This is a genomic window from Xanthobacter autotrophicus, assembly GCF_029991245.1.
In the GTDB taxonomy this organism is placed as follows: Bacteria; Pseudomonadota; Alphaproteobacteria; order Rhizobiales; family Xanthobacteraceae; genus Xanthobacter; species Xanthobacter autotrophicus_C.
Genome location: NZ_JAIVFO010000002.1, coordinates 54,684 through 112,354 on the forward strand (window position 1 = coordinate 54,684; position 57,671 = coordinate 112,354).

The window sequence follows — 57,671 nt, forward strand, 5'->3', positions numbered from 1 at the left end:
CTGCATACGACGGCGGCCACCTTTTTCTTGATAGCCGCGAGGCCCAAGCACTTAGAGGCAGCTTCCAAGAAATTAGCGGCAATATCCGATCTGTCTTGGGCACGTCGGAGTTCATTGACGGCATTTTGCGGTTTTGCCTTTGGTTTAACGACGACGAACTCGACTTCGCGGCCTCGCATCCTGCCGTGGCTCCTCGCATTGCATCTGTGCGCTCCTATCGCGAGACTGGTGGTGATGTTGCCAGGACATTAATTTCTCGTCCTCACCAATTCAGGTATCGGCACGAAGCAAAGCACTGCCAAATACTTGTACCGCAGGTATCATCGGAGCGTAGAGAGTACTTGCCAGTTGGGTATCTGAGCAGTGACACTATAATAACACATCTCGGTCACGCAATTTACGATCCAACGCTAGTCGATCTGTCGGTGCTGAGTTCAAAGCTCCATTTGACGTGGGTCTCGACGATATGTGGGAAGCTGGAAACGCGACTGCGCTACGCTAGCAATCTGGGCTGGAATACGTTTCCGGTACCGATATTGACTGATAAGAACAAAGTTGATCTCACTCGCTGCGCCGAAAATATCCTCCTTGCCCGAGAGGCACATTTCCCAGCGACGATCGCCGAGCTTTATGATCCAGCGACCATGCCCGACGACCTCCGTGCAGCTCACGACCGTAACGACGAGGTGCTCGAGCGCATCTATATCGGCCGTCGATTCAAGAACGACACCGAACGACTCGAAAAGTTGTTCGACCTTTACATCAAAATGACGACAGGATCGAGCAACGCAACCAGAACACGTATGGCGGCGACAGCATGAGCGACTATGCGTTGTTCCAGATGTGGGGTCCATTTCGGCAGTCTCTGATTGCCGGCCACCTCTTCTATGTCGAACAGGCGAGAAGGCGCTTGCTCTCGCAGTTTGAAGACATCGAGGCCGAAGCCGACAAGGCTGCCGAAGAATGGCTTCAGCGAAGCAGCGGACGTTTTGATCCTGATCGGCATGACGCGGGCGACTTCTACGAAGCTGCCAACGACGCCGGCATCGAGTTCTATACCCTTCTAAGTGACATGCGGGACCAGACCCGCTTGAGCGTCGTCGCGGGCATGTTCCATGAATGGGACAAGCAACTGCGCGATTGGCTAGTTCGAGAAATTCAGCATTGGCACCAAGGTGACGCCGCTGCGCAGAAAGTGTGGTCGGCTGATTTCGTGCAGATTGCCGAATTGTTGGCCAGCATTGGTTGGGAGATACGTAGCACGGACTACTTCAAAATTCTTGATGCCTGCCGTCTTGTTGTTAACGTCTATAAGCACGGTAAGGGAAAATCACTTGAGGATCTCAAGCAAAAGTATCCTGAATATCTCGATGACCCGTTTCGCGGCGCTGCATTCTCGAGCGTGGAGTATCGCGACCACACGCATCTAAGGGTGAGTGACGAGCAGTTTCAGGCATTTTCAGATGCGATCATCGCGTTCTGGCAAGCGGTGCCAGAGAACATATTCGAGTCAAAGGTCAATGACGTGCCCGACTGGTTTGGCAAGGCCATCCTGAAAGACCGCACCGGCCACAAACAGGCGAGCAAGCAATGATCGACAATACGCCAAAATCAGTCCCCTCCGTTTCGGTTAAGTATGCCAGCAACGGCAGCTCAACCAAGGCCAACGAGTTCGGCATGCGACCGATGCAGGAGCGCGCCTTCGAGAAGCGCGGCGAGCAATATCTGCTAATCAAGTCGCCGCCAGCCTCGGGCAAGAGCCGCGCGTTGATGTTTATCGCGCTCGACAAGCTGATCAATCAGAGCGTCAAGCAGGCCATCATCGTCGTGCCGGAAAGATCCATCGGCTCTAGCTTTCATGACGAGCCGCTGAGCAAGCACGGCTTCTGGGCGGACTGGCACGTCGAGCCGATGTGGAATCTCTGCGACGCGCCCGGAAACGACAATGGCGGCAAGGTCAATTCGCTCGGCGCGTTCCTTGAAAGCGACGACAAGGTGCTGGTCTGCACTCATGCGACCTTCCGGTTCGCCGTCGACAAATTCGGGGTTGGAGCTTTCGATGACCGTCTGATCGCGGTGGACGAATTCCACCACGTTTCGGCTAATCCCGACAACAAGCTCGGCATCCATCTGGGCGATTTTATCACCCGTGACCGCGTGCATATCGTCGCGATGACCGGATCCTACTTCCGGGGCGACGCCGAGGCGGTGCTGGCGCCGCAGGACGAAGGCAAGTTCGAGAGCGTCACCTACACCTATTATGAGCAGCTCAACGGCTATCAATATCTGAAGCAGCTCGACATTGGCTATTTCTTCTATTCGGATTCCTACGCCGACGACATTCTGAAGGTTCTGAACCCAGCCGAGAAGACGATCATCCACATCCCGAACGTCAATTCGCGCGAGAGCACGAAGGACAAGATCAAGGAGGTGGAGCACATCATCGAGGAGCTGGGCACCTGGCAAGGGACCGATCCGGCCACCGGATTCCAACTGGTCAAGACGCCGGAAGGCCAGATCCTGCGTATTGCCGATCTGGTCGATGACGATCCAGCCAAGCGGGATCGCGTGTCTGCCGCGCTGAAAGACCCTACGCAGAAGAACAACCGCGATCACGTCGACATCATCATCGCGCTGGGCATGGCGAAGGAAGGCTTCGACTGGATCTGGTGCGAACATGCGCTGACGGTTGGCTACCGCTCCAGCCTGACCGAGATCGTGCAGATCATCGGTCGTGCCACCCGTGATGCACCGGGCAAGACCCGCGCCCGCTTCTCAAACCTGATTGCCGAGCCTGCCGCCGCCGACGACATCGTGACCGAAGCGGTGAACGACACGCTGAAAGCGATCGCGGCGAGCCTGCTGATGGAGCAGGTGTTGGCCCCTCGCTTCGAGTTCAAGCCGAAGAATCCGCAAAACGAGCCGACGCCGGGCTTTGACTATGGCGAGGGCGGCTACCATCCGAATAAGTGCAACGTCGGCTTCAACGAGGAATCCGGCAAGTTCCAGATCGAGATCAAAGGCCTTGCCACGCCCAAGAGCGAAGAAGCGACGCGGATCTGCCAAGAAGACCTGAACGAGGTGATCGCGGCCTTCGTGCAGGATAAGACGACGATCGAGCGCGGCCTCTTCGACGAGGAACTCGTCCCCGAGGAACTGACCCAGGTGCGCATGGGTAAGATCATCAAGGACAAGTTCCCGCATCTCGACGCGGAGGATCAGGAGGCCGTGCGTCAGCATGCTGTGGCGGCGTTGAATCTGACCCAGAAGGCGAAGGAAGTCGCGGCGGGCAGCTCGCTCGGCGAGGAGAGCGCGAATACCGCCTTTGTCGATGGCGTGCGCAAGTTCGCGATGGACGTGCGCGAGTTGGACATCGACCTGATCGACCGGATCAATCCGTTCGGGGAGGCCTATGCGATCCTCGCCAAGACGATGAGCGAGGAAAGCTTGAAGCAGGTCGCCGCGGCGATCGCCGCCAAGCGCACCAGCCTGACGCCCGAGGAGGCGAAGGTGATCGCCAAGCGCGCCGTCGAGTTCAAGCGGGAGCGCGGGCGTCTGCCGTCGATCAGCTCGGCCGACGCTTGGGAAAAGCACCTGGCTGGAGGCGCCGCAGCGTTCGTCCGCTTCAAGGATGAGGGCCGCTATGAGTGATCTCGACCTTGATGAACTGCGTGCGGAGCTCGACGATTTCGCGCAACCGGAAAAGAAGGGCGGCCGTTCGCCCCTGGAGGAGCGCATCATCGCGGGCTTTGAGGAGATTCAGCGCTTTGTCGAGAAAAACGGCCACGTTCCGCGCCACGGCGAGGATGGCGATATATTCGAACAGCTCTACGCCGTGCGGCTCGACCGACTGCGCGCGCTGGAAGAATGCCGGTCTCTTCTCACACAGTTTGATCACCAGGGACTGCTTACCGATGCGCCCATGGCGTCTGGCCCGCCCGCTGACTTGATGGATGAGGACGAGCTGCTCGCCGAACTGGAGGGCGCGGCCGGTTCATCCGACATCACCAAGCTGCGCCATGTGCGCACCAGTGCGGAGAAGCGCGAGGCCGAAGAAATCGCGAGCCGCGAGAAGTGCGTGGATTTCGATAGATTCAAGCCCCTATTCCTGCAGGTGCAGGCCGATCTTGAGAGCGGGCGCCGGATCACAAGACCCTTCGTCAAGGATGCAGGTTTCCTGAAAGCCGACATTCAGGCCGGGCAATTCTTCATCCTTGGCGGCCAGACCGCTTATGTGGCGGAGGTTGGAGAGCCGATAAGGGCGCCGAATGGCGAAACCGACGCGCGGCTCCGGGTGATCTATTCCAATGGCACCGAGAGCGACCTGCTGCTGCGATCGCTGCAGCGCGCCCTCTACAAAGATGAGGCTGGTCGGCGTATTACCGAGCCCAGCGCCGGCCCGTTATTCGACGACCAGACTGGCGATGGTGATCAGGCCAGCGGCACGATCTACGTGTTGCGGAGCAAGTCCGACCATCCGCTGGTCGCCGCGAACCGTGAAATCCTGCATAAGATTGGCGTGACGGGCGGCAGCGTCGAGCGGCGTATCGCCAACGCTCGCCTCGATCCCACTTACCTCATGGCCGATGTCGAGATCGTCGCTACTTACGAGCTTTACAACGTCAACCGCGCGAAGCTTGAAACCTTGATCCACAAAGTCTTTGGCGCGGCTCGGCTAGATGTCGAGATCAAAGATCGCTTCGGCCAGCCGATCGTGCCCAAGGAGTGGTTCTTGGTTCCTCTGTTCGCCGTGGATGAGGCCGTCGTCCGCATAAAGGACGGTACGATCACGGGATGCGTCTACGATCCGCAGACTGCGCGTCTGGTGCTTCGGGAACGCTGACCTAGAGTTATCACTTAGGAACATGTTGAAAGGTATTTGGCGCAAAAAAAGCCAATGGTAGTGCGGCAACGTTAGGCGTATCGCAGATCGACTCAAAGGCGCGTGGGGCGGCCAACAAAGCCTCTCCATAATCTAGCAGGCGGCTCGGCCCATTTTGGCAGGGCGAGGCACAATAATTGCTCCGCGTATCCCGCGGATTTTGAGCAGCCCCTTTCGAAGCTCGGAGTGATCCTCTGTTCGGGCGATATCGTCCCAGATGACCACGACAATATGTCTATATGGACTGAGTTCCTGGAGATAGGTGCTTGCATCTGCAGCGACTTCTTCAATCACCTTAGAAAAAGCGGTTTTGCCGGCGCGAAGGAACTTCGCCTCTATAATAAGATCCAAGGAGGGGACTGCGAAGTCAGCCCGGGGCTTATGATGCCCAAGGGATTTCAGCCACTCCTCGTCATCAATATCAGTGAAGACGGGAGCTAGCACGGCCCAAAGTAGGTTTTGAACGTGATATTCATTTTCTATTTGCCAGCGCGCGATGGCGGAGTTCGGCGTGCGAGGTTTGTCTTCCCACGTCCAGTGCCGCAGGCCCGCTGATAGACCCTCAAGCAAGTTTACGACCTGCTCTACCATAATCGCACCTGGTCGGATTGAGGTCGAATTTTTGAGAAGAAAGTGGAGCGCGATCTGCTGCGTGGCGGCACGTGTCATACCGTCGTTTCTACCGCGCCTTTCGGCGATCAACGTCCATGCGGCTTCCTTGTCTTCCTCTGATGCCGGCGTGCCCAAACGTTCGGCCAGCGCAGTTCGTAAGTCGGCCGTCATCGTGCTCATGGATTGTCCGACGAGTTCAGATGCTGAGGCAATGAGCGCATCATTCCAGTCACCGGGACTTCCCGGCGCCGGCTGCTTTGCAAGTAAGTTGCGTAGCCAACTGGCAGATTCTTTTGCCTTGGCCGCGGGCAATTTCGAAATCCCGAGCGCCACTCCGAGCAGGGCTATGCCGTCTACTTCAAACGCGAGTGGCCGACCTGGGACGAAGAAAGACCGCTGCTGGAGCCAATTCAGCGCGTCGACAAACGCGGCCTGAAACCCTGGATCAAGATGGCAAGCATAGCCAAGGACAGCGGCGTGCTTGGACTCACGCACAGCTCCATTTGGCGCCATTGCGGCGTCTCCAAGACCTGCGAGGATTGTGATGTTGCCGTGATGCCTGAACCCCATCCATTGAGAGAACGCGCGAGCGTGTTCCGGCTGGTCCACATCATCGCTGGCCGCGATCGCAAGTGCTTCACTTAGCTGGTCTATCAGATGGGTCACAGGAACCACCGCGTCCGGCCGATGGAACCAAGCATGGTGTCGGGGTCCCAATTGGGTACGTCGCGCAGTCCGGCCAGAAGGCGCGCGATGAGTTCGGAATAGAGGATCGTGATGGGAAGTGGAGCTGGCGTGAACATACGCCATGAGTGACAGGAGAAATCGAAGGCCTGTCGAGCAAGATAGGTCATGTCTCGGAATGTGGACTTCCGATGAAGCTTCAGAAGTGAAGGCTGCGGGAGACCGTGATGCGGCAGCTTCACCTCGCGACTGCCGGTGAAGCAGAGAAGCGTCTCTGAGTCGCTCAGCACGACCGACAATCCTCGCTCTGGAGCAAGCGCTCCCTTGGTGGCGCCTGACCATCGAACGCCTTGATTGGTCTCGTCGAATAGACTGAACGGATGGTCATCGACGACATGCAGGAACGCGTACTTCACTTGTGATAGGCCAAGGTTATCGACGAGCTTAGCAACAGCTTCTGCTTCGGCGTCCTTGATCTGCTTGAACACGTGAAAAATCAGACGGACGTCGTCGGTGCTTCGCCAATTGTCTGTCTTGCGCACCTGCTCGATTGAATGTGCCAGCGACTTGAATAGCTCGTGAGGATAGTCGTCGTACGACACCGCCGCCGTCCGATTTTCGAGAAGATATCTCCCGTCGCTGCTGAAGACGGTCGTGATACCCACAACGCGTTCTTGGCCCCCAAGGCGAGAGGAGCTGATATTTTGCGATCCGATGCCAATGACGAGTTCATGGGCGACGCTCGGGTGCGATTTTAGGAGCCAAGGGACGCCGCCGGCCTTGGCGTAGGTCGCCACACTCATATTGTTTAGCGCGTAGACGAGCCGTCCGTCCGGCATGTTCATCGTATCGAGAGTGATCTCTTGAACGGGCACGCGTTGTTTGAGGAAGGCGGCCTTCACCGAGAAATATGGATTTCTCACCGGAGGTAAGTCACGGAACGCTTTGTCGATCTGCACGATGGCCAGATTCCACTCGAAGCCGTCGTTGGTCGCCGCTTCGATCGCTTCGCGGCACGCAGCGGCGTATTCCGCCACGCTGCTGCCTCGCGATGTGAAGATCTGGACCTTCGGTTTTTGGAGTGCGTAGCGCCGGATGAAGCCCTTCTCGTACGGAATGCGATCACCCGATTTGACGTTTGGGAGACCGTCGAGGAACTTCGCCAAGAACCGATCTACCTGCCCCTCGAACGCCGATTGGCAGACCACCGCGATTCTAAGCTCCTTAGGCGTGAACGAGCGCTGGTCGTATGGTCCGTTCTTGTCGAGACCCCCTTCGTTCCAAGTACCTGTCCGGGTGCCGCTCGGGTCAAAGACCAGGATCGGCTTTTTGATCACCTCGCTTGCGAAATTCCAGCTTCCTTTGACGCTGCCGGTCAGTGGGCCAACGCGAAGTGGGACACCGGGAGCCAACTCGATGTCCTGCCGACGAAGGTAGTCGAACATCCTTCGCGTGTGTTCGAGGCGACCCGGGCCGCTGAGGTGCTTGGATGCAGTGTGATCGGCCGCATTGAGAACCTGCGCGGCCTTCGAACCAAGCAGCCGCTCGGCGCACCAGACCAGGTTTTCCTTTCTGTTCTCGAGGAAGGCATCAGCGAGTTCGATAGAGGAGGGCCCATCGCCGTGGTCTTCAAGTGTGATACGGGATCCTTGAAGTGAGGTGACGCGCCCGGCGAGCTGATACGCGCCGCGCAAGCGCTCGTCGTCGCGAGCATGGAAGGAAGTGACATACCGGCCTTCTATTGGAATACCGGCGGTCATTAGGGCTTCGCAGTTGGCTTCGATCCGGTTGGTGGTGCGTACACCGCACATGAGCAACAACTCCGAGCGCTTGTCGCCAGTGCGGATCGAACGCGTGTCGAAAGAGAAGATCACCCGGCGCTGCAGCCAGTCGGGGAGGCCGCTATCTGCGGGGAGCAGATTTGTAGGCTGCTGCGAGAGAATGCGCAGGGGATGCCATCCTATGACCTCGCGCCCCAACCTTGTGAAAAGCCGTAGCAAGGCGTCGAGGGTGAGAGGCCCTAGAAGCCAAGGCGCTTCGCTTGCGAGGTGATCTTCGGCCGAATTTCCGAGCCGCGTGAGGCCATCGACCAGCGCCACCGAATGGATCGATGAACCGTCCTCTCCCCCGCGCCGGAACAGGTATTCCTGTCTATGTTTGGTGCGGAGTTGCTCGAGGACGTCTCTGTTAAACGGCTGAACGCCCACCGTTAAGCTGGCTTCCGGATCGCTTTCTATACGCACTGCATTGAGTAGGAGCTTTGCCATACAGGATTATCTCTGAGGTCCAGATATTGGAAATGAATGCGAGGCCGGCGTTGCCATCCTGTAAGGGCGGCTCGTTTGATTGTAGAAATAAAAGGCAATGTATCGACCAATGCTCGCCTCTATTCTACGTTGCCTACTGACGCTGGCGGAAAAACTGTCCAGCCAGGTGGGGGGGCGAACTTGGGGGACGCAGCGACGAGCGCGTTCGCGGCGACCTTTGATGTTGCCGACGATCTTCTCTGGCAGGCGAGCGCCGGCCGGCTGGCGGGTCGCGGTGCAATTACTATCGGACGGTCGGGACAGATTGGCCCACTGGTCGAACTGGCGCTCGCGACACGCGCGACGCCGACGGTTTACGGCTCTGTCAAGGTCACCCCGCCTTTCTTTAAGCAGGTGCTGCAGGGCTTGGCCGCCGGCCAGATCAGTGGAGGCGGCGCTCGCGATATTGCGGGCGTGTTTCCGTTGGTTCGAAACGAACCCGACGGCGACGACAGCCGCTGGCACCAATGGGCGAGCCACGCGGAAAACGCAGCGGTAGCGTCCGGCCTTGCGCGCGGCCTTGTCAGCGGCCTGATGGGCGCGCTGGGTGAGCTGCAGGAAAACGTCTATCAGCACAGTGGCCGACCAGAAACGGGCCTGGTGGCATACGCGACGGTTAACGGAGCATTCGAGTTGGTTGTTGCGGACTCTGGAGTCGGCGCCCTGGCGAGCTTGCGGCAAAATCCCGAATATTCCGAGCTCGGCAATTCCGGTGAAGCGTTGAAGGTCGCCGTATCGGACGGCGCCTCGCGCCACAGCCGCGTGAGTGGACGAGGCTACGGTATCGGACAACTGTTCCGGGCGCTGGCTCATGATGCGGCGGACCTACGCTTTCGCAGCGGCGATCACGCGCTGCGGCTTTGGGGTGATGCCCCCAGCCTCAGCGGGCATTTCGAGGTCGCTCAAAAAGCTTGGCTGGATGGGATGATCATTACGATCAGGTGCGCACCCCCGCGTGATGGTGGAGCGCAGGCGCGGCGCGGGCTCCACACACAGCTCATGGGCTGAGCGCACGGTCCTGACGTTGTGAGCGACGAGGTCGTCGATTGGAGCGCCTTTTGGTGTCGGCGATGACGCCCACTTAAGCTGACCGGATTCCGTGAGCACCGCGCGCTTGCGGCGGATCGCGCGCGCGAACGCCTCGGTGTCCAGCAGAGTGACTTGGGCGAAGTGGCGGCGAAGCTGCGTCGCCTTCCGGCCGCCGCCGCGGATGATCAACGTGAGCGGGCGGGCAACGCGGTCTGCGAGCGTGCAGAGCTGATCGACATGCCAGTCAATGCGCTCACCGCGACCACCCCCGGTAGCGAATTCGAAGGCGAGAACCTCGATTTCGGATCGTTTCGCGATAAGACCGCCCCACCGGCGATAATCGTGGTCGGTGCGGGCGTTGACGTGAAGTGCGGCAGGAAGGCCGGCCGCGGCCATCTCCGTCCATGCGAGCAGAATGCGCTTCATAGCGTGGAGGTTGTCCGTCCGCGGGACGTCTAGGAGCACGCTGTAATTGGGCGCGGTGATCGCCGCGACCCCCAGGCGAGCTAGACCCCCGAGGATCTCAGGGCGGTTCGGAAGCTCCCACCAACGTTCGATGGGGCCGTCCTTATCGACGCCACTCAGGACGATCATGGCGTCATCTGGAATCAGGAAGCGTGCCGCAATTTCCTCCCGGGATGCGACATGCAGCTGACCGGTCGCCATGTTGACGACCTCGTAAAGCGATAGGGCAACGACAGGTTCGTTCAGCGTGCCAGCGCGACCATAGCGATGGTCAATGAACGGAATGAGTCGCGGCAGCGCGGGGACGCCGCGCGGAGGCACGCGCGGCGCGGTGTCAAACGAGAGCCCGCCGACCTCTCGCATTCGGGCGAGAAATAGGCGCTGGTTGAAACGACATACCATGTCGCACCGGCTCTTATCGCGGCAAGAGCACAAGTCGCGGCAATCGAGCACGCCGGCGTCGGTGTGAACGCCTCCGCAACCACTGAATTCGAGACAGGTCGGGCAGCCCAGGGATGGGGCGTGACGGATGTCATCATCCCAGAGGCGCTGCGGCTGCGGGAAGTTGCGAGACGGCTCGTTCGGGGGGCGCTCGTTCATCGGATGCTGACCTCCGCCGTATCGCCGAATAGGCCAATGCGCTGCGCCGTTCCCTCGGCGTAGCCGCCGGCCGTGGCGAGGGCGGACGCGAGATCAGCGGAGGGATTGGAAATACGGCCGATCGGGCGAAGGCCGTTGCTGACGGTGACGCCGGTCGGGCCGCTTTCGACAATCAGGGTGTCGCCCGCCCGCAGCGACGCGCCGGGCTGAAGCTCGACGGTCACGGTGCGAGCAGCCTCCGACATCGTAAGGTCGAGCAATGTCGGTTGCTTCAGCCGATTGAGACCGCCGTCCCAACGCTTCTTCCAAGGCCTGCCCGTCTGGGCGCGGATGTAGTCGATACCCATCAGGCAGTCTCCAGAACAGGGCTAAACGATTTGGTTTTCCCCGCCTTCCGCTCAACGACCAGCCCCTTTGCGGCAAGACTGGAGAGGCGGTTGTTCCAAGCGGTCGGACCTATACGTTCGTCGGGGAATCGCGCCGCAAGTTCGGGCGCGGTGACTGAACCAAGCTCACGGATTGTCTCGAACGTTGAACGCTGCGCTGGGTCGAGATCGCCGACTAGCCGAGCACCGCTCGCTTGCCCGTGAGCGTCAACGTCGCAGACCCAGAAGACGTCGTTGCGGGCTTGAAGGAAGAACTCGAGCTCTTCGAGAACAACTGGATCTAGGTTGGCGGCGACGGGGTAGACGTTGGCCAAGGATCGACGCGCATAGTCGCGGAACCCTATGATGGCCTCGCGTAGGAAGGAACTGGTTGCGACTTTCACTCCCTGGAAGTCGAGGAAGGAGGCTGTCGGCTCCTTGAGGGGCGGTGTTGCATCGATCAAAGCAGTGAGCAGCTTCCGTCCGGCCAATCCGCCGGAAAAAACCTCACGCCCGTCCATCAGCTTTAGCAGTTCGTATCGCAACTCATTATCCTCACGTGTTGATAGTGAAGATAGTGAGCGACGCTTTGGCCGTCAAGGGTGCGCCATAGCCCTCCACAGTCTCCGATTTCCGCAAACGGCACCGAGTTGCAGTTTGTCAGAAAACGATCTCTAGTTCTGACAAAGAGGTAGGTCATGCAGCAATTGACGGAACGTATTTTGGCGCACGCGACGCAGCTTCCGGAGGGCGCTCCGGTGTCGGCTAAGGGCTTGTTGCATCTTGGCAATCGGGCGGCGGTCGACCAGACGCTGCACCGGCTGGCTGCGCGTGGCCAGCTTCAACGTGCCGGACGAGGTGTGTACGTCCTGCCGGTCGAGGGGCGCTTCGGAACACGGCCGCCCACCGTCGAGCAAGTCGTCAGCGCTGTAGCGGCGCAACGCGGCGAAGTAATCGCCCCGAGTGGCGCGGCGGCGGCCAACGCTCTTGGATTGACTACGCAAGTCCCCGTGCGCGCGGTGTATCTCACCTCGGGACGTAGCCGCACCTTCAAGTTGGGCAAGCAGTCGGTCGAATTGCGCCACGCGCCGCGTTGGCAACTGACATTGGCCAATAGGCCGGCAGGCGAAGCGCTGCGGGCGCTGGCCTGGCTAGGCCCGGAGAGGGCGGAGGAAGCCCTCGAGACGCTGAAGCGGAAAATGCCGTCGGGCGCCTTCGGTGAGTTGGTCGCTGTTGCGCCGCAGCTCCCGACCTGGCTCGCTCGAAGTGTCGGGAAAGCCGCATATGGCTGATGCCTTCCTTCGTCTCTCGGCCAAGGATCGCCGCGACGCCCTGAGTGTGGCGGCCGACCGTGCTGGGCGACCTGCGCATCTCTTGGAAAAGGACGTGTGGGTGGTCTGGGCGCTGGCGACCCTCTACGGCTCGGCGCTCGGCGAACATCTGGTGTTCAAGGCACGTCGTTCTCCAAAGCCTATCAGGTCATCCGGCGGTTTTCCGAGGACGTCGACCTGACCTACGACATCGGAACAAGATCGGCCTGTCCGTGGCGATTCAAGGCCTTCAGGAAGCGCTGCGCCAGCGCAAGACAGCCCCCGGACGCGATTGCCAGACAGGCCGAGCGTGGAGCGGTCGCTACGGTGATCTTTCCCTACCTTGTGGCCCTGACCGCCAACTGCTGACGGGAAGTCGAGAATTATCACGCATTTCAGATGCGTGATAATCCTTGACCGGTCGACCCAAGATGTGCGATTAACGCGCATCTGAAATGCGGGATAATCCTGTGACTATCCACCTGGTGGGAGAGACGATCGATGCCAAGCGGGCGCATCAGCGCGCGCAGGCTGGAGAGCTGATCCAACTCGTTCGGGGCGTTTATGTCGATCATGATGGCGATGCTGAAGCGACCATCCTGGGCCATGCCGTCCGTATCGCCCACTACCTCTATCCCAACGCCTATCTCTCGTCTGCAAGCGCGGTTCTGCTCGCGCCAACGCCAGACGGGCGCCTGTTCATCAGTGGTCGCCGCAACCAGCGCACGCGGCTGCGCGCACTCGAGATCGTTCAGAACCAAGCCCCGGCGCACCCTTCGACGGCGATCGCGGTGATTGGCGACGATCTGGGAGAGCTGCGCGTCGCCGCGTCGTCGCCACGCCAACGCTTCCTCGAAGCCTTCCGCCTGCGAAGCGAACATGCCAGCGCCGTCACCGTCGAAATGCGCGCCCAAATGGCGGCCCGGTTGGTGGAGGAGCATGGAACGCCACGAGCGGCGGCTGACGCCGTCTGGGCGCTGGCGCGCGAGAATGAATGGTATCGTGAGGGGGAGGGCGCCGAACGCTTCCTGTTGGCCCAGCCCGGCGGGGCCAAGGTCCCCGTCAACAAGGCGGCGCTCGATCTTCTGGTCGCCTGGCATGGCGAACCTTTAGGCCGCCTGCTCCATGATGGTTTCGAATGGCGCTGGAAGGCTCAGAGACGGGTGGGTCCGGTGTTGGTGCGCGAAACGACGCCGGGCAAGCTGCCGGCATTCATCGAGTCGCTGCTGCCGGAGGGCTGGCTTGCCCAGGTCCTCCATGAACGCGACGAGCGCGAGGCGCTACGGCGGGGTCGACGCTACATGTCCAATATCGTCATCGTCGAGGACCGCGAGGAACTGGCGGCATTGCCCGCCGATGTGCTCAGCACCACGCTCGCCAGCTTCCTCGACGCGGGGCGCTTCACCGGCACGTACGCCGGACCGGCGCGCGGTGAGATCGAGGAGACCTTCGAGCAGAACCTGGCGCGTATCTTCGCGCGTGCCGAAACACCACGCCTGTCAGGCGTCCAGATCAAGGCGCCGATGAGTCTGACCCCGGACGGCGCTCTCGTCCCGGCCATCGACCAGCCCTTCACCCACATTCTCAAGCCTGCGGGAACGGCGGGATTCGAGACGCTGCCGATTGTGGAATGGCTATGCTTGGAGCTTGGGCGCGCCGCCGGGTTTGAGGTGCCCGACGCGGCCCTGATCGAGATGCCCGACGGCATGTCGCCGGCCCTGGTGGTTGAGCGGTTCGACGTCCGGCGTGGCCCTCAGGACAATCGTCGTCTGGCGATGGAGGACTTCTGCTCCATCTTGGACCTTCCGGCTACGGCAAAATATGATGGCACGATCGAGCGCATGGCGCGGGGCCTGCGTCCGCTTTCGACCGATCCCGCCGCCGACCTCGACATCTTGTTTCGTCGCGCGGTCTTCGCCTGGTTGATTGCCGACGGCGACATGCACCTGAAAAACCTCGCGATGCTCAAGACGGCGGAGGCGGAAGCCAAGGCCTTCACGACCGTGCGTTTCGCGCCGCTCTATGATGCAGTCACCACGCGAGTCTTTCCGGGCCTTGGCGGTGATCGGATGGCCCTGAAGCTGAACGGCAAGGATGACCGCCTGACGCGCCAAGACTTCCTCGCACTGGCCCGCACGATCGGACTGACGGTCGGCGATGCCGAGACCGCGATCGTCGAACTTGCCGGGCGGCTCGCTGTGCGTGTCAAGACGCTGGGCCTGCCTGCGTTCGCGGCTCAGTCAGAGGTGGCAAGGGCCACGAGAGACAAGGTGATCGCTATCGTCGAGGATCGATGCTCGGCCTTTGCTAGCGGCGCTGAATAGGCGGTTTGGCCTATGGCCCAAGTCGGATTTGTAGCCCTCCGCAACAGGCGCCGGTAGTCTCTCTTCCGCCTTCCAACCCGTCACGGCGAACCCGTCCGCACTCTTACTTTCGATCTTTCCGCGCACGCGATTCGGGAAATCGCGGGGCGGTCTTGGCTGACCGGCGGGGCGTTGCGGGGCGGCCAGCCCCGCTGAAGGGTCGATCGAGACGCAACTCGAAGGATACACTCATAATCTTCGCGGCCGCCGTTCGGGCGCTGCTCGAGGATGAAGAACTCGCCTAGTGGCGACGCTGCGGAACCTTCTATGTGCCGAAGCTTAGGGATAGAAGCGGGCGAGGAAAGCTGCCACGTGCTCGATCCGGGTCGCGAACAGAAAGCGATCGCTCGTATCCCATCCCCATAGCACCCCCGTCAGCCGCGCAACGCCGGGGGTCCAGGTTTCACCACGCTCGGCGAATTCCACTATGCGCGTGTTCCAGACCAGAGACCCGCTCATACCATGTGGGTCGAGCGGGATCGAACTGGTCTTGCCACCCGTCGGTGTGGTGGCGTCTGGGTGCCAATGCATGGCGAAGTGACAGACGGGATCGAAATCGGGATGCTTGATCGAGCGCCTGGTTTCCTCCGGTTCGAGGGCCCCGTCATACTCCTGGGTGAGGTAAGGAGTCCCCGTCGTAAACAGCATCTCGAACGCGGGTGAATAATGGGCCTTTTCGCCGGTGAAGCCCATGACGAATAGATATTCGGCCTGCAACGGCGCGTGCCGCTCTTCAAAACGGTAGTCGGGAAAAGCCATGGCGCTATGCCTCACGGCGTTCCATCGGTCGTCCACAGGGCTGAAGGCGAGATCCTCTGGAGCCGCGACGACCTGATAGGGATTGTTGATGTGGAGGTAGTCGGATGAGTCGAAGCATTTGCGTGCCAGCGAATGCTTCTTCACCTCCCGTGCGACATGCTCGTTGGTGAGCAGAAGACGGTTTCGGCGCCATTCGACATATCCGCCCGTGCCGACGTGGATCGCAGTGCCATCGACAAGTGCGCCAGATATCGGCGTCACGAACGGCTGCAACTGGACGCTCAACAAGTTGCTCGCCACCGCGAGCTGTTCCTGTAGTGTCGGCTGTTGGCTCGTGTTCATTATGCCCCCCAGGCGCAGTGTTAAATTCCCCGCGACGCTTCTGCCCGCGGATAAAACCGAAGATCAGCCAGTCGCCGTGACCTTGTGCAACGCCCAGAGCCGATCGAAGAAACGCTCAATCAAGTGCCCGGCACCTTCTCCGACAAGCTCATTCGAACCGAAGCGGTAGATCTCATAGCCGGCCAGGCGCAGATCCCGATCCGCGCCCACCATCTCCGAATAGGCGGCGAGCGAGGGCTTGCTGTCTCGGCTGAAGTGTTGCGACCCGTCGACCTCAATCACAACGCGCTGGTTGTTCGGCAGCAAAAGGAGAAAGTCCATCCGCTGGCGTGGCAGCCCAGCTCGATGTCGCAGCAGTTTCACGACGGCCGGATCGTAGTGGAGGTAGACCTGCGGAATGAGTGCGGGCAGCGCGCCGGCGAGCTTCGCGCGATAGAGCCTGAAATATGTGTCGAAGAGACCACGCTCCGCGTCTGACGCCAGAGAGGCGCGCAGGCGGAGCCCCAAGGTGCGGGCGGGTTCGTCGGGCTCCACGCCCGGGACACCGCGCCACCATTCGACCAGCTCACTCCACAGAAGGCCGTCGCGTCGGATCGGCCTGTCATAGACCAGACAGCTCGAAGCGTTCGACAGGATGACGATGTCGTTGTTGACCGCGTCGCTGAAGCCGATCTCCGGCTTTGGACCGTTTGAGGCGAAGATGAGATTTTTCGGCGATCCTGCCGGACCTCTGCCCATGGGAACGATCCGATAAATCGGATAACCGGATTCCTCGGCGACAACATTGAGCACACGTCCGTCTCGTCGGAGAACCATGTTGAGTTCATCCACTAGTGCCACTTGGCCAGGCCCTCTTCGTCCAAGGGGGTGAAGTGCCGCCTCGATGAGGCGGTTGAAGCGATCCCGCGAGCAGGTGAGTGCGCCAATCTGATCGAAGAGAAACTCCACACTCCAGTCGCCCTGGTTGCGGATCATGTGCTGTTCAATATCGTGCGCGAGGCTTCGGCTGGAGAAGAGTTCTGCGCCCATCGTGTCGATCGGGAAGAGCTTGCGGACGATTTCCACTACATCCTGTTCGCCGCAAAGATCGTCACCGAAGCATTTGGCCGCGTCGCGTCGGGTGATCTCCGTGATGGCTGCCGTGCCGTGTTCGAGAACGGCGAGTCCCGCTTCCTCAAGCGCATAGTCGCCGAACTGCACACCAAGCAGGCGGGCGATCTCACCCAACTCCCGGTCGGTCTTGCCCGCGAGAGCCCGGCGGGCGCGATCTTTCTTGCTTACACCCTCTTCGTAGTCAGAGATCACCAGGCCGGCACCTGTCGCGACGGACGGCATCTGGTCGTTGGTCGCACGCTGTTTCAGCGTTTCGGCGATGCGTTCTGCTAGTTGCGATGCCCCACTCATATCGCGATCTCCGGCACACCGGCGTCGGTCAGAAGTTGAAACAACTCGGCGACGCGGCGGCGCTGGCCACGCTCTTGGCAGAAGGCGAAAATCGCCCGCTGCTTGGCGCGGGAGAGCGCCACGAAAAAGGTGGCAAGGCCTTCTGGATTGCCCGGCGTGTGTGCCCACCAGGCCTGATCATCGAGGCCGATGAAAACGATGGTGTCGTATTCGAGGCCTTTGCTTTTGTGGACCGTCATCAACGGGATCTGTCCGAGACCCTCGAATGCGTCCAGGCAGACCGTCCACGTGACAGCGCCGTTTGCCGATGTGGCAAGATGCTGTTGGAACGCATCGACCATGATGGCGAGGAGGTCGCCCGAAGAATACTCGAGGTAGGTTCGAGCGACAGCTGCCAAATCGAGAAATGCCAGGACGCGAGCGGCGAAGATCGCGGCGTTCGCCGGCGACGGCGGCGTGTTGGCCATGTCGGCGCGCAGCATCGTCAGAAATGCCGTGAGATCGGTCTCAGTGCGCGCCTTCGCGACATCGTCCCCGGACGTAATCGCCCGTATCTCCAATAGCGCAGCGGAGCACAGTTGCCACGCATCCGGCGCGCGGCGGGTAGCTCCCAGGCGGAGCAGGGCGATCGCGACTCTCGCGAACTGATCAGAGAGGAGATCCTGGAGGGTCGTGCGTCCGAGGGCGTGGCTCTCGTTTCGCAACCGCAAACCTTGCTGCGCCAGTGGCGCCGCAAGGTCGGCCTCGAAGTCGTCGGACTTCTGCTTGACCAAAATGGCATAGTCACGAGGCGCGCGGCCTCGGGCCGCCATGTCATTCGCCAGCCAGCGCGCAAGGTGCTCGGCCTCGCGGGCCTTGGTCGGGCTGTTCCAGACTTGGGCGACATCGCCGTCCACCTGCCGGACAGCTTGGGCTACCGTAGGCGCCGCATTCGGATCAAGGGCTCTCGCCACGACATGCTGAATCCGAACGAGGTCTGGCGACGATCGGAAATTGAATAGGAGCGGGATCCGAACGGCCGCAAAATCTACGGCGATGCGTTCGAAGGCGTCAATCCGCGCGCCGGCCCAAGTCATGATGCGCTGTTTGTCGTCGCCAACGGCCGTCACGGCGATATTGGCGCCGCTGAATGCCGAGAGCAGGAAGTCGTACTGTGCGTAGGTTGTGTCCTGAAATTCATCGACGAACACGAAGGGATAGCTCAACTGAAGCGCACGGCGGATGTCTGGGCTGGCGCGCAACAGCAGTTCGGCGAGCCGATTGAGGCTGACGAAGCTCAGGGCTGATTGGGGTTGGGCTCCGAGCTGACCCTCCCACCAACGGTGGACGGTGAACTCCGTGCCGGCCTGCGGCGCAGGGCGCACTGTCGGCAGGCGGTAAGCACCAACATAGCGGGATTCGAAATTGCCCGCGCCAAGGCCAGCGATTTCGGCCTGCCATTGCGCGGGAGCCGCGAGGCGAGAGAGGTCGAGGAAACCTGCGACCTGCCGGTACGCCGGAAACGCGATGTCATAGGGTCGGGTTGGCCGCCAGTCGGCGGGTATCGCACTCTGGAATCGATCAACCAGACTTTTGGTGAAAGCATCGAAGGTGAGCGACGTAAAGCGGTGCGCCAGTTCGGGCGGACAGCGCTTTCGCACACGGGCGGCAAGGTTGTCGGCGGCATCGCCTTTGAAGGAGATCGCCAGGACGCGATAGGGCGCTGGGCATAACCCTGTCTCGAGAAGGTAGGCCGCACGCTGCGCCAGAAATTCGGTCTTTCCCGCACCGGGGCCAGCAACAATGCACGTTGAACCGCCTTGGCGCAGAGAGCGCCAAGCGTCGGGTTCGAGGTCATCGATCCCTCGTGGTCGCCAGTCTTGTGGCCGGACGAGCGCCATGATCAAGCCACCGCTGGCGGCGGCGGCGGCGGAGCCAGTCGGGCTGAAATGGACAAGAGAAGCGCTCGCAGCTCCTCGGGTGCGCCGAGGGCCAAGGCATGGGGCGGCTGTCCGCTCAAAACACGAACATGCGTGCTGGGCTTGCCGCGCCCAAGGAACAGGTAGCGATACCAGCGCAACGGCGCATTCTGGTCAGCACCATAGAGATCACCGCGACCGGCTTCGCCGAGGACAGCCGAGCGCGGATCCCCCTGAGCCGACGGACCCTGTCGGCCCGGCTCCACCAACTGATAGGCCACGGGAAACGCGCGCAACATAGAATAGTCTAGGTCGAGCGGTGTGCTGAAGAACACGTGGAACTGACGGAGGAAATTCGTCCAGGTCGTCATGAGGGCGAAGTCCTCTGTCGGCGTAGCGTCAAATGCGGCGAGGTTAGCCGCCGGGTCTGAATTAAGGTGTGCGCCAAAGATGGCCTGCGGCGCGACGCCGTTTTCCAGAAGTTGGGTGCAGACCGTCTTGATGCGGCCCCAGCCACCACCGTCACGGCCCCAGTCGAGATCGAGAAGAGTCGCAAATGGAATGTCGAGATCGGTCAACAGCCGCCAGAGGTGATTGACGTGCCGTCCGCCGAGCGGAACAACGGCGACAAAAGATCGATCGATATCCAAGCCCAGGGCCTCGGCGAGACGTGGCAGGACCACCTCTTCCGATGCGCCCTCGCCAAGAACGACAAAACGGGCAAAGTAGAGTTCGGGATAGGTGCGGACGGCTTCGCGCACGAACTTGGACGCATCCTCGAGGCCGATCGGAAGCCGGATGGCGCGAACCCGCGCTGTCCGATCGGCCGGGTTCAGGCGGAAATGCCTGACCTGCGAAGGATCAACCCGCGCAAGAATGCTCGCGGAATGGCTGGAGACGACGGCCTGGGCTCTGTTCCCCTTGGTAAGGTCGTTGATCTGCCGAACGATGCGGGACAGGTAGAAGGGAGCGAGGTTGTTCTCTGGCTCCTCGATGGCAATGAGCGTCAGAGCTGGCAACGGCACGCCGCCAGGCTGGAATCCGGCAGCGACCGGATCCGCAGCTATGCTGCCTTCGACGTCCAGCGTGGCGGCCGTCATTGCCAAGTGAAAGAGGGAGCGTTGTCCGTCGCTGAGGTCGTCGAGCGCTCGCTCGCGGCCGACTTCGTCGGGACGAAAGACCACCTCGACCTTGCGGATGAACTCCTGAAAGCGCAGGTCGACTGGCCGAAAAAGCGGAGTCGTGTCGGTGCCGGCGGTATAGACCTCTTGCCAGCGTCGCCGCACGGCAGTCGCGACGATGTCGACTGCGGCTTCGCCAGAAAACGCGCCGTTGAGGGTGGCGCCCGCGTCAGAGAATGTGTCCCTCACGCCCTGCGACCAGTTGATGGCCCGCCAGAGGCGGCCTCGCAGAAACGCCGTCACCTGAGAGGCGCCGTCGCGTGATGCGGGCACATAAATCATCTGAATCCGGGCGCGGTCGAGAGCCTTCAGTTCGATGCAGTCGGCTTCCACGAAAGGACCGAACGCGCGCACGGCCCGGTATTTCTGCTCGATCGTTCCTTCGAGTGAACCATCGTCCGTCCAGGTCGCCTCCAGGCGCAATCGGCATTTCAGACGGCCGGCATCGTCGGCTGCCATTTGTTGGAAGAACTCGGGAATAGCTCCAGCGTTGACCCCGCCGGGGTCCAATTCGGGAAAGGCAAGAATTGCCTCGAGAACGAAAGTGCGTTGAAGCGGTGGGACCAGTTCGGCTGCCGGCACGTGAAAATCTTGGCGGCGTAGCCGCCGGTGATCGCCCGTGATGCCAAACAGGCGTTGAAGTGCCTGCATAACCGCAGTTTTGCCCGCGCCGTTGACACCGACAAACGTGGTTAGGCCGGAGGTCAGATCGATCACCGTCGCCTCTGGACTGAAGCAACGGAAGTTCGTCAGAAGGAGCCGCTCAATAAACATTTCTATTCGACCTCCGCGCGCCGATGGCCGATTGCTTAAAGTTCTTGTTGTACGACATTTGTGCCTCCCCCATTTTGGCTTTTTACTTTTTATTACACAGCCTGTGGCTTGCGTTCGACCGGAAAAAACGGCCGACGGGGCGCTGGCCAGCCGCCGGTTTCCATCTCCGCGGCGAAATCGGTGCTGGTGATCCGGCGAAGAGTGGAGGCAGCGGTGAACTGCACTCCCATTGCCAATCGAACGACCGCCAAACGCGTCAGCCCCGCCGGCTTGTAGCGACTGTCGACATAGGGAGGCAGGTTCGCAACCACCTCCGCTACAAATGGGTCGTCGCGATGCGGTCGTGCGGTCGCCACGCGGTCAGCAAGCAGCTTGAGATTATGGCCGTCTTTTCCCTTGAAACTCTTTGGGTCGGTGCCATCCCACACAAGCACACCCTTCAAGGACAGCTCAGCGACCATGCAGATCGGCTGGATCACCGAGTCAACGCTGAAGGTTGTTGGCAACGTGTTGGCTGCATCCTCCAGGTTCGACCGCGCCATGCGCCATAGCGTCAAAGCCTCGGCGCTGCCTTCCTGCGCCTCGTTCAGCCCGTAAGCGAAATCGTGCAGATCCGCGAAGGCGAAGGACGATTGCGATCCAATGTCATGGTCTTTCCGGCACCAATCCCACCACTCCTCGGCGCTTTCGAATCCCGTGGCTTGCCAAGCCTGGATGGCGCATGTGCCGAAGACGACGGGTAGGGTGACCTTGCGAACGCGGTCGACGGATGCGGCGAGGCCGATGCCGGCCCCCGGCCAACTCGCGTTGGTTTCTGGGAACATCGCTTCATATGCGGCCGTGATCTTCTGGACTTCCGGATTGCCGCCCACCCCCAGGACAAAGGCGCTGCCCAGCAATTCCGTAGCCGCTCGGAAAGGGCGTTGATGAAGATGAACGCCTTCGTTCGCGTATTTAACGTCGAGCCTTTGAAGATCGTTCTTGGTCCATGGGGTCATCTGTCTGCCTCGCTATCGCTTGCGCCGGTGGGCTAGAAGGCAGTCGATCCAAGCGGCTTGAATTTGATCGCGATCCACTGGTGTGAGGATTTCTCGATTTTGATCGTGACGATTGGTGTCGAAACGCCGCAAAAGCGACTGTTCCATGCCGAACGCCAGTATCGCCGTATCCCAAAGCTCGTGCAGAAAGACACGGTAGCGGAGCCCGCCTAGCGTGGGCATTGACGCTTGATTGAACTGTCGCTCGCGGATTTTCCAATCGAAGGCCCAACCGATCTTGAAGGCCGGCTTGTCCACACCTTCGATCGCCATGGCATAGGTGAAGGCAGGCGCGCGCCGCAGGTGCATGATCCCGCGCCGTGTGGTGGTCGGGGGCGGCGCGGCACGGCGCCGCGCGGCGTCGGCGCCGATGACGCGGGCCTCCGCACGAACCGGCCGCAACAATGAGACAGCTTCACGCTTCAGCCGGAGGATTTGGTCGGCTTCTTCCGCAAGCAGAGGAACAATGCCTTGAGCGGAGTCCATGCTGAAACGGCGTGCGGAAATCTCAGCAAATGTCGCCCTTGGCTCTTCAAACCGCCAAGCATGACGCAGTTCGAGGCCGTAGGGCCAACGATAGTGGCCCTCCTCGTCGAAATCTCGCGGGCCGCGCGCCAAGTCGTAGTCGAGAGAGCTTACCACAAGAGTTGTGGGCTCCATTAGGCCGAGTATCTTGCCCCGTTCCTCGGGCGCGGTCTCGTCGCCCATGGTCCCGACGATCACGACGAAGTCGCCTGGCTGAAGTTCCGCGCGAGCGCGGTCTCGCCACCCTCGTAGACTGAATTGCAGAGGCCCCGATGGAGAGCGAAAGCCCCAGGTTTTGGTCATGTATATGGTCATAGCGACCGCCTGCTCAGCCGGTCATGTTCGGCGATCAGAAAGGTCAAATAACTGCGGATCAGATTGCAGTAGAGCCGCGCTTCATCGATCTGAAGTGCGATACCCTCGCGGAGATCGACGCCATGTCGAACACCACCGCCCGTCGGAGACGAGAGATAGCCGTGCAGGGTCATCATCCACTGCAGGATCTGCTCTTGATGCCCGCGCCCGCGCTGACGGAGTTCCCCGATGATCTTGTTGAAGTACCGGCCTTGGATGCTGCCATCCAAGACTTGGGGACTGCGGAACGCCTTGGAGATCGTTTCCAAGAGCCAGAGAACCTCTTGGACAGCCTGCCTCGCGTTCCCTTCACCGAGCGCGCTCTCTGAAGCCTTCAGAGCTACGTCGATCAGGACTTGGGCCTGCGTATCGAGGGAGGGCGCCTGATCTGGAACCGCGATCGGAATGTGGACGCGGGTTGCGATAAGGTTCGGGGGATCGATTTGATAGCCAGCGCCGGCGTCAGCGAGAACGCGATTGATCCGCGCGGCGTCGGGGAGCGCCATTTCGGGATTCTGCTGCTGGAGACGCTCACAGGCCGCGTAGAAGGCGTCAATGAAGAGCGGAGCGTTGCCCGCGGCTTCGCTTATGACCTTTTCCAAATCGCTCGCCGCCCAGCTCGCGTTGCTGCTCACGTGATGGGGGACACCCGCTGCGGCAGCGAAGTGGGACTTGAAATGCTCAAGGATAGTTTGGCGATGCCCTTGGCCGCACACGCGATTAATGAGGTCAATAAAGCCCGTCTCCACATCTCCTTCGATCGGGCCTGGACTATCGAAGCGCCATCTATTGTCGAACTGCAGCATGCGCGCCTCTCGGACGGGGTTCTTCTCGAACGCACCTCGTTAATATCGGAAGCCGAGAAGGCTGCCCCTGGGATCGGTATCGGTTAGGCGGAGACGCACCAGGCTTTCGAAATCGAACCCGGTGGAGAAATCGCTGACGGGAACCATGTCTGTATTCAGCGTGCAGATGTATTGGAAATTGTATTGAGCTGACATCGCAGCAGCGAGTTCTAGGGCGTGGGCTCGTTGCCGGGGATCGACACCGTCGAAGATCGTACTGTCATGTATCAAGAAATCTATGCCTAGACTGCGTTGGCGCGCGAACGAGATCAGCATTAGATCGTAGCAAAATATTTTCATTTTGCTGATGCCTTCGCTCGGGCTTCCGGCAATCTCCACGTCGAACTTGTAGCCGGTGTCGTCGATATCGATCACCAAACGGCCTGGCGTCTTGTACAGATGCTCAGAGAAGTCTGAGAAAAGGCTCAGCGCTTGGGACCAGAGCGCGCGACGTTCCTCATAATCTATGCCGGTGGCGCGCTTCAGCTCGACTGTCTCTATCTTGATCGTGTCAGCGCGCGACGTCATCTGGCGCAACTGAGTGATTCTGTTGGTGAGCTCGTCCACCTTGAGCCGTGTAGCTGCGTGGAGTTCCTGAAGCTGGGTGAGTTCTTCAAGCGCACCTTGCCCGGCAAGCACGTTGAGGTAGTTCGCGCGCCGGTCGGTGAGAGCGGCGATCTGCGTGTCGCGCTGCACGATGCCGGCTTCCAGCGAGGCCACCTCGCTAGCGATGAACTCACGGCGGTTGACCACGATCTTCTCGTTGAAGGCGCGCGCATCGGTGAGTGTCTTGATGACTGCGCCGGGGAGCGCGATGCCGGCCTCTCGGTACAATGCTTCAAGCCGGTCGTCGGTCGGGGAGTCCTCGGCCACCACGGTATCGCGGTAGCGCTCCAACCTGCGCTTGTCCGTGATGTTCGTATTCACGAGGGCGTGGATCTCAGCGGTAAGCGCGTTCGCCTGGGCTTCGATGTCGCGGTACTGAGGCAAGACTTGGAAATTGGAAAGCGCGGCCCGCTCTCGTTCGAGCTGAGTCGAAAGCCGCAGGCGTTCGGCTTCCAGTTCACCAAGGGTCGCCAACTCACCGTCTACGGCGCCTGTCTTTATGGCTTGCCTGAGCGCCTCGATCGCATTCTTCTGATCCTTGAGCTTTTGCCAGGTTGCCGCCTTTTCCCAGTCCAGGCCGAGAAGGAAGGCGTTGTGAACCTGGATGTCCCATGTCTTTTGATTATCAAAATACTTGAATGGCGTGATGTAGGCCGCCGGCTGATTCCGGTTGAAATAGGATAGCAGCGAGCGGGCTGATGGTTTGTACCCACGCTCTGCCGCCGCCTCGCTGAGACCAAACATTGCCCACGCAAGAACCGCTCGCCAACGCTTCAGGTCGAGACCCGGGGTGCCCTCCTTGTTGGGGGTGGGCTGAATCGGCCATCCGTCCGTCGTACCTTCGATCGCGAAAAAGCCGGGCGTGTCCGTCGCGCGGGTTACGGCAATACGGCATCCGCCTACGTCCAGTTCGAGAGTGAAAGCCCAGCCTTGAAGGGCCTCAATGCGGAGGCCTTTTCCAGGCGCGGTGTTGCTGCCCAGGCAAAAGTCGATGATGTCGATGAGCGTCGACTTGCCCAGCGCGTTCGTCGTGTCCTTCTCACCGGCTGTCGTTGAGCGGTCGGCGAGAATGAGATTGACGCCCGGTGTGAACTGGACCTCCCGAAATCCGCGGCGATTGGCCTTAACCGAGTGGATCATGATGCGGTCCTGACCAGCAGGCCGTCTTTGATCTCAAGGGCGCCGATGAGGTAGAGGAGGTTAGCGGCGAGCACGAATCTTTCGAACGTGCCGACGTTTGGCTCGGACCGAAGACGCTCCCAAAGGCTGGAAACCGTCAATGGAGCGTTGAGGTGTTTGAGCACGGTGGCACCGACACCAATCAGCGCCTCGTTTTGCGGGATGTGTTTGGTCGGTAGGATCATTTTTCAAACACGTCGCAAATTTCGAACAGGTAGATCAGAACGGCGAGCCCGGCTGTCCGGTCGGCCTGGTTGCGGAGCCCCCGCTGCGCGAACGAGCACATCAGCTCAAACAGTTCGTCTCCTTTGTGACCTTGCTTACGCAGCGCATAGTATTCCTCAAGAAATCCGGCCTTCAGGCGCTCGGGGAAGTCGGAGTCCAAATGCGCCTCGGCTTCGACATACGCCGACACGGTCGATCTTGCGGTCATGCCCGCCGCGATGATGTGGCGGGCGCCGTTCGTGAGCGCGTTCTTTTTGATCTTTTCATCCGGCGGGACGAGGTCAAACGACCCGTTTACGGCGGGCGGCTGCGTGGTCACCCATGAGATGGAACGCTCCAGCTCGGGAAATGCGACGTCAGCGAACGCCACCTCCATCGCCTCGCGCACCTGACTCTCATGCACCTCCTTCAAGGTTTGAAGAGTGCCCACAGGCCAGTCCTTGTCGACCTTGTCGATGATGGTGTGGTGGTCGGTACACATATAGATGAGGTTGCGGACGTTATCGCGCTCCTCGTCGGTCATCGTCGCGTCGTAGCGCGCGGCGGTGGGCTTCTCGCCTCGGATGTGGGCGGCTTCGCCAACGTAAGTGTCGGCACCGACCTTTGCTTCATACGTGAGGTGCTTGCCGCATTTCGGATAGGCGCACATGCCGCCGCTGCGGAACGCCAAGATGATTCTGGTCGGGTAGGTTGCGCCCATAATTATCGCCCAATCTGCCGACGACCGGAGGTCGAGCCGGTCGGCTTTGGGCTATGGTGGTGACGCGCTCTCGACATCGCCGACTTCATGCTGCGCCCCGCAACGGATTGACGATCTCGATTCCCTCAAAATCTTTCTCGTTGTCGGTGACGACAACGCATTCATTCGCTTCGGCGACCGAGGCGATGATGGCGTCGAGACCACTGCGAGGGCGACCTTTCGCCTTTCCGTCGGCCATCAGACGCGCCCATACCAGGCTGGCCTTTTCGTCGAATGAAAGGATGCGGCCTGCAAAGAGGGCCTGTGGCCCTTCAGGCCCGGAGAACCATGCCTCAAGCTGATCGCGCTTCTTGCCTGCGGGTTTTTCAAGAACGCCACGACGGATTTCAGCTACCGTCAGTGAAGCGATAAACAGATCTGTGTCGGCTTGGCTGCTCATCCAAGTGAGCAGCGCTTCCGAGGGCGCAGGCTTGGTGACATTGCTGAGGATATTTGTGTCGAGCAGGTATCGCATCAAAGATCGACCTTGCGACCTTCCTCGCGCGCACGAGTGAGGTCGAGGTCCGCGCCTACCATGGGGGAGCGGCGAAGCGCCGCTAGGATTCCGCCTCTCTTGGGTGGTTCTCCGGCGATAGTCTGACTGACGGCCGCACGCAGCCGAGATGCCTCCGGACCATCCTCCGCCAGACGACGCGCCAACGACCGGATGAGATCGCGATCAGCGTCGCGGCCAAGCACCTCGAAACGCGCCAAACCGCGCTCGCTGAGGCGAGATCGGTAATTCTGGATCGCGCGTTTCTGGGAGCTGCCCATCGTGACCTCCTACTGATTTCCAGTAATATAGCCAGAAAAGCGATTTCCGCAAGGTGGGCATGGCCCCCGCCATACAGCGGTATTGCTGGTAACTAGCGATGGCAGTCAGACTCTGCTATGGACGCGCTGACGGTACTTTTCAGTTGGTCGGAGAAACAGACTCCGGTCGCGATGGCCAAAAAATTCGGCGACGGCTGCCGATAGTTGGCGAAACCTCAAAAATATTTTTTTGGCGATTTTCCCTTTAAAATCAACAGCGTAACTTTTTGACGGCCTTAGCGTCGGAATTTTCGCGCGTTAATAATAAATTCCCAAGTGATTTCAATCAGTTACATGCTGTTTAAACAATTGAGTGGGAGTGATTCAAGGTCGTTTCAGACCATCTCGCTCCGTGCCAGAAATCGCACGATCCCTCTGATTGACAAGGATTATTTTTCCCACCCCGTATCGCTGCATGTCACCCCAGCCGAGCCACTCTGTTGGGTGCGATGTTGGTATCCCGATGATCTACTCTTCCGAAAAGCGGCTGCGCTTTATGCTCTGGTCCTCATGTCTGGCAAGAGGGGCAACGTCAGGGCAACGTCACATTGCCGCTCGCGCAATGGGAGAGGACTGAATGAGCGATTTTTCAGTCCATAAGAAGTGAGATCTCACCTGCAACGTCTGCAGCGGTTTGCCTGAGCAGCTTCAACGTCTGCGCGGTTCTCCTCGCACCATTCTCTCCAAGGAAGAACATGTGGTTGCCTGGCAGCGTCGCGCTCAGCCGCTGGGCGGCGTGCCCGACATGCTCGACCAGCAACGCCCATTTCTCGGAGGGAAGCGCGGCGAGCTTGTCCGCTTGCGAGAAAACGAGACCTTCGCAAAGCTGCTGGGTGATGTAGACGCCCCATGTGGAGCGGTCCGTGAGAGCGTGCCGGGCGTCGATCGCAGAGGCGTGCGTCATCAAGGCAAGCGGCGGAAAGGCGCGATACTGCGCGGTGCCGACCTCACGCGCGTCTCCGGCCCGGTCGGAAACGAAAGCTCCGTCTCTGTAGCGCATGGCCGATGCCGCCAGCCCGACCGGGAAATCGCCCGTCATCCCGCGGGTGAATTCGTCGGCATCGAGCACCACGTGGCCGGCAGCCGCGTTCTGATCCGCGAGGCATTGGAGCAGCCAGTCGAGGTAGGCGCCCCTGATCGAGGCGAGGCCGCTTGCGGCTGGCTTCAGGTGGTCGAGACCGGGCAGGGTATTGGGGAGCGCCGTTGCGGCCGCCATCGCGACGAAAAGTTCGATGCCCTTCCCCCTGCCGCGCAGCGCAGCATGAAGCGGCTCCGCAATCCGCCCCGCCATGCTCCAGCCGAGCACGATGGCATTCGCTCGCAGGCCGTTCCGGTCCACGTAACGGGCGATGATCTCGGCGCTCTGCTCCGCCCAGTCGGTGACCGAAAACTGCGGGGATGGGGTGTCGAACACACCCCTGTTGTCGATGGGATAGGACAGGACCAGCGACGGAAATCCTTCCTCATGCAGCCAATGACAAAGGAAATCGGCGGCTCTTCCCCCGGGCGGTCCGTAGGCGATGCGGCCGAGCACCCCTCCTCCTGTGACGAACACCACGACGGGAAGCTCCGGTCGCCCCGGTTCGAACCGTACCAGAGCCGGATAGCCGGCCGCCTCGGTCAACTCCTCGCCCGGATAGAGCATTGGGGATCTCGTCTGTGCTTCCGCCGGAGCGCGCCATGTCGCGGCCAAGGCTACGCCGAGCATCGCGACTTGACGACGATTAAGGTCGCAGACAACCACTCTCGAACCTCCATATCGCGTCCGGCCATCGGCCGCCCGTCAGCCCACGTTGCGGCGTGTAGCATAGCCCGGAGGCAGATCCTCCGGCGCGCAGGCGATGACGCTTTCGTCGTCCCGGCCGCAATCCTCCACGAAGGTGATATCGGCAAACTCGTCGACGAGAAGGGTCGGATAGGTCGGCCCCGCGTCGCGATACTGGCGCATCAGGTCGATCTTCTCGTTCTGGAAGCCGATGATCTTCTTCGGTTCCTGCTCGATCCAGCGGGGGAAGAAGGTGGCGCCGTGGGCGCGGTTCTCATTGAGATTGTAGGCGACGCTCACGCAGGTGCCCGTCGGCTCGTGCCAGGAGACCTTGTACACGCCGTCGGCAAGGCGGACGATGTGGACCTCCTGGCCCTTCACCCAGCGCCCGCCGACCATGCCGCCATGGACGCGGTAGTCGATGGTGCGGTCGTTCTTGAAGTACATCTCATACTGCCAGCCATTGGCATAAGTATAGATGATGTGCTTGCCCACGAAGGCGGCGATCTCCGCCGGATGGGTGGATTCGAATGCGTCGGTCATGGTTTTCCTCTCTCCGGCGCCGGGGTGATGCCCGGACCGCCGGCTGTTGACGTGGGGTGGATGGGCGACGCTGACTTGAACCCGTACTCGCTCCAGCGCCGACGCACGCGGTCGACGATGTCCGCCGGATAGCCGTGGCGGAACGATGCCCGCATCGGCAGGGCTTCGCCCCATTCGTCCGGGGCAAGGCAGTTGTAGACGATCTTGCCGGTATGGCCCGAGACCTTCTCGCTCCTGCGCAGATAGGCCAGCATCGGCGCTCCCTCGATGTCGTCGAACACAACATGGCCGAGCAAGGGATGGCAGCGCGTGGCGAAGGCCCAGACCAGCTCCTTCAAGTCGGTCGGATCCACGTCGTCATTCAGCACGATCACCTTGGGGATCACCGCCCCCGCCTTGCTCGCGAAGACCGTCTCCCCGATGCGCCGGCAGAGCGCCTCGCTCTCGCCGACGCCGCTGCGGCGGCGCCAGTCACGCGGAACGGTGACCACCAGCCAGTGCAGCGCCGACTGCAGCGGGATCCAGGCCGTGGTGGCCGGGATGCCGGCCTTACGCAGTTCGTGGAGGAGCTGGGCCGAGCTCGGCAGGCCCCAGGCGGTGTGGTTCTCTTCCACCGGCTCGCCGGCGACGACGACCGGCAGGATCGCGTTGTCGCGATGGCTGATGGCGGAGACCCGGTAAGTGGGCCGGCGCGCCTGCGTATCGAGAGGGATGTAGCCGGCGAACTCGCCCATGGGGCCTTCCTCCACCAATTCGTCAAGATGGAGGTGCCCTTCGATCAGGATCTCTGCGCTGGCGGGAGCTTCAAGATCGACCGTCCTGCACTGTACGGTCCTGATGGCGCGCCCCAGCAGCGCGCCGAGGCGCCCCGCCTCGTCGACGTGGGCGGGCAGCGGCATGCCGCAGATGAAGGGAATGGCAGGCTCGACCCCGAGCGCCAGCGCGAACGGCATCGGCTTGCCCAGATCCGCCCAGGCCTTCGCCACCATGCCGAGGTGCTGCTCCGGCGCCACGACCCCCGAGAGGCGCTTGCCGTCGACCACCATCATCCGGGCAATGGACCAGTTGGTCCAGGTTCCATCCGGCGTGCGGGCGACGATGCAGCCGAAGGTGTTCAGATAGCGACCGCCGTCCCCATAGTGCAACAGCGGCACGGGGAGCGCGGCGAGATCCACCGCATCGCCCGTGACGGTGTTCTCGAACACCGGCGCATCGTCCACGACCACCGGGTCGATGGCCGGCCTGTCGAGGCTCGCGGCGATGGCCTCGGCGATCGCAAGGCCGCCGGTGGTCGGCGGCAGCTCCAGCGCGACGGCAACGCGCACGAGCTCCATGCCGGGCTGCGCGCTGGTGCCGCCCGGAGCACCAAGGATGCGGAAGCGACCGGGGTGGTCGGAGAGAACGTTGAACAGGGGCGCCGGCGCCCCGGTCTCGATGCAGCGCCGGATGATGGCGCCGAGCTCCAGGTCGAGGGAGACCGGCGCGTCGATCTCCTGGATTTCCCCGAGGGCGCGCAGAGCCTCGATATAAAGGCGCAGGTCGGTGAGGGGCATCAGGCGTCTCCCCTGGCGCGCGCGTCGGCCGGAGGAACTGCTTCCGGCTGGCCGCCCCATCGATTGAACAGGCCTGCGTCGAGGTCGTACAGATCGAGCACGCGCCCGACGGTGTGGTTCACCATCTCGTCCAACGAGGCGGGCCGGTCGTAGAAGGCCGGCACCGGCGGGAACACGATGGCGCCGCTCTCGGTGGCCTGCGCCATGGCGCGGATGTGCCCGGCATGCAGGGGCGTCTCGCGGAACATGAGGACCACGCGGCGCCGCTCCTTCAGGCAGACGTCGGCCGCGCGGGTGAGCAGGCCGTTGGTGTTACCGGTGGCGATGGCGGACAGGCTCCTCACCGAACAGGGCGCGACGATCATGCCCATGGTACGGAACGAACCGGAGGCGATGGCGGCGCCGATGTCGGCGTCGCCATAGCTGAAGTCCGCCATGGCGCGGACGTCGCGCACCTTCAGCTCGGTTTCGTGGGCGAGGGTGCGCTCACCCGGCTTCGACATGACGAGATGCGTCTCGATGTCGAGGCGCCGCAGCACCTCCAGGATGCGCAGCCCGTAGATGACCCCGGTGGCGCCGCTGATCCCGACGATCATGCGCCGGCGTGGTGCAGGGGTGACGTGCTGTTGCATGGCGCGCATCCGGTCCCGGTTCGATGAAACGCAGCCTAGCCAGCCGGACCCGGCGCCTCATCGTCAGAACTGTCTATGCGGGACGCGAAACGACCAGCGGGCCGGCCGAACACCCTTTAGCGCAGCTGTGGCACGAGCGCCCCGAGGGTCGCCATGGTGCGCTCGAAGTCGCGCAAATTCTCCGCTTCCGACTTGCCCAGGATCGAGCGGATCTGGCTGCGGACGGTCATGAGCGAAACCCCGCGTCCGCGCGCCACGTCCTCGGCGCTGGCGCCGCCGCTGAGCGCGAGGGCCACCTCCGCCTCTGCCCGGCTGAAGCCGAACATCTCGCACAGCATGTCCGCCTGCGGCACCGCCTTGCGATTGAGCGGGCGCAGGATGATGAGGGCAAGAGGGTCCCTGGCATCGCCTCCGTCCCGCCCGCTCACGTCATTGGCAAGGCCCAGCGGCGCCGGGGCGACCATCAGCGCCACGACCGCACCGTTCCGCGAGGTCACGCGCATTGCGCCTCCGGGGCCCCCCGATGTGGCGGAGGCGACGAGCCGGCGGAGCACGCCGGCCTCTTCCCGGGACATGGCGGCGAGGTAGACGCCACTGCCGGCATAGGGGCCCGAGCGCAGGGAGAACAGGCCGGAATCGGGTCCGGCCAGGTACCTGCGGGCGAGATCGTTGATGAAGCGGATCTTCAGTCCCGCATCGACGACGCTCACGCCCACGGGAAGCGCGTCCAGGGCGGCCCGGGTCAGGGCGACCGCCTCGTCGTCCCGCCCCAGCCGCGCGCGCAGCTCGATGGCGCGCTGGACGTGCGGCATCAGGGTCTTGAGCAGGCGGACATGGGTTTCGTCGAATGCGCCGGCGTCGTCGCCGCGGAACACCAGAACCGGGGTGGCCTCGGTGATGCCCGCCATGCCGCCGATCACGTGGCGGCGCTCGTGATGCCGGGCGAAATCAGAATAGAACTCGCTGTGCAGGAAGTCGGTCTCGGCGACCAGCTCGGCGCCGAGCTTCGCGTTCCCGAGGTGGTATTTGCGTGCCGTCGCAAAGTCGTAGCGGGCCTTGGCGGCATAGGGGTCGCTGGCGTGGAAATAGGCCGAATAGGCGCTCTCGCTGCCGTCGGCGGGCATCAGGAGGTTGCGCGGCCCGCCCGGCCCCCCGAGATTCAGCAAAGCGCGCCGGGCATCCATGATCCGGCAGATGCGCTCGCCGACGTCAAGCCAACTGCCGTCCCCGGCGCCGGCCTGATAGATGGCGCCGACGCAGTCGGCGAGTTCGCGCTCCGTGTCTTTCACGCTGGGCTAGCCCCGAAAGTAGCCGGAAGATGCCAGAGAATCCGCTTGTATTCAACGCATGCGCGCCGGGCCGGGATACGTAGAAATGGCTCGGCCCTGACCCACTCTGTTCTTTCAACCAGGACAAATGTCTCATGGATTGTCCGCCATGAGCTGGCTCAGTCACTCTTGTATCGATGAGCTTCTATACCGGCGCGCGGGGCGCGGGTTGACCGCGCGCGGATTGCCGCCGCCCTCAGTCGCCGAACTACCGGGCGGCATAGTCGATGCCGGCCTGAACCTCGCCCATGGCCTCCTGGATGAGCGCGATCACCCGCTCCCGGTGGCCGCCCTTGTCGGGCGTCGCCTCGCGCAGCGAGCGCAGGGCGGTCTCCAGTTCGCCGATGGCGCGCTCCATGTTGCCCTGATAGGCTTGTGCGCCCTGGGCGGAGGCCGCCACCATGGCGCCGCCGGCAGCCAGCGTGGCGAGGCGCAGGAGGGCGCGGCGGGATGAGATCTGATCGTCCATGGCCATTGTCCTTTCGATTGTACGACGGAGGAGGCGCTCTTTTGGGGTAGCGCGCGACGCCGGCCCTGTCATGGCGCGATCGTCAGATCGGTGAGCGGCACCGCCTGGCAGGCGAGGCAGGTGCCTGGCTCCCCCTCCACCGGCACGAGATGGGCAAAGCGGCCTTCGACCACTGTGACCGCACAGCTTTCGCACTGCCCCACCCGGCACCCGCTGCGCAGGGCGATCCCCGCCGCAAGCGCTGCGTCGAGGATGGAGCCGCCACCGGGTGTCCACGCGAAGGACTGGCCCGAACCGGCCAGCGTGACCGTGCGTGGCGCCAGCTCAGGCGGCACCTCGGCGGGGACATGGAAGGCCTCTGTGAAGATGTCGAAGCGCGGCACCCCCCATCGCACCAGTCCTTCCCGCATGTCAGAGATGAAGGCTGGCGAGCCGCAGATATAGGCGAGCGGACGGCCGTCGGGGGCATCCGGGAGTGCGCCGGTGGCGCGCAGCGCGTCGATGTCGACGCGGCCGTGCACCTCGAAGCTGCGAGCCGCCCAGTCCTCCGCGTCGGGACGGGAATAGGCGGTGATCCGGCGCAAGCCGGGAATGCGTGGCGCAAGGACGTCCACACGGTCGGCGAGGGGATGATCGGCACGGCCGCGGCAGCCGTGAAGGAGAAGCACCTCGCCTGCGCGTGCCGCGGGCTGTGCCGCCAGCGCCTCCAGATAGGACACGAACGGGGTGATGCCGATGCCGTTGGCGATCAGGAGAAGCGGTCGGTCCCCGTCGAGGGGAAGTGTGAACACGCCGGCGGGCGGCTCCAGCAGCAGCGCGTCGCCGGCCTCAAGCTCCTGGATGCGGTGAGAGAGAAAGCCGGCTTCCTCGCCATCCGCACAAGCCGGATTGCGCCGCACGGCGATGGAGAAGCCCCGGGGCGCGGCGGGCGGCCCGGTCAAGGAATAGGCCCGCGCCGGACCGCCCAGCTGCAGGCGGACCACCACATGCTGACCGGGCAGGAAGTCCGGCAACGCGTCGCCGTCCTCTGGCACCAGCGTCAGGGCGCGGGTCTGCGCATCCGCCGCATGGGCGGCGGCGACGATGAAGCGGCGCTCACCCTGCCACCGGCCGCGATTGGCCTCGGGCAGCGGCATGATCTGACAGCGCACCGCCCTGAGCGGCACCGAGCCGCTGACCGGATCGCGGACGGCATCGCTCAGGGCGGCGTTGATGTTTGCGGTGTCCGACCCATGGGTTCCGGTGGCGATGCGGCCGAGCGGGGTGCAGGCCTCCCACCAGCCGAACTCGGCGACGACGGTCGCCGCATCCAGCGCCGGGTTGATGCGCACCCGAAGGCGCGCGACCCCATCCCGCGTGCGCACCTCGGCCCAGTCCCCGGCCGCAAGGCCGCGGGCGGCGGCGAGGTCCGGGCTGATCTCGACCGCAGGATCCGGCGCCTTGCGGCGCAGGGAAGCCACATGCCGATGGGAGGTGTGGACGAACCAGCCGCTCTTGGCGGTGGTGAGGATGAGCGGCAGCGCCTTGTCCTCGTCGGCATAGGGCGGCACGAAATCGGGCAGCGGGTCGTGGCCGTGCTCCAGCAGGCGCTCGCTGTAGAGCTCCACCCGGCGGGTCGGGGTGTCGAAGCCGCGCACGGTACCATCAGCCTCCTGCGTAGCGAACTTCGCATGGGCGAAAGGCTGCGGCACGCGCACCCCGCCCGGCGGGCCGCGCAGGTCTTCGACGGTGAGGCCGAGGGGCGCCAACTGGTAGTTCCAGCCAGCCTCGATGTCGCCGCCGAAGAACTCGGCTGCCATCCCGAGGCGCGTCGCCAAAGCCATCACGATCTCATGGTCCGCCCGGCTCTGCCCCAGGGGTTCGAGGACCTTCCGGCGGAACTGGATCGTCTCCACCGCCGCCTGGGTGATCTCGAAGCCGATGCGCAGGGCGTCGCGCTCCCAGGGCATGTTCACCGGAAGCACGATGTCCGCACGCGCGGCCGTGGGGTTCATGAACATGTCCGCGTGGACGTGGAACTCGAGCGCATCCAGCGCCGCGAGATTGCGCGCCGTGTCGGCCTGCGACACCGCGAAATTGGTGCCGAAGCTCATCAACGCGCGCACCTTGTAGGGCAAGCCATCGACGGCGGCGCGGGCGAAGTCGCGGGCGGTGATCCAGCCGTGAGCAGGCGGGCCCAGCGGAAGCTCGGCAAGGCCGAGCGCCTTCTCTTTCTGTCCGGGCGGCAGCAGGGAGAGGTCGTTCAGCGCGTTGGCCGGCGGCGGGACGGTCCAGATGTTGCCGCCCTCCCGGTCGCAGGAGCCGACGAGGGCGAACAGGGTGGCGATGGCGCGCTCGGTCTGGGTGGCGTTGGTGTGCTGGCCGACGCCGGTCCAGGTGTAATAGGCGGCGCGCGGGGCGCCTTCCAGCAGCGCGTAGAAGGCCTCGACCTCCGCCGGGCCGAGCCCCGTCAACTCGCAGACGCGGGACAGCGGATATTGCCGGGCGCGCTCGGCGAGGCGGCGGAAGACGGTCTCCGCCTCGATCACGCGGCCATCCAAGTCGGTCAGGCGCGCCTGTCCGTCCAGCCAAACGCCCGCGGCCTGTCCTGGCGCGCGGTTCGTGTTGCAGGGCCGTAGCTCGCCGGCTGCATCGAGCACAAGGAAGCACTCCGCTCCACCCACGCCCACTGCATCGGCGCGCACCAGTTGACCGGTGTGCGCATCCACCAGCATCGGCGCATTGGTCCAGCGTCGCACGAAGTCGTCGGCAAAGCGCCGGGTTGCGATCAGATGATGGATCGCGCCCATGGCGAGGGCCGCGTCGGCGCCCGGCCGCATCCGCAGCCACAGGTCCGCCTGCTGGCCCGAGCCATCCGGCTTGGGATCGATCACCACCACCTTGGCGCCACGCCGGCGGGCCTCCGCAACCCGGCTCGCCTGCGCCAGCCAGGTCCGCGCCGGATTGTGCCCCCACAGGACGATCACATCGGCATGATCGTAGTCCGGCACGCCGAGCCCGCGCCCGAAGGTGAGCGCGTGGGCGTAGTCCTTGTGCCAGCCGCACACCTCGATGGCATAGATGAGGTTCGGGCTGCCGAAGCAGCGCACGAAGCGCTCGACCCATTCGTAGCTATCGACGATGGGCGAGCCGCTGAAGGTGGTGGCGGCGAAAGCCACCGCCTCCGCGCCGGATTCGTCCCGGATGGCGACGAGGCGGCCTGCGATCTCGTCCAACGCCTCGTCCCAACTGATTTTCTGCCAGCCGATCTCCTCCCAGCGCGCGCCCTCGCCCTTCGGCCCGATGCGGCGCAGCGGCGTGGTGAGGCGGTTGGGGCTGTGCACGAGCTCCGGCGCGGCACGGCCCTTGGCGCACAGCGCCCCGCCGGTGGGATGGTCTGGGCGCGGCTCGACACCGACCATCCGCCCGTTCTCCACCAGCGTGATGGAGCCGCAGCGCGAGCGGCAGAGGGTGCAATAGCCTTGGTGTCGTTCAGCCATGGTCCGTCTTTCGCGCGTCGCAGGGCGCGCGGGTTCTGCGGCCGTCGGAACGGCCGCTCCATCGATCGAAGGGTTCGGGCGCCTGCGGCGGCGCGGGTTCAAGGCTCAGAACAGCATGGGCGCATCCGCCGGCCAGGAGGCGACAACCCGGTCTCCCGGCCGCAGGTCGTCGCGGCTTAGACCAGCATTCTGCAGATGCGCGGCGAGCTTGGCGCCCGAAGGGGTGCGCACGACGAACTCGGTCAGGGCGCCGCGATAGATCACGTCCTCGACAGTCGCCGCCAGGGCGCAGGCGCCACCAGGCACGGAGTCACCCCGCAGCAGGCGGACATGCTCGGGGCGGATGGCCAGCACCGATGCGTTCGGCGGCGCGTCCGTGTTCCCGGTCGCGAAGCACTCGCCGCTCTCGCACCGGAACCGGCCCGGGCCGTCGAGCCCGCCAGGGAACAGGTTGGTGAGACCGATGAATTCGGCCACAAAGCGCGTCGCCGGCCGCTGGTAGATCTCGCGCGGGGTACCGACCTGCTCCACCCGCCCCGCCGACATCACCACGATGCGGTCAGCGACGCTGAGCGCCTCGTCCTGGTCGTGAGTGACGAAGATGGTGGTGAGCCCGAGCGCGGATTGCAGCCGCCGCAATTCGGTGCGGACCTCGGTGCGCAGTTTCGCGTCGAGAGCGGAGAGCGGCTCGTCGAGCAGCAGCACCTCGGGCTTGTAGACGATGGCCCGCGCCAGCGCGACCCGCTGCTGCTGGCCGCCGGAGAGCTCTTTCGGCAGGCGTCCGGCGAGGTGTGCGAGCTTCACGAGGGACAGCGCCTCGTCCACCCTGCGCCGCACCTCCTCGCGGTCGACCTTGCGCATCTGAAGCCCGAAAGCGACGTTCTCCGCGACGTTCATGTGCGGGAACAGGGCATAGCCCTGGAACACGAGGCCGGCGTCGCGCAGGTAAGGTGGCAGGTGGGTGACCTCGCGCGTGCCGAAATGGATCGAGCCGGCGCTGGCTTCGGTGAGGCCCGCGATCATGCGCAGGGTTGTCGTCTTGCCACAGCCGGAGGGGCCGAGAAAGGCGATGAACTCGCCCTGGCCGATCTCCAGGGAGACGTGGTCGACAGTCACCTGCGCACCGTGGCGCTTCACGAGGTCCTGGATGAGGATGCTCGACATCTTCGTTCCTCAGAATGCGCGCGCAAGCTTGAAGTAGCGGTCGGTCAGGACGAGGCCGGCCGAGATGATGGCGATCTGGACGGTGGCGACCGCGGCAATGGTCGGGTCGATGCTCCACTCCAGATAGTTGACGATGACGATGGGCAGCGTCGTCATTCCCGGCCCCACTAGGAACAGCGATTTCTCGAGGTCCACGAAGGATGCGATGAAGGCGAACAGCGCTCCCGCCACCACCCCGGGCCGGATGAGAGGCCATGTCACCAGCCGGAAGGCGGTAAACTCCCGCGCACCCATGGTGAGCGCGGCTTCCTTCAGTTGGGGATCCAGGCCCACCAGCGAGGCCGTCACCAGCCGAACCGTCCAGGGCAGCGCGATCAGGCTGTGGGCGATGGCGAGGCCGGTAAAGGTCATGGCCACCTGAACGCCGCTCGCCAGTTCCACCTCGATCAGGAACATATAGAGCGCCGCCCCGGCGACGATGCCGGGCACAATGAGCGGCGCCAGCAGCAGCGACTGGATCGCCTCGCGTCCGGGGAAGCGCCCCCGGGCCAGCACGAGGGCCGCCGGCACGCCGACGACAAGGCTCACCAGCATCGCGACGACGCCTAGCTCCAGGCTGGTGAAGAAGCCGTCGCGGAACTGGGGCATCGCCGCTGCGGCCCGATACCAGTCGAAGGTGTAGCCGGTCGGTGGAAAGCTGATGATCTTGTTCTCGAAGAAGCTGACCCAGATGATCGCCGCCAACGGCGAGAGCACCATGACGAAGGCCGCGACGCAGCCGCCGACTATGACCGGCCGGAACGATCCGTCCGACAAGGAGCGCAGGAAGGCGGAGCGCGGGAAGGGGGAGCGCGAGCCGGTCATGGTCACAGCACTCCGTAGCGCTTCTGCAGCGCAAGGCTGGAGGCGACGCTCAGCGCCAGCGTCACGGCCATCAGCACCAGAGCGATGGTGGCGGCGAACGGCCAGTTGTACACCTTGATCGCCTGCTCGAAGACCTTCGGCGCCATCATCTGGAACGACGGGCCACCGATGAGGACCGGCGTCGCATAGGCGTTCATCGCCAGCACGAAGCACAACAGGCAACCGGAGAAGATGCCGGGCATGGCGAGCGGAAGGGTCACGCGGAAGAATGCCGTCCACGGCGGCGCACCCATGGTCTGGGCGGCTTCCTCATAGGCCGTGCCGATGTTCTCGAACACGCTCTCGAGCGAGATCACCATGAACGGCAGCAGCACGGCGATGAGGCCGATCACCACCGCTGATCCGGTGTAGAGGATACGGACCGGCTCGGCGATGAACCCGGCGGACAGGAGCGCCGAATTGATCAGTCCCTTGTCGGCGAGCAGAACCATCCAGCCCGCCGCGCGCACCGCGTTCCCCATGAGCAGCGGAATGATCGTGGCGAGGATGAGCACCGTCTTCAGCGCGCGGCTCTCGACCCGGCTGATGACGAACGCCGCGGGGACGCCGAGGACCAGGCAGATGGCGGTGCAACTCAGCGCGACCACCAGCGTGCGGGCGAGGATCATCAAATAGAACGGCTCGCCGAAGAAGCGGGCATAGTTTTCCAGCGTGAAGCCCACGAGGTCCGGTGACCCGGCATCGAAATGGGCGACGCTGGTACGGGCCATGAGGGCAAGCGGCAGGATCAGGCCTGCCAGCACCAGCGTCAGGCTGGGAAAAAGCAGCCAGCCGGCGCTGGAGCGCCGGCGCCGGCGGTCGGTGCCGCCCGGCGCAGGCCGTCCGCCGGTCAGGCTGTCTTCTCCGGTGATGGCGAGCGTGCTCACGCCTTGAATTCCTTGTTCCACCACTCGATCCACTGGGCGTCGCTCTTCGCCGCATAAGGATAGTCGACGAAATTGAGCTTCGCGATCTGGTCGGCGGTGAATTCGAGGCGCTTGCGATCCTCGACGGGGACGTCGGCATTGTCGGTGGCGACGGCATAGGAGGTGGCGAGGGAGATCGCGCCCATGGCCCTGGGCTGGAGCATCGCTTCCAGATAGGCGTAGGCGCCGTCCACGTTGCGCGCTCGCTTCGGGATGCCCGCGCCAAACGAGATGGCGACGGCGCCCTCCTTCGGATAGGACCAGCGCAGGGGCAGGCCTTCCTTCTCCCACTGGATGGCGCGGGCGCTGTAGTTCGCCGAGATCCAGATCTCCTCGGCCTTGAACGCCGCCGCGAGCGCCTGGTGGGAGGGATAGAGCCGGGGCTGAACCTGCTTCTTCATCTCGAGCAGGGCGGGAAAGGCCTTGCTCACGTCGCCCATGGAGCCGCCGTGGGAGAGCGCGGCCGCGTAGATATAGTTGAAGTAGAGCTGATCGATGATGCCGACGCGGCCGGCATATTTCGGGTTCCACAGGTCGGCGAAGCTTGTCGGCGCCTGCGGAATCCTGGCCGGATTGTAGAGCAGGACCACGCCGCCATAGGCCGCGGGAATGAAATAGGGCCGGCGCAGCTTCTCGATGATGTGACCGGCGCTCGGAATGCGGGACATGTCGAGAGCTTCGAGCACGCCCTGGGCGCTCATCTCGTAGGCGTCGGCGTCGCTCAGCCAGGTCACGTCGACGCTGGAGCGGGGCAGGCGCCGTTCCGCCAGCAGCTTCGCCTTGCGCTCCGGCACCGGGGCGAGGTCGTGGATGATGCGCATGGCCGAGGCGGCGAAGGCCGGCTCCTCGAACCCCTGCGCAATACGCTGATTCCAGTCGCCGCCCCAGTTGGAGACGACGAGCTCGCCGCTCTGCGCGCGGCCGGCACCGGGAAGGAGGGCGGCCGCGCCCAGGACGGCAGCGCCGGCAAGGAGGCGCCTGCGATCCAGCGCAGGGCCCGGAATGGTTTGATCGGTCACGAAGCTCCCCCTCACTTCTTCTCTGGATTGTGGCAGGAGGCCGCGCGCGTGTCTCCGCACTTCGGCCGGTTGTGGAAAGGCGCGCCGTTCCCGGCGCCGGCTATCAGGCCGGGTCTGCGGCCGCAGCCCGCAGCCGCGGCCGCAGCGAGGGCAGCATTCCGCCAGTGTCGGCCGGATAGCCCGCCGCCACCATGGCCCGCGCCTTGGCCTCGAAATAGGCGCGCGACCAGGCCGGTCGGGGGCCGCCATCCTGGCCCACCGTCCTGGCGATGGATTCCAGGCTGATGGGCTGGCCGCCGTCGCCCCAATTGCCCTCGGTCACCTCGTTGATGACGGTGAGCAGGCTGCCGGCCGGATCGGTGCAGCCGGTCGCCCCGGCGATCGCTTCCGCCACCCAGGCATGAACCTCGTTCTTGTGCGTGACGTTCATGTAGCCTTCGGGGATGAAGACATTGACCAGGAACTTGCCCGGACCGGTCACGTAGGTCCCATCGGTGCGGCCGCCGATCCACCAGTCATCCGCGGCGAAGGCGGTGAAGAACACCCAGGCGAACGCACGCCCGCCGGGCGTGTTGGCGCCGCCCTCCATTTTGATGAGCACGTCGGTGAGGCGCGCGGCAAGATCGGCTTTCGCCGCTGCATCGAGCGTCCCGGCGGCATAGCGCACGTCCATGATCGGCATTGTCGTCTCCCTTGGGATGGATCGCCGGGCACACCTTCAGTCGAGAAGGTCGGCGCCGTGGGCCTTTTCCCAGGCGCGGATGCGGGCATCGTCGAGCATGGCGGTCTCGACGAAGAAGATGTCGGAGCTGTCGGGAGCCTCGATCGCGAGGGCCTCGACGCCGCTGATGCCCAGGCTGTCGCGACGCGCCAGCACCACGCCGTTCACGGTGGCGCTGCCCTCCGCGACGAACACGTAGACGCCGTGCTCCGGCGTGCGCGGGGTGTAGGTGAAACGGCCGGCGCGGTCGGTGACCAGGCGCGAGACGCGCAGGTCCTGCGATACCGGCAGCGCGCCGTCCGCATCGCCCACGAGCTGAGCGATACGGTTGCGCCGGGTGCGGATGTCGAAGTGGGCGCGATGGTAGCTCGGCGGCAGATAGAGCTGGCTGGGCATGAGCCAAAGATAAATGGCGTTCATGTTTTCCGGGCTGATCGAGAGCTCGCAGTGTTTTCCACCCGATCCGGCGGAGAAAACATAGTAATCGCCCTGCCGCAGCTGATCCACGGTGCCGCGGCCGGCTGTATTGATGTGGGTCAGTTCACCTTCCAGAACAAACGCGCAGATGATGAAATTGTGGTGCGGGTGCATGTTGTAGCCGCAGCCGGCACCGTTGAACACTTCATCGCCGAACACGCGGACGGTGCCGAACCCAGGGCGCCCGCCCTGGTATTGATGGAAGTTGAAGCTGGATTCGCGGGCGATATAGCTGCCGGGGTGGCCGGCCACATAAGACGAGGCGCTGCCATCGGAATAGATCACGTCGTGGCCGCGCTCGCTCGCCCGGAGCACGAAAGATTTGGGCATGGTTCGTCTCCCTGGGTTGTTGCGGGCTCAGGCGATACGCGCCAGATCGACGCCGCCTTCGGCGTAGCCCATCTCCACCATCTCGAACTGGTTCTTGGGGGTGCCGCAATCGGGGCAAACCCAGTCGTCAGGGACATCGGCCCAGCGGGTGCCGGGTGCCAGCCCGTGCTCCGGCAGGCCAAGGGATTCGTCATACGAAAAACCGCATCCGAGGCAGAGCCATCGCTTGAGAGGCGCGTCCATGTGAATATCCTACATTAGTGTAGCGCGTCACACGTCACGTTTTATATTGGCGCGCCACCGGCGGCAAGCGCAAAATTTATGCAGGGACTGAAGTGCCGACTTTCCCCGCCATTTCAGGCACCGTCGTCGTTTGCGCTGCTTGCGCGGCGTGAAGTGACGCATTATTGTAAAGCGCTACCAATTGTGCCTCAGGGGCACCAACTGCGGGCAGGTAATGGATCCGAATTTGCGTGAACAGGTGCTCCGGCAGGTGAGGTCGGAGATCATTTCGGGACAAAGCGGTCCGGGTAAGATGTACTCGGTGCCGACCCTGGCGGCTGACCTCGGCATGTCCACGACTCCCGTGCGGGAAGCGCTGCTGGAGCTGGCACGTACCGGCCTCATCGAGCCCATGCGCAATCGCGGGTTCAAGGTCGTGGAGCCGACCGTGGACGATCTGCGCAATCTGTTCGACATGCGCAGTCTGCTCGAGGTGCATGCAGCCGAACTGTTTGCCCTCAAGCCGCGGAAGAAAAAGAAGATCCTTGAGCAGCTCACCGGCCTCGCCGACGCAATCCGTGCGGCCGTGGAGAATGACGATCTCTACAGTTACCTGGAGAACGACCGCAATTTCCACATGGTCTTCATCGGCGCGGCCGAGAATGCGCTGCTCACGGAGATGGCCATGGGCCTGCGAGACAAGATGCGTCTCCACGGCATCTCGTCGCGCGCGGGGCTCGAGCGGCAGGCCGCATCTGTGGGCGAGCATTACCAGCTGACCGCCCTCGCCGAGGCGGGCAACGTGGACGGCATCCGGGAGCTTATGCGGAACCACATCCTCACCTGGGAGCCGATCTTCATGGAAGCGCTGCTGAAGAGCAGGAGAGAGATGAGCGGGACGCGGGCCTGACAGCGGGCGCCGGACCGCCAGGACAGGTCGATCGGCCATGAGCGGTTCGATCGGCAACAACCTGAGGGGGTTCTCGCGCCCTCGGAGGCTCGGGTGGCCGGAGAAAGCAGTCCCAAGCATCCGGCCCCGCTCGGTACGGCCCCGGGGAAGGGCCGCGCGGTAGAGACGAATAGGGCGCCACGAGAATGCGTGGCATCACCACTTCTGGCGATGCTGCACAGCGGGCATCCAAATAGGCTGAGGCTATCGATCCTTGTCGGACGGCGCATTGGCCGGCCGACAGCGGGACCGCCCGATCAAGCCGCTTGATGGATCCTGTCAGGAGCCACAGGTTACGCAAAGGGGGGAATGGTTGCCATGGATGCCGCATTTCTCGACCTGACGATTCCGGCGGGCAAGACCGCTGCGCGGGAGACGGCCGAAGGCGACGCAATCCTCATCGGGGGCCTCCAGGACATCGTCGGTCGATCGCATGTGCTGACGAGCCCCGAGGCGACGCGGCGCTTTCGCACCGGCATCCGCTTCGGCTCCGGCCCGGTGGTCGCCGTGGTGCGGCCCGGCTCGCTGGTGGAGCAGTGGCGCGTCCTCGAGGCCTGCGTCGCGGCGAACAAGATCGTCATCATGCAGTCGGCCAACACCGGGGTCACCGGCGGCTCGACCCCCGACGGCGACGACTATGATCGTGGCGTCGTGCTCATCAACACCATGCGTATTGAGGGCCTGCACCTGATTAACGATGGAAGGCAGGTGGTGTGCCTGCCGGGCACGACCCTGTTCCATCTGGAGAAGGCGCTGGACAGGATCGGCCGCGCGCCGCACTCGGTGATCGGCTCGTCCTGCATCGGCGCATCGGTGTTCGGCGGCGTGTGCAACAATTCCGGCGGCGCCCTGATCCATCGCGGCCCGGCCTTCACCCAGCTCGCTTTGTTCGCGCGGCTGGATGAGGCGGGCGGGCTGCATCTCGTCAATCATCTCGGCATCGCGCTGGGCAACGACCCGGAGACGATCCTTCGGCGGATCGAGAGCGGTGATTTCACCCCCGCCGACATCGTCAACGACCCCTCCCGCGCCGCCTCGGACCATGACTATGCGGACCATGTGCGCGACATCGAGGCGCCAACCCCCTCCCGCTTCAATGCCGATCCGCGCCGCCTGTTCGAGGCGTCCGGCAGCGCCGGCAAGGTGATGCTGATGGCGGTGCGGCTTGACACCTTCCCGAAGGAGAAGGAACAGGTCGTCTTCTACATCGGCTCGAACGACGCCAGAGAGCTCGAAGGCATCCGCCGCCATATCCTCGGCAGTTTCAAGAATCTGCCGATCGAAGGCGAGTACATGCACCGTGATTCCTTCAATTGTGCGGAGGTCTACGGCAAGGACACCTTCGTGGTGATCCACACTCTCGGCACGGACATGATCCCGCGCCTGTACGCCCTTGAGGCGGCATTCGACAATATCTGCCGGCGCTTCAGCTTTCTGCCGAAGAATCTCAGCGCCAAGATGCTGCAGGCCTTGAGCCACCTCTTCCCGAAGCATCTGCCCAGGCGCATGACCGACTACCGCGACCGCTTCGAGCATTATCTGCTGTTGAAGATGGGGGACGACGGCATCGCGGAAGCCCGCGCCCATCTGAAATCGATCTTCCCTTCGAAGTCGGGGGACTATTTCGAGTGCACGCCCGATGAAGGCGACAAGGCCTTCCTGCACCGCTTCGCCGCCGCCGGCGCCGCGATCCGCTATCGCGCGGTCCACGACAAGGAGGTGGAGGATATCGTTGCGCTGGACATCGCGCTCCGCCGCAACGACGAGAACTGGTTCGAGACGCTGCCCGAAGAGATCGACAAGCACATGATCCGAAAGCTCTATTGCGGACACTTCTTCTGCCACGTCTTCCACCAGGACTATATCGTGGCCAAGGGCAGCAATTGCGAGGAGATCGAGCACGCCATATGGAAGCTCCTCGATGAGCGCGGCGCGGAATATCCCGCCGAGCACAATGTGGGGCACCTTTATTTCGCGAAGCCCGCAATGGTCGACCATTTCAAGGCGCTCGATCCCTGCAACACCTTCAACCCCGGGATCGGGCGCACCACGAAATGCGCGCACTGGATGCCGCGCGAACAGAACGTTGCACCAAGCCGCATCCGATGCGACGGCTGACAGTATCGAATGCCAGTTGCGGCGTGAGCCGCCCGGAATGCTGCGGCAAGACCATTTGGGGGAGAAACATGACGACACGGACCGGCGGCGAGCTCATCCAGGATTTTCTTGAGACTTATGACATTCCGTTTGTTTTCGGCAATCCGGGGACGACGGAGACGACCTTCCTCGCGGCCGTAGCGGCCTCGAAGGCCACCTATATCCTGTCGCTGCATGAATCGAGCGCGGTCGGCATCGCCGCGGGCTATGCGCTGATCACCGGCAAGCCGTCCATCGTCAGCCTCCATACCTATCCGGGCCTCGCCAACGGCATGTTCAACATGCGCAACGCACTCATGTCCGGGGTGCCCCTGCTGGTCATCAACGGGCAGCAGGATTCCCGCTTCCTCATCCACAATCCGGTGCTGGGCGCGCCCAATGTCCAGCTGGCGCAGACCGCCACCAAATACGCCTATGAAGTGACCCGCACGGACGATCTCGCCGTCGCCTTGCAGCGGTGCTACCTGCACGCGCGGCTGCAGCCCACCGGTCCCGTTTTCCTCTCCATCCCCATGAACTTCATGCTGGAGGAGACCGGGCATACGACCTTCAAGAAGACGCGCATCATCGAGGATGTGGTGCCGCGCGCCATCGGCGCGGTCGCGGGCGCGCTCAAGGCGGTGCCCAGGGGCAAGCTCGCCATCGTCGCCGATTATGCGGTGGGCGCGGCGGACGGCATCGACGCGGTCAGCCGCATCGCCAGCGCGCTCGGCGCCGACATCTATGCCGCCCCCTTCCACGTGCAGGGCACGGTTGATCCGCTGCATCCGAACTTCCGCGGCCAGCTTCCGCCCACCACGAAGAAAATCAACGAAACGCTGGGCCGCTACCACACCATGCTGCTGATCGGCGAGAAGGTCGACAGCTTCACCTACGACGGCCTCCAGGCGCTGCCGCCGGAATTGCAGGTCATCCAGATCGCGCCGGCGGCGAGCCAGCTCGGCTTCGACTTTCCCTGCGACATGGCCGTGCTCGGCGACATCCATGCGACCCTGGATGCGCTGGCTGCTGCGCTCGGCGCCGACACGGCGCAAGCCGCCGCGCGGACGATCGACGCGGCAGCTCTGGATGCGAAATATCCCGGCTTGGGGCCGCGCGCGAGCGATGCGCTGATCCTCGCCGTACTGCGCCATCTCGACCGATCCACGCACGTCATTACGGAAGGCTCGTCCGAGGACGCCATCGTGCAGGACATGGCGGTGAGCCTGGGCTTCCGGAACGTGCATTTCTCGCCCCGTGGCGGCGGACTGGGCTGGGCCCTGCCGCTGGGCGTCGGCATCGGCCTGGCGAGCGGCAAGCACGCCGCCTGCTTCGTCGGCGATGGAGGAAGCCTGTTCTCGATCCACGCACTCTGGACGGCGGCGAAGTATTCCATCCCGTCCATCTTCATCTGTTTCGTGAACAATGAGTACCGGCTGCTGAAGGACCTGTGGTGCAACGTGATGGGGACGACCATCGCGACCACGCACTTCGTCGGCCTGGACTTCAGCGATCCCGATGTGGACATGCAGAAGATCGCCGAGGGCTTCGGCGCCCGCGTCGAGACGATCGACGCTGTCGAGAGCGTCGGCGACGTGCTCGCCCGCGCGCTCGCGCACCAGGGGCCGAGCTTCCTGATCATCAATCGCGAGCCGTGAACCGGCGGCGGCGCGGCACTGCCCCGCCGCATCCCCATCGAAGCGGAATAAGGGAGGCGTTCGTGTCCGGAGATTTCGAGAAGGAGCTGACGAGGCGCGTCTGGACCGACGACGCCTTCGCCGCGCAGGTGGAGAGCGACCCCGTCGAGGCGCTCAAGTCCATGGGCGTGGAGGTGCCGGCCGGCGTCAAGGTGAAGGTGGTGGTGCAGCGGCGCGACCGGGTCTACTTCACCATTCCGCCCGCCCGCGCGCCAAATTCGCCGCCCGCCGCGACGCCCCTCAACCAGATGGACCTGTGGTCCAGCCAGGGCCTGTTCATCTGGCTCGTGCCCGTGGCCGCCAAATTCAAGCTGCTGGCCCTGCGCAACGCGGCCCGCACCGAGGGAGATCAGCCGTGAGCAATGCCGATTTCGTCGAGAAGAATTACGAGCGCATCGCCACAGATCCCGACTATCGCGCGAAGCTCCTCGCCGACCCGGTCGGGGTGGTCTGCGCGGAATTCGGCTACACGCCTGGTCCGGATTTCAAGATCGAGATCATCGAGCAGGCGGAAGACACCATTGTCATCATGGTGCCCCCGAAGCCTGAGGCGGGCGCGGACCTCGCAATCGAGCTGGAGCAGGCGCTCACCCAGGTGACGGAGCGGGTCTTCGATCTGCTCTTCTCGTCCGGGATCGGCGGCTTCTTCATCCCGGACGACAAGCAGAAATGGGTGGTGCGGGAGATGCGGCTGGCGGCGCAGAAGAAGACCGGCCTCGACCTCTCGCAATTGTAGGACGCACCCGCGCCATGGCCTGGCGCGGCGAGCCTGAGACCGGGGGAGAACGCACATGACGGCCAAGAACGCGACGCCGGGCTTCTGGGACAATCTCATCGCGCCGAAGGGCGGCCTGTTCGGCGCGCAGCTGGCCGGCTGGACGCCCGGCCCCGCCGCAAAATCCGGGCTCGGCTGCCGCGTCCTCGCCGACCAGATGGTCGAGGTCGCGCCATCCATTGCGCTGGCGGCCGATGTCTATGTGCCGAAGGTGCCGGGCCGCTGGCCGGCGGTCATCGCCTTCGCCGCCTATTCCAAGGAGTTGCAGGCCGCCGGCGCGCCCGCCGGCAACAACGAGAGCGGCAGTCCGCCGATCTTCACCGATCGTGGCTATGCCCATGTGATCGTCACCCGCCGCGGCATGGGCCGCTCGGGCGGCGCCGACGCCGTCTATCTCAACGACACGGATGTGGAGGACCACGCCAAGGTGATCCAGTGGGCTGCCGCCCAGCCCTGGTGCGACGGGCAGGTGGTGCTGTTCGGCACCTCCTATTACGGGCTGACCCAGCCGCAGGTGGCGCGGCTTCGCCCGCCGGCCCTGAAGGGCTTCTTCACCAACGAGATGTGCACGGACTTCTTCCGCCACATCGCCATGTTCGGCGGCGCGCCGCAGCCGGATTTCTTCTCGCTCTGGATGGGGGCGAACTTCACGCCCCTGCAGTTCAGGCTTCGCCTGCCGCCGCTGCTGCGCGCGGTGGTGAGCCACATCACCAACTCGCCCCTGAAGCATGTGTGGTGGCCGCAGTTGAAGAAGCGCATGGCGCGGATCATGAAGGCGTTCCAGCGGCAGGTGCCGACGCCGCAGACGCGGCAGCTGTTCGCCGGCCTCATACTCGACGGCAAGACCCGGGCGACGAGCGTGCTGCCGGCCGGGCCGTCCGGCGCGCTGGGGGACATCGAGGTGCCGTTCGTCGTCGTGCAGAATGCCGGCTATCTCAACCTGCACCAGTTCGGCGCCTACGATCTGTTCGAGAATGCCGGCACGCCGAAGGATCACCGCTGGCTGGTCATCGGCCCGGCGACCTATGACCTGCCGGTCTATGCCTGGCAGCTGGAGGCACTCGCCTTCTTCGACCATCTGGTCTACGGCGCGGACAACGGCTATGCCGCGCAGCCGCGGGTGCGATACTGGACGGAAGGGGCGAAGGACTATCGCAGCGCGCCCGACTGGCCGCTGCCCGGCAGCACGGCGCTGCGCCTCTACCCGGCCTCCAATGGCGCGGACGCCGCAACCCATCGTCTCGACAGCGCGCCGGGCGAAGGCGGGACGAACCGATGGGCGGCGGTGCCGCTCGGCGCCATCGTGACGGCGGGCTTCGACGAGGTGGAGAGCCAGCGCCTCACCTTCGAGCTGCCGGTGGAGGAGGCGATGGAGCTGACCGGCCCGGTTACCGTGAGCCTCTCTTTCAGCTCCAACGAGATCGATTCCCACGTGGTGGCCCGCACCGGCATCGTCTCAGCCGATGGCGGCTACCAGATCCTCTCCATGGGGACGATCCGCCCCGCCTGCCGCAGGATCGACGCGGCGCGCTCCACCGCGACCGAGATCGCCATCGACATCGACACGCCCGAGCCGCTCGTGCCCGGCGTGCCGGTGACGCTCCGCTTCAGCCTCACGCCGCAGCCCGTGGTGCTGAAGCCGGGCGAGCGGCTGCGCCTCGACATCGCCAGTCGCACCGACCTCCTGCGCAGCGACGTGAGCCACGGGCACGCCCAGTTCGACATGCAGGTGCCGCCCTATTACGCCCGCAACACCCTCCATTACGGACCTGACACCTACATCGAACTCGCCCGGGCCGGCGAGGCCAGGAGCGATTCTCATGTCTGAAGCGACCCCCGCGCTCGTATCAACCGCGCTGAGCGGATACGAACTGCTGGCCGATCCGCAGCTCAACAAGGGCACGGCCTTCTCCGAGGCCGAGCGCGACGCCTTCCATCTCCACGGATTGCTGCCGCCGCATGTCTCGACCCTGGACGAGCAGATGTCCCGTGCCCTCCAGTCGCTGCGTCAGTTCGAGACCGATCTCGAACGCTATGCCTTCCTGCGGGAGTTGCAGGACATCAACGAGACTCTGTTCTACGCGACGCTGGTTGCAAACCTGGAAGAGCTGCTGCCCATCGTCTACACGCCGACGGTCGGCGCCGGCTGCCAGCAGTTCAGCCGCCTCTACCACAAGCCGCGCGGCCTCTTCCTCAGTATTCCGCACCAGTCGAGGCTCGACCAGATCTTCGCGCTGCCGCGCTTCGACGCCGTGGAGGCGATCGTCGTGACCGATGGCGAGCGCATCCTGGGGCTGGGAGACCAGGGGGCGGGCGGCATGGGCATCCCCATCGGCAAGCTCGCGCTCTATTCCGGCTGCGGCGGCCTGCATCCGGCGACCACCCTGCCGATCCTGCTCGACGTGGGGACCGACAATGCCGACTGCCTCGCCGACCCGCTCTATGTGGGCTGGCGCCACGAGCGGGTGCGGGGCCAGGACTATGACGACTTCATCGAGGCGTTCGTTGCCGCCGTCATCCGGCGCTGGCCCAAGGTCCTCCTGCAATGGGAAGACTTCGCGAAGAACAATGCGACGCGCCTGCTGGAGCGCTATCGCGACCGGCTCTGCACCTTCAACGATGATGTCCAGGGCACGGCGGCGGTGGCGACCGGCACCCTGCTGGCGGCCATCACTGTCACTGGCGTGCCACTGACCGAGCAGCGGGTGGCGGTGTTCGGCGCCGGCTCGGCCGGCTGCGGGATCGCCGGCCTGATCCGCTCCGCCATGTGCGATGCCGGCCTGTCGGAAAGCGAGGCGACACAACGCTTTTTCATGATCGATCGTGACGGGCTGCTGATGGACGGCATGCCCGGCCTTGCGCCATTCCAGACCCCTTTCGTGCAGAGCAGGCGGGCGATCGAAGGCTGGAGGCTCGAACATCCCGACAGGATTGCGCTCCTGGACGTGGTGCGCAATGCGCGACCAACCGTGCTGATCGGCGTCTCCGGCCTGGCGGGCGCCTTCGGCGAGCCGGTGGTCCGCGCCATGGCCGAGTGCAACGAGCGGCCGGTGATCTTTCCGCTGTCGAATCCGACCTCTCGCGCGGAAGCGACACCGGCGGATATCGAGGTCTGGACCGACGGGCGGGCTCTGGTGGGCGTCGGCAGCCCGTTTCCCCCGCTCCTGCGCGACGGCACCCGCTTCAAGGTGGACCAGACCAACAATTCCTATATCTTTCCCGGAGTTGGCCTCGGCGTTCTGGCGGTCGGTGCCAGCCGTGTGACGGATGGCATGTTCATGGCCGCGGCGAAGGCGCTGGCAGAGGCGTCGCCCGCGCGCGACAACCCGAAGCACAATCTCCTGCCCCCCGTGAGCGCCCTGCGTGAAGTCGCGGCAAAGGTCGCCCTCGCGGTTGCCATGCAGGCGCACCGGGAAGGCGACGCGCCCGACGTCGCGGTCGATCAGATCCAGCAGCGCCTGCGCGCCAAGGTCTGGACACCGCGTTACGTACCGCTCACCGCGAAGGGGACATAATCGCCCGCAGCCGCGCCGCGCTCCTCGGCGCAGCGCTTCTATTGTCCGCAGACCGAATCGAGCCTCCTGACGAAGCCGTCCGAGATGGCGCGGATCGTTGTCGGAGTGGCGAACTCTTCCACATAGACGATGTTGGCGATCAGCGTACCGTCGTAGACCGACACGGAGACATTCGGGAACTTCTTCATCCAGCCCAATGCATACTCGAATCCGGTCACTGCCAGCCGCTCGACCGGCCAGTGAAACTGCACCGTCTGGATGTCGGAAACATTGATGGCGACCGGCAACTGCTGGGGGCTGCCGAATGCCCGCGGATAGTTGATGTAATCGTGAAAGATGCTGCCGTTGGCCAGTCCCTGATGGATATCGTCAAAGATGAATCGGGCGATCTCCACCATAGGCCGGTCGAGGTCGGGGACGGGCGTGATGTGCCCGGTGATGGCCGTGAAGACCAGTTCGGGTGAAACGTGGGGCTCGAGCCGCCGGCGCATGTCCACCGATGATCGCATGAGAATCTGACGCGGGTGTCCGTCCGCCACGTCACCTATGGCGAGAGCGAACGCGGCCAGCAGGAGCGCGTGCACGGAAGAGCCGGTTGCATGGCTTGCGTCCTTGATCCGAAGCATCGCGTCCGCCCCGATCACGACGCGTTCGAGCCGATGGGTCACGGGACCGCCATCATGGGGCGCGCGCATGGGAATCTCGGCGAACACTCCGGAATAGGAAGAAGGCGGCGCATCCGTTCCAAGCGCAGCCAGACTGCAACTCACGGCGTCGTCGACCGGGGTCGGGAACGGCTGCACGCCGAGGGCCGGGGCCTCGCCGCGCACGACGCAGTCGCACATGTGGGCGAGACAGGAATGCAGCTCGATCAGCGATGTTGCGTCCGTGATCGCATGGGACGTGAGCATGAAGACATCGAGCGCGTCATCGGCGGCGATGACGTGGATGGCATAGAGGGTCTTTCCGGTATCGAGGTCGGCGTTCAGCAATTGCGCGTACATGGTCTCGGCGGAGCAGCTATCGGCGGGCAACCAGGCCTCGATCGCCGATCGGTCGTCCATCCGTCCCACGAAATGCCCGTCCTCGACCACAGAGCGCAGGATTCCATATCGCGTTTCGAGATGCGCGACGGCCGCCTCGAACTGCGCCCTGCCGATCGTTCCGGAGATGCTGCTGCGGCTGACGACGATCATGCGCGTGGCGATGTAGATCAATTCCGTGGGCGAGGCTTCGCGATACACGCGCCGACCCGCCTGGCCCTGTCCGGCCGGCGTCGCTTCACTGAGATCATTGTGCATTTGCGGTTCCTTTAAGCAGGTCAGATCGGAACATGCTGGACGAACGATGGGGCCGCTCGGGCGATCGGCGCTCGCTGGCCATCCGTCCCCCTGCGCTACCCGGCGAGCCGCGCGATCTCTCCGACGACACGCACGCGGATGCGGCGCGCATTGCCGGGGAGATAGGCGATCGGAATGTCCTCCACGTCCAGCGTCTGCACGCTGCCCGCTTCGGCGCCCGCCTCGATCGCTCGCCGCGTGGCCTCCCGGCGCGCTTCATCGAGCGCCGCATCGCGCTCGACACCGGAGAAGATGCGATCCACCTCGCCGCTCACCTGCGCGATGGCGGCGCCCACGGCATTGGCCACAGCATGGTGCTCGATGCGCACCACCTGCGAGACGCCATCCATGCGATCGGGCACCAGAAAGCTGCCGCCGCCCACCGCGATGAGGGGTATAGGCGCCGCATCGGTCTTTATCCGGTCCACCACATCGGCGACCATGCGCTCCATGTGAAGGAGGCCGTCGGCCACGAGGGGAGCGGGAAGCCTGCGTACCAGCCCGGGATCTCCCAGCGCGATCCGTCCCGCCGCGACGGCCATGTCCGTGGCGGTCAGCGTGTCGCCGCCGAAGCACAGCGCCTTCTCCGGCAGTCGGAAGCCGACGCTGCCCGGACCGATCCGGCGCCCGTCATCGGCAATCTCGGTGCCGCCGCCGAGGCCGATGGAGATCAGGTCCGGCATGCGAAACAGCGTGCGCACCCCGCCGATTTCGACCATCGCATTGGCCTGGCGCGGAAACCCGCCCTTGAGGCAGCCCACGTCGGTGGTCGTGCCGCCCACATCCACGACCAGCGCGTCCGTCAGGCCCGAAAGGAAGGCCGCGCCGCGCATGCTGTTGGTGGGGCCTGAGGCGAAGCAATAGACGGGATGGCGTTCCGCCACCGCGCCCTGCACGATGGTGCCGTCATTCTGCGTGAGATAAAGCGGCGCCGCGATGCCGCTGTCCCGCAGCGCCCGCACGAAGGCGGCCGTGGTGCGCTGCGCGAGGCCCTGAAGCCCGGCATTCAGCAGCGCCGCATTCTCCCGTTCGAGCAGACCGATCCGGCCGATTTCGTGGGAGAGCGTGATGCGCGCCGCGGGCATCACCTCCCGCACAATCTCCGCGGCCTCGCGCTCGCATTCATCGGTGAGCGGGGAGAACACGCTGGTGATGGCGACCGAGGTGATGCCGCTGTCGGCGATGCGCTGCGCCTCGCGCCGCACGGCCGCGCGATCCAGCGGCACCAGAACCCGTCCGTCATACTCGTGCCCGCCGCCCACCATGTGGATGCTGCCCCGCATGGCTGCCGCAAGGTCCTTCGGCCAGCCGATGAAGGGCGGCAGGCCGGCATTGGCGGGCAGGCCGATGCGCAGCGCCGCGACGCGGTCCAGATGGCGACGCTCCACCACGGCATTGGTGAAATGCGTGGTGCCGATCATCACCGCTTCGATCCGCCCCAGGGCCGGATGGCCGGCGGCGGCGGCGACCAGATCAACCAGCGCCTGACGCACGCCGTCCGCGACATCGACGGTGGTCGGTCGCTTCAGCGCGGCGAGCACTTTGCCGCCCTCGAGCAGGACGGCATCGGTATTGGTGCCGCCGACATCAATGCCGATGCGGCTCATGCCGGCTCCTCCCCGAAGACGCTGCGAAATTCGACGTCGTGGCCGAATGCGCGCGGGCCGACATGCCGCAGCCCCTCCGCGCTCCGATGGATCGGCTGCGACGGCAGGGCGATGACCGTGACCCTCTGGCCGTAGCGCAAACTCTCCGTGCCGATGGCCTCGCCCGAGATGCTGTCGAGCACGCAGATCAGGTCGGGCGTCGTGACGATCACCGTGCCGTCGCGCCGGCCGATGGTGAACTCGTTCTGGAAGGCGATGTCGAAGGATGCGCCGGCATCGTCACCGAGGCCCGCGAGGCTGAGGGAGCCGCGCAGGAAGCCCTCGGTCGTGCGCCGCTGCACATCCATCACCTTGCCCGTGAATAGCCGCTTGCCGCCGGCGGCGGCCACGGTCGCCTCGACAGGGTCCTCGTGCGCCGTCTTCGCGCGGCGCACCTCGCGCCCGAGCGCGATGGCCTGCGAGAGGCTGCGCAGGACCGCGTGACGCTTCACCTCCGCCCCGGTGCGCGGGGCCTGGCAGGTGGTCGCGACCGATCCGTATTCCGTGCAGACCCTGCGCCGCACGCGCTCCATCTCATGCCAGCCGGACGCGGTGGGGATGATCACGTCATTGTCGCGGATGTCGGAAACGACGTGCGGGACCATCTGCAGCCCGGCGATCGAGAAGGTCTGCATCTGGGCCTCGGGGTAGGCCCGGCCCATGGCGTCCGCATCCACCACCGGCAGGCCCGATGCCGCGGCGACGAGCAGCGGCTGGAACGCGTTGCAGCCGCCGATCTCGACCGTCATCACTGCCCGGAACGGCCGGCCCAGGAAGGCCTCCATGGTCCGCACCGGCTTCAAGGCGAAGGCGGCATCGGTCATCCGCTCCTGGAACACCAGCGGCGCACCCATGGTCGAGACCACGGCCACGACATCATCGTCGGCCAGTTCGTCCGGGTCGAGCAGGGCAATCTGGCCGCCGTCCACATAGAATTGCCGGGCGACGAGGTGGGAGGCATAGGGCGATCCGCCGCCTCCGGTCCCGAGAATCCAGGCGCCGATGGCCAGCAGGTCAAGCTCTTCCGCATCGAGGAGGCGAGGCATTGCAGGTCTCTCAGCTCTGAAGCGGGCAGTCGTTTCGCCCGCCGCGGCCATTCGGGAGCAGTTTCACGCGACGGATGGTCACCGCTCCGCCCCGATCTGCTGGAGATAGGGCACCAGTTCCTGCCAGTCCGGATCCCGTACCTGACCTGCGAGGTAGCCGTCCGGCCGGACCAGCGAAATGAATGCTCCGCCGTCGGATCGAGGCGGCAACGCCACCACGAGCCGGGGAAAGCGCGCGGCGAGTTCAGCCGCGCCGCTTCCGCCGCACGCGGTGAACAGCGGCGTGTCGCCCGCGCCGAACGGCGTTTCGCCCGCCACCGGCCGCACCCGCGCACCGGCCTTCGCTTCGCCCTGGGAGGGGCCGTTGAGCGGGCTGTCCGGATAGCCGATGGAGACTTCCGCCATCAGCCCGGTGATGGCCCGCTGCACCGGCGAAAGCCCCATCAGGATATGGGCGACGAAGTCGCGCACATGCTGCAGCGTGTGGTCGGCCAGCGTGCCGATCCGGGTCATGCGCCCCGAGGCCGCAATCACCAGTGCGCCGACCGGGCGGCGTTCCAGGTCATAGCTCTCCAGCAGCGCCGGCGCGGAGGCGATGCCGCGGCTCACCAGCGCCAGCTTCCACGCCAGATTGACGGCGTCCTGCATGCCGGTATTCATGCCCTGTCCGCCAGCCGGGCTGTGGATATGAGCCGCGTCGCCCGCAAGGAAGACCCGCCCGGACCGATAGTTGTCCACCTGCCGCTCGTTGATGCGGAAGGCACTGACCCACTCCGTCCCGGTGAGTGTGATGCCCCCGGGGCCGCGGGCGTCCACCATCTTCTGGAACGCCTCCTGGTCCAGCGCGACGGGCGGCGTTGCGGTCGAGGGGCCGAGGCTGGTGATGATGCGCGCGCGGTCGGGCGCCATGGGGAAGAACAGCAGCGGCCCGTCCTCATGCCAGAAGATGGCCATCTGCGAGGAGGGGAAGGGATATCCGCTCAGGTGAAAGTCGCCCTGGGTCCAGTCGAGGCCGAGGGTATCGCCCTGGAAGTCGAGGCCGAGGTGATGGCGCACCACGCTGTGCGCGCCGTCGCAGGCCACCAGATAGGCATATGGCTCGATGCGCTCCGTGCCGTCGGGCTCCCGCAGGCGGGCGGAAAGGCCATCGTCGCCCTGCTCGAAACCGAGAAGTTCGACGCCGAGGTCCGGCGTGACGCCGTGAGCTGTGAGGTGACGCCGCAACACGGCTTCGGTGTCGTACTGCGGCACCATCAGCGCAAACGGATAGGGTGAGGGAATCTGGTCGAGCGACAGCGAGGCCACCGGACGGCCACCCGACAGGATGTTGGCAACGGTGACCTTGTTGCCCAGGGCAATGATGTCAGCCGCCGCCCCGGAGCGGTCGAGCAGTTCCAGCGTTCGCGGCCACACCGCGACTGCCCGAGACGTGTGGGTCGCCTCGGGGATCTTGTCGATGATGCGCACCGGGACGCCGTAGCGGGCCAGTTCCAGGGCCATTGTCAGGCCGACCGGCCCCGCGCCGGCGATGAGCACCTGATCCTTCATCCTGTCCTCCCCCTGATGTTGTGCTTCGGCCCGCGCCGCGGCACGAACCTCTCGATCTTGCGTCGATGGCGGCTGCGCAGATGCGGCCGCATTAATCCGTGGGCTGGTCTTTCTTGCTCACCGGCGGCCCCAGGAACTCCACGTGCCACTTCAGCCCGAAGGCATTGAGCGCCGCCTGGTCGGGGATGCCG

Annotated in this window: 49 protein-coding genes and 2 pseudogenes (2 of these 51 cut by a window edge); 15 read left to right on the forward strand and 36 right to left on the reverse strand. The window is 64.0% G+C overall.

Annotated features, from left to right (window positions below; genetic code table 11):
• The 4 genes in view from K9U41_RS00990 to K9U41_RS01005 are tightly spaced (each overlapping or abutting the next) and all read left to right on the forward strand, a layout consistent with a single transcriptional unit that may run on beyond the window.
• On the forward strand, positions 1 to 821 hold the end of the coding sequence (locus K9U41_RS00990) for a class I SAM-dependent DNA methyltransferase (protein ID WP_282638980.1). It extends 1,933 nt beyond the left edge of the window; only the last 821 of its 2,754 coding nucleotides appear in the window; its start codon lies off the left edge, out of view; it ends in the stop codon at positions 819 to 821.
• A complete protein-coding gene (locus K9U41_RS00995) occupies positions 818 to 1,594 on the forward strand; it encodes a hypothetical protein (RefSeq protein WP_282638981.1) in 777 nt (258 codons plus the stop codon). The genes K9U41_RS00990 and K9U41_RS00995 overlap by 4 nt, the downstream gene beginning before the upstream one ends.
• Complete coding sequence (locus tag K9U41_RS01000) at positions 1,591 to 3,651, forward strand: DEAD/DEAH box helicase (protein WP_282638982.1); 2,061 nt, start codon at positions 1,591 to 1,593, stop codon at positions 3,649 to 3,651. Before K9U41_RS00995 ends, K9U41_RS01000 begins: the two co-directional genes overlap by 4 nt.
• The gene (locus tag K9U41_RS01005; RefSeq protein WP_282638983.1) at positions 3,644 to 4,843 is read left to right on the forward strand and encodes a GIY-YIG nuclease family protein; all 1,200 of its coding nucleotides are present in this window, start codon (positions 3,644 to 3,646) and stop codon (positions 4,841 to 4,843) included. Before K9U41_RS01000 ends, K9U41_RS01005 begins: the two co-directional genes overlap by 8 nt.
• Positions 4,844 to 4,975: 132 nt before the next feature.
• On the opposite strand, the gene K9U41_RS01010 is transcribed toward K9U41_RS01005, so the two are convergent.
• The 5 genes from K9U41_RS01010 to K9U41_RS01030 form a co-directional block, all read right to left on the reverse strand.
• A complete protein-coding gene (locus K9U41_RS01010; protein ID WP_282638984.1) occupies positions 4,976 to 6,160 on the reverse strand; it encodes a hypothetical protein in 1,185 nt (394 codons plus the stop codon).
• Positions 6,157 to 8,445 (reverse strand): argonaute/piwi family protein, encoded by a 2,289-nt coding sequence (locus tag K9U41_RS01015; protein ID WP_282638985.1) that lies wholly within the window; start codon positions 8,443 to 8,445, stop codon positions 6,157 to 6,159. The genes K9U41_RS01010 and K9U41_RS01015 overlap by 4 nt, the downstream gene beginning before the upstream one ends.
• Positions 8,446 to 9,309: 864 nt before the next feature.
• Positions 9,310 to 10,578, reverse strand: a complete 1,269-nt coding sequence (locus tag K9U41_RS01020) for a hypothetical protein (protein WP_282638986.1) — start codon at positions 10,576 to 10,578, stop codon at positions 9,310 to 9,312.
• On the reverse strand, positions 10,575 to 10,925 hold the full coding sequence (locus K9U41_RS01025) for a hypothetical protein (RefSeq protein WP_282638987.1): 351 nt from the start codon (positions 10,923 to 10,925) through the stop codon (positions 10,575 to 10,577). The genes K9U41_RS01020 and K9U41_RS01025 overlap by 4 nt, the downstream gene beginning before the upstream one ends.
• Entirely contained in the window at positions 10,925 to 11,488 is a 564-nt protein-coding gene (locus K9U41_RS01030; RefSeq protein WP_282638988.1) for a hypothetical protein, read from the reverse strand. Before K9U41_RS01030 ends, K9U41_RS01025 begins: the two co-directional genes overlap by 1 nt.
• 153 nt (positions 11,489 to 11,641) lie before the next feature.
• On the opposite strand from K9U41_RS01030, the gene K9U41_RS01035 reads away from it, so the two are divergent.
• The 4 genes and pseudogenes from K9U41_RS01035 (at position 11,642) to K9U41_RS01045 (ending at position 14,577) form a co-directional block, all read left to right on the forward strand.
• Positions 11,642 to 12,235, forward strand: a complete 594-nt coding sequence (locus K9U41_RS01035; protein ID WP_282638989.1) for a DUF6088 family protein — start codon at positions 11,642 to 11,644, stop codon at positions 12,233 to 12,235.
• Positions 12,228 to 12,496: pseudogene (locus K9U41_RS01040) on the forward strand (nucleotidyl transferase AbiEii/AbiGii toxin family protein); the annotation flags it as partial. The gene K9U41_RS01035 and the pseudogene K9U41_RS01040, both read left to right, overlap by 8 nt.
• A pseudogene (locus K9U41_RS23900) lies at positions 12,460 to 12,622 on the forward strand (transcriptional regulator); the annotation flags it as partial. The pseudogenes K9U41_RS01040 and K9U41_RS23900, both read left to right, overlap by 37 nt.
• 86 nt (positions 12,623 to 12,708) lie before the next feature.
• Positions 12,709 to 14,577 carry a type II toxin-antitoxin system HipA family toxin gene (locus tag K9U41_RS01045; RefSeq protein ID WP_282638990.1) on the forward strand — a complete coding sequence of 623 codons (1,869 nt, stop codon included), beginning with the start codon at positions 12,709 to 12,711 and terminating at the stop codon, positions 14,575 to 14,577.
• Between the two features lie 318 nt (positions 14,578 to 14,895).
• Here K9U41_RS01045 and K9U41_RS01050 read toward each other — a convergent pair whose 3' ends face one another.
• From K9U41_RS01050 to K9U41_RS01175, 26 genes are all read right to left on the reverse strand, one after another.
• A complete protein-coding gene (locus K9U41_RS01050) occupies positions 14,896 to 15,717 on the reverse strand; it encodes a hypothetical protein (protein ID WP_282638991.1) in 822 nt (273 codons plus the stop codon).
• A gap of 63 nt (positions 15,718 to 15,780) precedes the next feature.
• Positions 15,781 to 17,121, reverse strand: a complete 1,341-nt coding sequence (locus K9U41_RS01055; RefSeq protein WP_282638992.1) for a hypothetical protein — start codon at positions 17,119 to 17,121, stop codon at positions 15,781 to 15,783.
• The gene (locus tag K9U41_RS01060) at positions 17,118 to 19,001 is read right to left on the reverse strand and encodes an ATP-dependent helicase (RefSeq protein WP_282638993.1); all 1,884 of its coding nucleotides are present in this window, start codon (positions 18,999 to 19,001) and stop codon (positions 17,118 to 17,120) included. The genes K9U41_RS01055 and K9U41_RS01060 overlap by 4 nt, the downstream gene beginning before the upstream one ends.
• 2 nt (positions 19,002 to 19,003) lie before the next feature.
• A complete protein-coding gene (locus K9U41_RS01065) occupies positions 19,004 to 20,974 on the reverse strand; it encodes an ATP-dependent nuclease (protein WP_282638994.1) in 1,971 nt (656 codons plus the stop codon).
• A gap of 92 nt (positions 20,975 to 21,066) precedes the next feature.
• The gene (locus K9U41_RS01070) at positions 21,067 to 21,972 is read right to left on the reverse strand and encodes a hypothetical protein (protein ID WP_282638995.1); all 906 of its coding nucleotides are present in this window, start codon (positions 21,970 to 21,972) and stop codon (positions 21,067 to 21,069) included.
• A gap of 12 nt (positions 21,973 to 21,984) precedes the next feature.
• The gene (locus tag K9U41_RS01075; RefSeq protein ID WP_282638996.1) at positions 21,985 to 22,734 is read right to left on the reverse strand and encodes a hypothetical protein; all 750 of its coding nucleotides are present in this window, start codon (positions 22,732 to 22,734) and stop codon (positions 21,985 to 21,987) included.
• A gap of 113 nt (positions 22,735 to 22,847) precedes the next feature.
• Positions 22,848 to 23,696: a hypothetical protein gene (locus K9U41_RS01080; RefSeq protein WP_282638997.1), complete on the reverse strand. Its 849-nt coding sequence runs from the start codon at positions 23,694 to 23,696 to the stop codon at positions 22,848 to 22,850.
• A gap of 39 nt (positions 23,697 to 23,735) precedes the next feature.
• Positions 23,736 to 25,481: a DUF2326 domain-containing protein gene (locus tag K9U41_RS01085; RefSeq protein WP_282638998.1), complete on the reverse strand. Its 1,746-nt coding sequence runs from the start codon at positions 25,479 to 25,481 to the stop codon at positions 23,736 to 23,738.
• Positions 25,478 to 25,705, reverse strand: a complete 228-nt coding sequence (locus K9U41_RS01090) for an ABC-three component system middle component 6 (protein ID WP_282638999.1) — start codon at positions 25,703 to 25,705, stop codon at positions 25,478 to 25,480. Before K9U41_RS01090 ends, K9U41_RS01085 begins: the two co-directional genes overlap by 4 nt.
• Complete coding sequence (locus K9U41_RS01095) at positions 25,702 to 26,445, reverse strand: HNH endonuclease (protein WP_282639000.1); 744 nt, start codon at positions 26,443 to 26,445, stop codon at positions 25,702 to 25,704. The genes K9U41_RS01090 and K9U41_RS01095 overlap by 4 nt, the downstream gene beginning before the upstream one ends.
• A gap of 85 nt (positions 26,446 to 26,530) precedes the next feature.
• On the reverse strand, positions 26,531 to 26,959 hold the full coding sequence (locus tag K9U41_RS01100; protein ID WP_282639001.1) for a PIN domain-containing protein: 429 nt from the start codon (positions 26,957 to 26,959) through the stop codon (positions 26,531 to 26,533).
• Positions 26,959 to 27,258 carry a hypothetical protein gene (locus K9U41_RS01105; RefSeq protein ID WP_282639002.1) on the reverse strand — a complete coding sequence of 100 codons (300 nt, stop codon included), beginning with the start codon at positions 27,256 to 27,258 and terminating at the stop codon, positions 26,959 to 26,961. The genes K9U41_RS01100 and K9U41_RS01105 overlap by 1 nt, the downstream gene beginning before the upstream one ends.
• Before the next feature lie 628 nt (positions 27,259 to 27,886).
• The gene (locus K9U41_RS01110) at positions 27,887 to 28,942 is read right to left on the reverse strand and encodes a hypothetical protein (RefSeq protein ID WP_282639003.1); all 1,056 of its coding nucleotides are present in this window, start codon (positions 28,940 to 28,942) and stop codon (positions 27,887 to 27,889) included.
• Between the two features lie 138 nt (positions 28,943 to 29,080).
• Positions 29,081 to 29,605 carry a phenolic acid decarboxylase gene (locus K9U41_RS01115; RefSeq protein WP_282639004.1) on the reverse strand — a complete coding sequence of 175 codons (525 nt, stop codon included), beginning with the start codon at positions 29,603 to 29,605 and terminating at the stop codon, positions 29,081 to 29,083.
• A complete protein-coding gene (locus K9U41_RS01120) occupies positions 29,602 to 31,158 on the reverse strand; it encodes a UbiD family decarboxylase (RefSeq protein WP_282639005.1) in 1,557 nt (518 codons plus the stop codon). The genes K9U41_RS01115 and K9U41_RS01120 overlap by 4 nt, the downstream gene beginning before the upstream one ends.
• Positions 31,158 to 31,790, reverse strand: a complete 633-nt coding sequence (locus K9U41_RS01125) for a UbiX family flavin prenyltransferase (RefSeq protein WP_432715708.1) — start codon at positions 31,788 to 31,790, stop codon at positions 31,158 to 31,160. Before K9U41_RS01125 ends, K9U41_RS01120 begins: the two co-directional genes overlap by 1 nt.
• A gap of 116 nt (positions 31,791 to 31,906) precedes the next feature.
• The gene (locus tag K9U41_RS01130) at positions 31,907 to 33,079 is read right to left on the reverse strand and encodes a PAS domain-containing protein (RefSeq protein WP_282639007.1); all 1,173 of its coding nucleotides are present in this window, start codon (positions 33,077 to 33,079) and stop codon (positions 31,907 to 31,909) included.
• 247 nt (positions 33,080 to 33,326) lie between these two features.
• Positions 33,327 to 33,587, reverse strand: coding sequence for a hypothetical protein (locus K9U41_RS01135; protein ID WP_282639008.1), 261 nt, complete (start codon positions 33,585 to 33,587; stop codon positions 33,327 to 33,329).
• Positions 33,588 to 33,655: 68 nt separating this feature from the next.
• The gene (locus tag K9U41_RS01140) at positions 33,656 to 37,066 is read right to left on the reverse strand and encodes a molybdopterin-dependent oxidoreductase (RefSeq protein ID WP_282639009.1); all 3,411 of its coding nucleotides are present in this window, start codon (positions 37,064 to 37,066) and stop codon (positions 33,656 to 33,658) included.
• A gap of 105 nt (positions 37,067 to 37,171) precedes the next feature.
• The gene (locus K9U41_RS01145) at positions 37,172 to 38,230 is read right to left on the reverse strand and encodes an ABC transporter ATP-binding protein (RefSeq protein ID WP_282639010.1); all 1,059 of its coding nucleotides are present in this window, start codon (positions 38,228 to 38,230) and stop codon (positions 37,172 to 37,174) included.
• A gap of 9 nt (positions 38,231 to 38,239) precedes the next feature.
• Positions 38,240 to 39,094, reverse strand: a complete 855-nt coding sequence (locus K9U41_RS01150; RefSeq protein ID WP_282639011.1) for an ABC transporter permease — start codon at positions 39,092 to 39,094, stop codon at positions 38,240 to 38,242.
• A gap of 2 nt (positions 39,095 to 39,096) precedes the next feature.
• On the reverse strand, positions 39,097 to 40,020 hold the full coding sequence (locus K9U41_RS01155; protein ID WP_282639012.1) for an ABC transporter permease: 924 nt from the start codon (positions 40,018 to 40,020) through the stop codon (positions 39,097 to 39,099).
• Positions 40,017 to 41,078, reverse strand: coding sequence for an ABC transporter substrate-binding protein (locus tag K9U41_RS01160; RefSeq protein ID WP_282639013.1), 1,062 nt, complete (start codon positions 41,076 to 41,078; stop codon positions 40,017 to 40,019). The genes K9U41_RS01155 and K9U41_RS01160 overlap by 4 nt, the downstream gene beginning before the upstream one ends.
• Before the next feature lie 103 nt (positions 41,079 to 41,181).
• A complete protein-coding gene (locus K9U41_RS01165; protein WP_282639014.1) occupies positions 41,182 to 41,760 on the reverse strand; it encodes a tautomerase family protein in 579 nt (192 codons plus the stop codon).
• 36 nt (positions 41,761 to 41,796) lie between these two features.
• Positions 41,797 to 42,606, reverse strand: a complete 810-nt coding sequence (locus K9U41_RS01170; protein ID WP_282639015.1) for a pirin family protein — start codon at positions 42,604 to 42,606, stop codon at positions 41,797 to 41,799.
• Between the two features lie 27 nt (positions 42,607 to 42,633).
• Positions 42,634 to 42,849: a rubredoxin gene (locus K9U41_RS01175; RefSeq protein WP_282639016.1), complete on the reverse strand. Its 216-nt coding sequence runs from the start codon at positions 42,847 to 42,849 to the stop codon at positions 42,634 to 42,636.
• 214 nt (positions 42,850 to 43,063) lie between these two features.
• Between K9U41_RS01175 and K9U41_RS01180 the strand changes: the two genes are divergently transcribed.
• The 7 genes from K9U41_RS01180 (at position 43,064) to K9U41_RS01210 (ending at position 51,900) form a co-directional block, all read left to right on the forward strand.
• Positions 43,064 to 43,738 carry a GntR family transcriptional regulator gene (locus K9U41_RS01180; RefSeq protein ID WP_282639017.1) on the forward strand — a complete coding sequence of 225 codons (675 nt, stop codon included), beginning with the start codon at positions 43,064 to 43,066 and terminating at the stop codon, positions 43,736 to 43,738.
• A 357-nt stretch (positions 43,739 to 44,095) separates the two neighbouring features.
• Entirely contained in the window at positions 44,096 to 45,895 is a 1,800-nt protein-coding gene (gene dld / locus K9U41_RS01185; RefSeq protein ID WP_282639018.1) for a D-lactate dehydrogenase, read from the forward strand.
• A 68-nt stretch (positions 45,896 to 45,963) separates the two neighbouring features.
• Positions 45,964 to 47,571: a thiamine pyrophosphate-binding protein gene (locus K9U41_RS01190; RefSeq protein ID WP_282639019.1), complete on the forward strand. Its 1,608-nt coding sequence runs from the start codon at positions 45,964 to 45,966 to the stop codon at positions 47,569 to 47,571.
• Positions 47,572 to 47,633: 62 nt separating this feature from the next.
• The gene (locus tag K9U41_RS01195; RefSeq protein ID WP_282639020.1) at positions 47,634 to 47,969 is read left to right on the forward strand and encodes a hypothetical protein; all 336 of its coding nucleotides are present in this window, start codon (positions 47,634 to 47,636) and stop codon (positions 47,967 to 47,969) included.
• Positions 47,966 to 48,346, forward strand: a complete 381-nt coding sequence (locus K9U41_RS01200; protein ID WP_282639021.1) for a hypothetical protein — start codon at positions 47,966 to 47,968, stop codon at positions 48,344 to 48,346. The genes K9U41_RS01195 and K9U41_RS01200 overlap by 4 nt, the downstream gene beginning before the upstream one ends.
• Before the next feature lie 55 nt (positions 48,347 to 48,401).
• Positions 48,402 to 50,213 (forward strand): CocE/NonD family hydrolase, encoded by a 1,812-nt coding sequence (locus K9U41_RS01205; RefSeq protein WP_282639022.1) that lies wholly within the window; start codon positions 48,402 to 48,404, stop codon positions 50,211 to 50,213.
• Positions 50,206 to 51,900, forward strand: coding sequence for an NAD-dependent malic enzyme (locus tag K9U41_RS01210; protein ID WP_282639024.1), 1,695 nt, complete (start codon positions 50,206 to 50,208; stop codon positions 51,898 to 51,900). The genes K9U41_RS01205 and K9U41_RS01210 overlap by 8 nt, the downstream gene beginning before the upstream one ends.
• Positions 51,901 to 51,938: 38 nt before the next feature.
• Here the strand turns inward: K9U41_RS01210 and K9U41_RS01215 are convergent, their stop codons facing one another.
• The 5 genes from K9U41_RS01215 to K9U41_RS01235 form a co-directional block, all read right to left on the reverse strand.
• Complete coding sequence (locus K9U41_RS01215) at positions 51,939 to 53,201, reverse strand: phthiocerol/phthiodiolone dimycocerosyl transferase family protein (protein ID WP_282639025.1); 1,263 nt, start codon at positions 53,199 to 53,201, stop codon at positions 51,939 to 51,941.
• A 95-nt stretch (positions 53,202 to 53,296) separates the two neighbouring features.
• The gene (locus K9U41_RS01220) at positions 53,297 to 54,847 is read right to left on the reverse strand and encodes a hydantoinase/oxoprolinase family protein (protein ID WP_282639026.1); all 1,551 of its coding nucleotides are present in this window, start codon (positions 54,845 to 54,847) and stop codon (positions 53,297 to 53,299) included.
• The gene (locus K9U41_RS01225; RefSeq protein WP_282639027.1) at positions 54,844 to 55,932 is read right to left on the reverse strand and encodes a DUF917 domain-containing protein; all 1,089 of its coding nucleotides are present in this window, start codon (positions 55,930 to 55,932) and stop codon (positions 54,844 to 54,846) included. Before K9U41_RS01225 ends, K9U41_RS01220 begins: the two co-directional genes overlap by 4 nt.
• A 78-nt stretch (positions 55,933 to 56,010) precedes the next feature.
• Positions 56,011 to 57,480: an FAD-dependent monooxygenase gene (locus K9U41_RS01230; RefSeq protein ID WP_282639028.1), complete on the reverse strand. Its 1,470-nt coding sequence runs from the start codon at positions 57,478 to 57,480 to the stop codon at positions 56,011 to 56,013.
• Positions 57,481 to 57,571: 91 nt separating this feature from the next.
• Positions 57,572 to 57,671: the end of a cupin domain-containing protein gene (locus K9U41_RS01235; RefSeq protein WP_282639029.1), read on the reverse strand. 383 nt of this gene lie beyond the right edge of the window; the window shows 100 of its 483 coding nt (coding positions 384–483); its start codon lies beyond the right edge, outside the window; its stop codon occupies positions 57,572 to 57,574.

Coding starts and splice junctions, on each gene's coding strand:
- K9U41_RS01220 (WP_282639026.1), bottom strand. CDS start 54,847: ATGAGCCGCATCGGCATTGATGTCGGCGGCACCAATACCGATGCCGTC.
- K9U41_RS01205 (WP_282639022.1), top strand. CDS start 48,402: ATGACGGCCAAGAACGCGACGCCGGGCTTCTGGGACAATCTCATCGCG.
- K9U41_RS01175 (WP_282639016.1), bottom strand. CDS start 42,849: ATGGACGCGCCTCTCAAGCGATGGCTCTGCCTCGGATGCGGTTTTTCG.
- K9U41_RS01190 (WP_282639019.1), top strand. CDS start 45,964: ATGACGACACGGACCGGCGGCGAGCTCATCCAGGATTTTCTTGAGACT.
- K9U41_RS01225 (WP_282639027.1), bottom strand. CDS start 55,932: ATGCCTCGCCTCCTCGATGCGGAAGAGCTTGACCTGCTGGCCATCGGC.
- K9U41_RS01110 (WP_282639003.1), bottom strand. CDS start 28,942: ATGCTCTATCCGGGCGAGGAGTTGACCGAGGCGGCCGGCTATCCGGCT.
- K9U41_RS01100 (WP_282639001.1), bottom strand. CDS start 26,959: ATGCGATACCTGCTCGACACAAATATCCTCAGCAATGTCACCAAGCCT.
- K9U41_RS01050 (WP_282638991.1), bottom strand. CDS start 15,717: ATGAACACGAGCCAACAGCCGACACTACAGGAACAGCTCGCGGTGGCG.
- K9U41_RS01115 (WP_282639004.1), bottom strand. CDS start 29,605: ATGACCGACGCATTCGAATCCACCCATCCGGCGGAGATCGCCGCCTTC.
- K9U41_RS01150 (WP_282639011.1), bottom strand. CDS start 39,094: ATGACCGGCTCGCGCTCCCCCTTCCCGCGCTCCGCCTTCCTGCGCTCC.
- K9U41_RS01105 (WP_282639002.1), bottom strand. CDS start 27,258: ATGGGCAGCTCCCAGAAACGCGCGATCCAGAATTACCGATCTCGCCTC.
- K9U41_RS01170 (WP_282639015.1), bottom strand. CDS start 42,606: ATGCCCAAATCTTTCGTGCTCCGGGCGAGCGAGCGCGGCCACGACGTG.
- K9U41_RS01090 (WP_282638999.1), bottom strand. CDS start 25,705: ATGATCCTACCGACCAAACACATCCCGCAAAACGAGGCGCTGATTGGT.
- K9U41_RS01065 (WP_282638994.1), bottom strand. CDS start 20,974: ATGTTTATTGAGCGGCTCCTTCTGACGAACTTCCGTTGCTTCAGTCCA.
- K9U41_RS01085 (WP_282638998.1), bottom strand. CDS start 25,481: ATGATCCACTCGGTTAAGGCCAATCGCCGCGGATTTCGGGAGGTCCAG.
- K9U41_RS01015 (WP_282638985.1), bottom strand. CDS start 8,445: ATGGCAAAGCTCCTACTCAATGCAGTGCGTATAGAAAGCGATCCGGAA.
- K9U41_RS01165 (WP_282639014.1), bottom strand. CDS start 41,760: ATGCCGATCATGGACGTGCGCTATGCCGCCGGGACGCTCGATGCAGCG.
- K9U41_RS01215 (WP_282639025.1), bottom strand. CDS start 53,201: ATGCACAATGATCTCAGTGAAGCGACGCCGGCCGGACAGGGCCAGGCG.
- K9U41_RS01045 (WP_282638990.1), top strand. CDS start 12,709: ATGCGGGATAATCCTGTGACTATCCACCTGGTGGGAGAGACGATCGAT.
- K9U41_RS01180 (WP_282639017.1), top strand. CDS start 43,064: ATGGATCCGAATTTGCGTGAACAGGTGCTCCGGCAGGTGAGGTCGGAG.
- K9U41_RS01095 (WP_282639000.1), bottom strand. CDS start 26,445: ATGGGCGCAACCTACCCGACCAGAATCATCTTGGCGTTCCGCAGCGGC.
- K9U41_RS01020 (WP_282638986.1), bottom strand. CDS start 10,578: ATGAACGAGCGCCCCCCGAACGAGCCGTCTCGCAACTTCCCGCAGCCG.
- K9U41_RS01145 (WP_282639010.1), bottom strand. CDS start 38,230: ATGTCGAGCATCCTCATCCAGGACCTCGTGAAGCGCCACGGTGCGCAG.
- K9U41_RS01055 (WP_282638992.1), bottom strand. CDS start 17,121: ATGAGTGGGGCATCGCAACTAGCAGAACGCATCGCCGAAACGCTGAAA.
- K9U41_RS01230 (WP_282639028.1), bottom strand. CDS start 57,480: ATGAAGGATCAGGTGCTCATCGCCGGCGCGGGGCCGGTCGGCCTGACA.
- K9U41_RS00995 (WP_282638981.1), top strand. CDS start 818: ATGAGCGACTATGCGTTGTTCCAGATGTGGGGTCCATTTCGGCAGTCT.
- dld (WP_282639018.1), top strand. CDS start 44,096: ATGGATGCCGCATTTCTCGACCTGACGATTCCGGCGGGCAAGACCGCT.
- K9U41_RS01125 (WP_432715708.1), bottom strand. CDS start 31,790: ATGCAACAGCACGTCACCCCTGCACCACGCCGGCGCATGATCGTCGGG.
- K9U41_RS01000 (WP_282638982.1), top strand. CDS start 1,591: ATGATCGACAATACGCCAAAATCAGTCCCCTCCGTTTCGGTTAAGTAT.
- K9U41_RS01210 (WP_282639024.1), top strand. CDS start 50,206: ATGTCTGAAGCGACCCCCGCGCTCGTATCAACCGCGCTGAGCGGATAC.
- K9U41_RS01060 (WP_282638993.1), bottom strand. CDS start 19,001: ATGGCGCTCGTCCGGCCACAAGACTGGCGACCACGAGGGATCGATGAC.
- K9U41_RS01080 (WP_282638997.1), bottom strand. CDS start 23,696: ATGCTGCAGTTCGACAATAGATGGCGCTTCGATAGTCCAGGCCCGATC.
- K9U41_RS01035 (WP_282638989.1), top strand. CDS start 11,642: ATGCAGCAATTGACGGAACGTATTTTGGCGCACGCGACGCAGCTTCCG.
- K9U41_RS01120 (WP_282639005.1), bottom strand. CDS start 31,158: ATGCCCCTCACCGACCTGCGCCTTTATATCGAGGCTCTGCGCGCCCTC.
- K9U41_RS01025 (WP_282638987.1), bottom strand. CDS start 10,925: ATGGGTATCGACTACATCCGCGCCCAGACGGGCAGGCCTTGGAAGAAG.
- K9U41_RS01070 (WP_282638995.1), bottom strand. CDS start 21,972: ATGACCCCATGGACCAAGAACGATCTTCAAAGGCTCGACGTTAAATAC.
- K9U41_RS01135 (WP_282639008.1), bottom strand. CDS start 33,587: ATGGACGATCAGATCTCATCCCGCCGCGCCCTCCTGCGCCTCGCCACG.
- K9U41_RS01005 (WP_282638983.1), top strand. CDS start 3,644: ATGAGTGATCTCGACCTTGATGAACTGCGTGCGGAGCTCGACGATTTC.
- K9U41_RS01140 (WP_282639009.1), bottom strand. CDS start 37,066: ATGGCTGAACGACACCAAGGCTATTGCACCCTCTGCCGCTCGCGCTGC.